The sequence below is a fragment of the Flavobacterium maritimum genome (genome assembly GCF_040049085.1).
Classification (GTDB): Bacteria; Bacteroidota; Bacteroidia; order Flavobacteriales; family Flavobacteriaceae; genus Flavobacterium; species Flavobacterium maritimum.
Genome location: NZ_JBDLZY010000001.1, coordinates 671,310 through 728,980, shown reverse-complemented (window position 1 = coordinate 728,980; position 57,671 = coordinate 671,310). Strand labels below are relative to the sequence as shown.

Sequence of the window (57,671 nt, the reverse complement as noted above, 5' to 3'; positions counted from 1 at the left end):
GAATTTCTTTACAATTTTGTTGTCGTAATAAAATTGTTGCATTTCCATAGTTTAAATTTGTTTTTCTTCTGTTGTTTGTATTGATTTTGGATTTTCAATTTTGAGTTCATCGTCAAAAAGCATTCTGACAGATGGCGTATAATCATCGTCATACTGACCTGTTTTTACTGCTCTTATGAACGCAATAAAAAAGCCAATAGCAACCAGTATACTAATGGAGATTAATAAATAAATGACACTCATACCTAAAATTATATTAAACAAAAATACTTTTACACGTTCTCAAAAAAAATGACATTTATCATGATTCTGAGCTAATGTTAAATTTATGCAAAAATTTAATACAAAAAACTCCTTTATCCCTTATTTTTTGCTCGCGTAATAATTACTCATAACAGTTACAAAACTCACTATAGTGATGGTACTCAGCGGCATAATAATAGCTGCAACCAATGGTAACAGATTTCCCATAACAGCAAATGACAATCCAACAACATTGTATAATAATGAGAGTGTAAAGCTCATTTTGATCGTTGTAATGGCTTTTTTCGATAATTTCAAAAAATAATCTAGCTTCTGAAACTCATTTGCATCCAAAATAGCATCACAAGCCGGAGAAAAAACATTGACATTTTCTGAAATTGAAATACCAACATTACTTTGCGCCAAAGCCCCAGCGTCATTTAGTCCGTCACCAACCATCATGACATTTTTACCTTCTTTTTGCAACCTTTTGATAAACTCCAATTTCTGTTCTGGCTTTTGATTAAAAATCAATTCCGTCCCATTAGGCAAAAGTGCTTCCAAAGTAGAAAGTTCGCCTTCATTATCTCCCGATAAAACTTTGATCTCATAGTTCACGCTTAATTTCTCAAAAAGCGAGGCCAACCCCTCTCTATATTGATTATTGAAAATGTATTTTCCAAAATAAGTTTCATTGATTTTTATGTGAACCGAAGTTTGTTGTATATCATCTTCATCATACAAGCCTACAAAATGGTCAGAGCCAATTAAAATAGAAATCCCATTTACCTGAGCTTTAATTCCTTTACCCGTAATTTCTTCAAAATCACTAATCTTAATCTTTTTACCATCAGGCAAAAAATCATATAACATTCTACTCAAGGGGTGATTGGAAGCTCGAAGCACATTTTTCACAATCAAAAGATTCTCCTCTGAAAGAACTTTTCCTTCATATGAAATATTTGATTTTTTATTAGTGGTGATAGTTCCTGTTTTGTCAAATACGATGGTATCCACTTTCGCCAATTGTTCGATGACCAGAGCGTTTTTAAGATAGAATTTCTGTTTTCCTAAAATACGTAAGACATTCCCCGTTGTAAATGGTGCGGTTAGTGCCAAAGCACAAGGACAAGCTACGATGAGCACTGCAGTAAAAACATTGAAAGCTGTATTAGCATCAATAAAAATCCAATAGCCAAATCCCGCAAAAGCAATCAGCAACAATATTGGTGTAAAATAACGGGAAATTCGATCAGTTATGTTTTTATGTTTTTGCTCTACATTTTTTTGAAAAACATCATTGCTCCACAATTGAGTTAAGTAACTTTGGGAAACCGAATGCAAAACTTCCATTTCAATCACTTTACCAATCTGTTTACCACCTGCAAATATCTTATCTCCAGATTGTTTTGTTATTGGAATAGCTTCTCCAGTAACGAAACTATAATCAATCTCAGCTTTTTCCGACATTAATATTCCATCAACAGGAATAAGTTCTTGGTTTCTGATTAACAGGCGATCTCCTTTTTGAATATCGTAAACAGGAACACTCTCTTCTGAAGTATCAGAATTGATTTTGGTTATAGCAATAGGAAAATAAGATTTAAAATCTCTTTCAAAACTTAAAAAACTATAGGTTTTGATTTGGAACATTTTACCCAAAAGCATGAAGAAAATCAAACCTGTCAAACTATCAAAAAAGCCAGAACCATAATCCATAAGAATATCTACGGTGCTTCGCACAAACATCACTACGATCCCTAAAGCGATAGGAATATCAATATTGAGCATTTTTGATTTGATACTTTTATATGCCGACACATAATATCCACTAGCCGAATATAAAAAACTTGGCAAGGATAAGGCAAAAATCAACCAACGAAAAAATCCACGGTATTGATCCAACCAATATTCTTTAACCTCAAAATACTCCGGAAATGATAGTAACATAATATTTCCGAAACAAAAGAATGCCACACCCAATTTATAGGTCAGACTTCGATCAACATTATCTTTACCTGTCTCATAGTTCTCCAGACTTATGTAAGGTTCATAGCCAATAGAACTCAAGAGATAAACAATATCTTTGAGTGAAACCGTTTCGGGATTATATGTAATTCGTACTTTCTTTTGGGGAAAATTAACTTGAGAGGTATTTATTCCTTTTTGAAGACGTTGTAGATTTTCCAAAATCCAAATACACGAGCTACAATGAATATGAGGAATGCTAAGTGAAACAATAGCCGTTGCACTCTCTTTGAATTCCAAAAGTTTTGAAACAATATTTTCATTGTCTAAAAAATCATATTTACCATTAATATCTAAGGGGGTTGCTCCAGGTGATTTTTCAAAATCATAATAGCAAGTCATATCATTGAGACTAAAAATTTCATAGACGGTTTTACAACCCGTGCAACAAAATTCTTTTTCGTCAAAAATAATTTGTTCTGTTTTTACAATATCTAAACCACAATGGAAACAGTTTGATGTGTCCATATATTTGCTCATTTTACCTGCTACAAAGATTACAAATTGAATAAGTTAAAAATATGACATTTGTCATATAAATGCTTAAATTTGCAGAACTAATTAAGCCCTTTTTTTATTATGAGCAAATGTGAACAATGTATCGTCAGAGAATTCAGCTCTTTGAAAGCACTCAATAAAGACGAGTTAGTAAAACTTTCCGATTGTAAAACATCGCATACCGTTAAAAAGGGAGAAGTGATTTTTGAAGAAGGCGAAACCATCAATGGCATTTATTGTGTAAAAGATGGTATTTGCAAACTAACCAAATTGAGTCCAAACGGAAAAGATCATATCGTTAAACTAATTAAAAAAGGAGAATTACTTGGACAACGTTCTATGATTAGTGACGAACCAGTAAACTTGACAGCAGTAGCACTTGAAGACATGGAAGTTTGTTTTATTCCAAAAACAGAAGTTATGGGATTCTTCGATAAAAACAATCAATTCTCCATGAATGTAATGAAGACTATCTGTGGTGACTTGAAAGATGCTGATGATCATATGGTTAATATGGCCCAAAAAACCGTAAAAGAAAGACTGGCTGAAACCTTGCTTTACCTATTGGACACTTTCGGAAAAAACGATGACAATACCTTAAAAGTACAACTTTCAAGAGATGAATTAGCAAGCATGATCGGAACAGCTACAGAAAGTTGTATTCGTTTATTATCTGATTTTAATAAACTGGGATTAATTGAATTGTCTGGTAAAAAAATTATTTTGAAAGATATCAATAAGCTCAAAAAGATAGCCGATTAATCAATATCTCTTCTGAAATGAAGCAAAAAGTATATTACAACTTCTTTGCTTCGTTCCAAAAAACATCCATTTCGGCCAACGTCATATCCATCAGTGGCTTTCCTAGCTCCTCTGCCTTACTTTCCAAATATTGGAAACGTTTAATAAATTTTTTATTAGTTCGTTCTAAGGCATCTTCAGGATTTACATCCAGAAATCGCGCATAATTAATCATAGAGAACAGTACATCTCCAAACTCGGCTTCTATTTTATCCTGATTCCCAGTTTCGACCTCCACTTGCAATTCCTGCAATTCTTCCTGTACTTTGTCCCACACCTGATGCGGTTCTTCCCAGTCAAATCCAACACCTTTCACTTTATCCTGAATCCTACTCGCTTTAACTAGCGCAGGTAAGCTTTTAGGAACACCTTCCAAAACGGACTTTTTACCTTCTTTTAGTTTCAGTTTCTCCCAATTTTGTTTTACTTCTTCTTCGTCTTTTACTACAACATCACTATAAATGTGAGGATGACGGTGGATCAGTTTTTCGCAAATCTCATTACACACATCAGCCATATCAAAATCATTCGTTTCGCTTCCAATTTTAGCATAAAAAACAATATGCAATAACAAATCGCCTAACTCTTTTTTGACTTCGTTTAAATCATTGTCTAAAATTGCATCTCCTAATTCGTAGGTTTCCTCTATGGTGAGATGACGCAGAGTCTGCATGGTTTGCTTCTTGTCCCAGGGACATTTCTCACGCAAATCATCCATAATATCTAATAATCTTTCAAAAGCCTGAAGTTGAAGTGTTCTTGAGTTCATTGCGTTTTTTGGTTTTTGTAAAAATAAAAAAATCCTGTCAAGAAATCATCTTAACAGGATTAAATATAACTTGTAAAGCAGAATTTATGCTTTTTTAGCTTTTGCTTTTTTTGGTTTTTCAACAACAGTCTCTTCTGCTGCAACTGATACTTCAGTGCTTTCTGCTGCAGGAGCCTCATCCGTAACCAATCCTTTATTTTGAAGAATATTATACCAGTTCAAAACTTTTTTGATATCAGAAGGATACACTCTGTCTTCATCATAATCAGGTAAAATTTCTTTAAAGTATGCAGCCAAAGTAGCATTATCTTCTTTATGAGAAATTGCCTGACCTTTATTTTCCTTTGCCGCAATTTTTCCCATTATTTCAGGCAAAGGTTTTTCTCCTTCATGCGTATAAATTGAAATCTCTGACAATAGACTTACATTACTTTTTAAGTTCACTGTAATTCTTTTTCCATCTAATAATGATTCTGCAACAAAACCAGTACGTGTTTGTACTTTTAATACATATAAACCCGGTTTCCCAGAAATGGCTAATATTTTTTCTAAATTCATGCTTGTTTAATTATTATTAAGAATTCAATTATTTTTTTCCTTTAAACCCAAAAACCATACCAAGGTAGGCTAATCGCGATCTTTTTATCTCCCTTTTTTACCAAAAAATTTCATTCGATACTCCTGAAATGTTTTTCCTTCCAAAATATTTTTCAATTTCTTTTGAATCAAACGTTTTTTAAGTGATGAGATTTTGTCTGTAAACAAAATACCTTCAATATGATCGTATTCGTGTTGAATTACCCTTGCTATCAAACCATCAAAAACTTCGGTTTTCATAACAAAATCCTCTTCACAATATTCAATAGTAATGGTTGGATTTCTATATACATCTTCTCTAACGTCCGGAATACTCAAACATCCTTCGTTAAAACTCCATTCCTCTCCTTCTTCTTTTATCATTTTTGCATTGATAAAAGTTCTTTTAAACCCATTCAAACTTTTTTGTTCTGACTCGGCCAAATCCTCATCATCACTGAAAGGTGTCGTATCGATGACAAACAAACGAACAGCTAGACCTACCTGAGGTGCAGCAAGCCCAACTCCGTACGCATTATACATCGTTTCGTACATATTAGCAATCGTTTCTTTTAAGTTTGGATATTCCGGTGACAGATTTTCTCCTACTTTTCTTAAAACTGGATCGCCATAACCTATAATTGGTAAAATCATTATTCTTGTATTAAGTATTATCGACTGTAAATTAAGAGTTTTTACCCTTAATTTAAGTTTGCAAAAATAGTAAAAAAATAGACATTCAATTATCCATGACGAAGAATTAAATTTAGTTTTTAAATCAAACGGGATAATTACATAAACAAATGGTACAATTCTTACCTTTGCAGTGAATCTCTATTTTATGATTGATCAAATCCAAAAATTTACCGAAAGCACTTATTTCACCAATGCTTTAAAAATCACAATAGCAGCTGTTATTCCTGTTTTATTGCTTTCTTTTTTAGGTAATTTCCAAATTGGTTTTATCATAGCCCTTGGTGCTTTTTTTACCTACCCCAGCGATATCCCCAGTAGTCCGAAACATAAAATCAACGGGATATTGGTTACCGCTTTTCTGGTCTCCGGGGCCAATTTGCTCATCAATATTGTATATCCCTATCCTTGGATCTTTTATCCTTTTTTAGCAGTACTAATCTTTTTCCTTTCCATGCTTTCAGTTTATGGACAACGGGCAACATTAGTTTCCTTTTCGGCATTACTTTCTGTTTCCTTAGCATTTGCACATATAAACACTGGCTGGGCAATGGTACAGCATTCGGCATTAATCCTTATTGGTGGTTTATTTTATCTGATAATCTCTCTCATTTTCCACTACATCAGACCGTATCGTTATGTCGAATTAGAAACGGTACACTGTATTCAATTAACGGCGAAATATCTAAAACTGAGAGGTGATCTCTGGTCTCCTGCTGCCGATAAAAAAGCGATTATAGAAAAACAATTGCACCTTCAGGTTGAAATCAACACGATACATCAAAACATAAGAGAAGTCCTTATCAATAATCATATGACTTCCGGTTCGTCCAACCAAAACCGAAAACTGCTTATTGTTTTTGTATCCTTGGTAGAAATTCTGGAATTAGCATTATCGACTTCATTCGACCATAATAAATTACATTTAAAATTCAGTAATCACCCTAAAGTGCTACTGACCTATCAGAACCTGGCATACCATCTTGCATCGAATTTAAAACAATTATCCAAAAGCGTAAAAAAGAGACATAAATACATTCCTAAGCACAATCTTATAAAAGATTTGAATGCCTTGGAGCTTGCTATTTTGGATTATGAGAATTTATTAGGCAAAATTCCTGCTTCCGAAGGAGTTTTCATGCTCACGACCATGTTGCAATATGCCGAAAAGCAAGTAGAAAAAATCAAAATTGTGGAACGGGCTTTTTCTTCTGCTGTACAATCGCAGGATTTTAAGGAGAAAGATAAAGATTTAGAAAAATTTCTAACGCCCCAACACTATTTGTGGAGTACTCTGATTGAAAATTTAAGTTTTTCCTCCACTCTTTTCAGGCACTCCTTGAGACTAACTATCACTATTTTGATTGGCTTTGTCATTAGTAAAATACTGCCCTTTCAAAACGTATATTGGATATTGCTTACTATTGTTGTTATCATGCGACCTGGTTATGGTTTAACCAAAAACCGATCATTTCATCGAATTTTCGGAACTATTTTGGGCGGAATAATTGCTTTTGGGATTCTTTATTTTGTTCATAATAATATTGCAATAAGCATTTTTGCTATTTTGTCAATGCTTTTAGGATTTGCCTTCACACACACCAATTATAAAGTCAGTGCGACCTTTGTCACGATGTATATCGTTTTTATTTATGGAACACTTACTCCAAATATAGGCGCTGTGATTGAATATCGAATTTTAGACACCCTAGTTGGAGCGACTTTAGCTTTTTTGGCCAATCAATTTTTATGGCCTTCCTGGGAATTTTTAAATATTCCGATTTATTTGAGAAAATCCATTAAAGCAAATCAAAAATACCTGAAAGAAATCTCTATTTTTTACAATAAGAAAGGAACTGTTTCAACGGCTTACCGATTGGCAAGAAAAAATGCTTTTATTGAAATTGGAAATTTGATGGCATCTTTCCAAAGGATGGCGCAAGAGCCTAAATCAAAACAAAAACAACTTCCTCAAGTATACAAACTGGCCGTTCTTAACCACACATTGCTATCGTCATCCGCTTCATTAGGAACGTACATTCAATCACACAAAACTACTACCGCATCGGAAGCTTTTAATGTGGTGGTCGATACAGTTATTAAAAATTTGGATGATGCCATAGCAATTTTGAAAGAAGAACCAATTATTACAAACGAAAGTTCTCCCAAAACTGATCTGGCCCTACGTTTTACAGAATTAAAAAACATACGCGCCCGCGAATTAAAAGAAGGCGAGCCAATAGATGAAGAAGCTTTTTTGTTAAAAATGCAGGAAGCCCAATTGGTTATTGAACAGCTAATATGGCTTACAAATCTGTCTGAAAACATTGTAAAAAGCACAAAAAATCTGATGATTATCTAAAATCAAAAAAGGCGCTGAAATTAGAAATAAATCTAAAATTCAGCACCTTAATCTCTATTAACAATTTTCTAATTATTCAATTTCAGGACTTCTCCGGTATTCTTTCTTATTTCATCTAATAAGTCCGGATTGTCATTTAAAGTTTGTCCAAAAGAAGGAATCATTATTTTTAATTTTTCCTGCCATTCAGACGTCTCCAACTTTTCCTTAAAACATCTGCCCACTAAATCAATCATGATAGAGACCGCTGTTGAAGCCCCGGGAGAAGCTCCGAGTAATACGGATAAGGTTCCATCTGCAGTCGTAATTACCTCAGTACCAAATTCTAAAACCCCACCTTCTTTTTCATCTTTTTTGATTACCTGAACTCTTTGACCAGCTCTTTCTATTTTCCAATCTTTAGATCTTGCATTAGGAACATATTCTCTTAGAGCATTTATTCTGTCTTTCGGTTTTAGTCGTACCTGCTCAATCAAATATTTAGTAAGCGGAATATTTTTGTAACCCGCAACAACCATTGGAATGATATTATCCACTTTTATAGACAATGGTAAATCAGAATAAGAACCGTTTTTCAAAAAACGAGTAGAAAACCCTGCAAAAGGCCCGAAAAGCAATGCTTTTTCGCCATTTATCATTCGGGAATCAATATGAGGAACAGACATTGGAGGAGCTCCTACACTTGCTTTTCCATATACCTTAGCTTCATGTTTTGCAATCACTTCAGGATTTGTACATTTCAACCATTGGCCACTTACCGGAAATCCTCCGTACCCTTTTCCTTCCGGAACATTTGCTTTTTCTAATAAAGGTAGTGAACCACCGCCAGCACCAATAAAAACAAATTTAGTATATACTTTCTTCTTTTGGCCTGAAGCCAAATCTGTAATTTTTATTCTCCAAGATTTATCCTCACGCTGTTTCATTTTTCGAACTTCGTGATTAAAATGCATCGTTACGCCCTCTAATTTAGTCAAATAATTGAACATACTTCTGGTTAATTCCCCAAAATTCACATCTGTTCCAATTTCCATTGAAGTGGCAGCAAATTCTCCTGATTCATCTCTGCCTTCCATAACCAAAGGCATCCATTCTTTTATTTGGGAAAAATCATTACTAAAAGCCATATCCTTAAACAATGCATTGGATTGTAGGGTTTCAAACCTTTTCTTAAGATAGGCTACATTCTTCTCTCCCCAAACAAAACTCATGTGCGGTATGCTCTTAATGAAATTTTCAGGAGAAGCAACTTTATTTTGTTGCACTAAATAAGCCCAAAACTGTCTGGATACTTCAAAAGACTCGGCAATACTAATCGCTTTTTTAGGATTTATATTTCCGTCTTCATTTTCAGGAGTATAATTAAGTTCACAAAATGCTGAATGGCCTGTCCCGGCATTATTCCAGGCATCAGAACTTTCTGCGGCAGCAATATCTAATCTTTCAAAAATGTCAATTTTAATATCTGGCTGTAACTCTTTTAAAATTACCCCAAGTGTGGCGCTCATAATCCCGGCACCTATAAGAACAACTTCTGAATTTGAACGAATGGTTTTATCTGGCATAACTATAATTTTAAAAGGCGCAAATTTACTTCATTTTTTCGCAAAAAATATAACAAACAATTGTTAAAAAGTGGTAAATTTCACGTGGTTATGCCGTCTTTTAACCAAATCACAAAAAAGATGATTTCCTAAAACGTTTTCCTTGACAAATAATCCTGCAACATTATCGTTGCTGAAATTTCATCAATAAGAGCTTTGTTCTGGCGTTGTTTCTTTTTAAGACCGCTGTCAATCATTGTTTGAAAAGCCATTTTTGAAGTAAAACGCTCATCTACCCGAATGACTTTCATATCCGGAAAATGGTTCGTAAAATGAGTCACAAATCCTTTGATAATTGAGGCGCTTTCGGAAGGTTCCCCGTTCATTTGCTTGGGCTCACCTATAAGAACTGCTTCTACTTTTTCTTTGGCAAAATAGTCTTTCAAAAAAGCAATCGCAGTCTGGGAAGGAATAGTTGTTAAACCCGAAGCAATAATTTGCATTTCATCGGTAACAGCAATTCCGGTGCGTTTTTGTCCGTAGTCTATAGAGAGAATTCTTGGCATTTGATAAATATATTTGCAAAGATACATAAAGTAGCAGTTTCCCCAATTATAAAAAAATCCGTTTCGAAAAGACGAAACGGATTTACACTAATGATAACTTTTTGTAAATTAAATTAAAGAAGACTATCTATTAAAAAATCGGCTAAAAAAGCCCCTTCCTTCTTCCTCTTCTTCTATAATAGTTTCAGGTTTTTGAAACGTTTGTTGCGCTTTTTCATGTTCAAAAATCAACTCTTTAATGTATTCAACATAAGTTCGTTTTTTTTCTTCCAGAAAGCCTATCAGGTATTTTTCGCTGTATTCTATTCCACTGGCAGCTTCAATTTGTAATAATTTTTTATACAAAGGCTCAATATGCAGCGATATAATCTCTTGAGGCACCGCTCTTCTTCTTCCGAAATGGTTTACAATTTCCCCATTTTCATCTCTTGAAGCTTCAAAATCAGTAATGACCCAATAATACCGCCCTGACTTTGCCAGATTTTTTACTATCGCATGAAAATTATTTCCTAATTTAAGATTTTCCCACAAAACTTTAAAGATAACCTTAGGCATATCCGGATGCCTGATTATGCTGTGCGGTTGTCCCATTAGCTCATAATCTTCATACCCACAAACATCAACAAAAACTTCATTTGCATACTCAATTATACCAAACTGATTGGTTTTGCTCATAATAACTTGAGTTTTATCCCAAGAAACTTCTTTATCAATGATTGCTGGTCTTTTTAATAACTGGTTTTGATCCATACTTTTTAACTATGATTTTGTTTTAAAATTAAAATAGTGATGCTGCAATACATCAGTAATACGGGCCAAAAGTATTTAGAATTAAAAACACAGAACATGATTTTTGTCATTTGAAAAAACAAATCCAAACCAGTTAACTATTTTGTAGGAAAAACTTAATTCCGACCGCTACTTTTCTAAAATTATTAACCCAAATACCTGTATTTAACAAAAACAATAAATATGTTACTATTACATAAACAGAGTTTGTTTTAAAAAAAATCGAATTATATTTGTGAAAAATTATCTAAACATGAATCCATTACAAACTATTATAGAACAAGCTTGGGAAAACAGAGCTTTGTTACAAGAAACAACTACCACTGATGCAATCAGAGAAGTTATTGAATTATTAGACTCGGGAAAATTACGTGTTGCCGAACCAAAAGGTGATGGATGGCAAGTAAACGAATGGGTAAAAAAAGCTGTGGTTATGTATTTTCCGATTCAAAAAATGGAAACATTAGAATCAGGAATTTTTGAATATCATGATAAAATGTTACTCAAAAGAGGTTATGCAGAAAAAGGAATTCGTGTAGTTCCTAATGCTGTAGCGCGCTACGGTGCTTACATTTCAAGCGGTGTTATTTTGATGCCAAGTTATGTAAACATTGGTGCCTATGTAGACGAAGGAACAATGGTAGATACTTGGGCAACAGTAGGAAGTTGTGCTCAAATTGGTAAAAATGTACATTTAAGTGGTGGTGTAGGTATTGGTGGTGTTCTTGAGCCATTACAAGCCGCTCCGGTAATTATTGAAGACGGTGCTTTTGTTGGTTCCCGTTGTATCGTTGTTGAAGGTGTTCATGTAGGAAAAGAAGCTGTTCTTGGTGCCAACGTTTGCTTAACAGCGTCTACAAAAATTATTGATGTAACTGGAGATACTCCTGTAGAAATGAAAGGTTATGTTCCTGCCCGTTCTGTAGTTATCCCTGGAAGTTATACCAAAAAATTTGCTGCTGGTGAATTCCAAGTGCCTTGTGCTTTGATTATTGGAACTCGTAAGCCTTCAACAGATTTAAAAACTTCTTTGAATAATGCTTTACGTGAATATGACGTAGCGGTTTAAATTCGTTTGTAATAAAAAATATTGTATATTCCTCCCTTAAACGGGAGGTTTTTTTATGTTATGAAAATACTGATTATACAACAAAAAATGATTGGTGATGTCCTGATAAGCAGTATTATATGCAATAATCTGCGTATCGCCTATCCTGATGCCCAGATTGATTATTTGGTTTACGAAGCAACAACAGCTGTTCTTGAAGGAAATCCAAATATCAACAACATTATTCTTTTTCAGGAAAAACACCGTAAAAGCAAGAAAGAATTACTGAAATTAGCACTCCAAATTCGATCTACTGAATATGATTTACTGATTGATGCTTATTCTAAACTGGAAAGTTGGCTTATTGCTTTTTTGAGCGGAGCCAAAAGAAAAATATCTTACAAAAAGAAAGGACGTACCTTTTTATATACAGACAATATTCCTTTTGCCGAATTCCCAAAAACCAACTTGGGTTTAGCCATAGAAAGGAGACTATCTTTATTAGAACCCCTCCATTTAGATGTACCGATTGACCCGTTACCAAAATTATTTGTGACCGAAAAAGAAAATCAGGAAGCAATTGCTCTTTTTGACCAGCATCAGGTTAGCAAAGACAGAAAAACAGTCATGATCAGTCTTTTGGGAAGTGAAAAATTAAAAACATATCCTTTGAAATATATGGCAACTGTAGTTGATACCATTGCCGATAATCAGGATGTAAATATTCTCTTTAATTATTTTCCAAAACAAATTGAAGATGCCAAAATCGTTTTTGATGCTTGTAAACCCTCTACCCAGAAGAAAATATATTTTGATTTATTGGGAGGTGATCTACGCGGATTTATTGCCTTAGTGAACCAATGTGATTTAATTATTGGAAATGATGGTGGTGCTATAAATATGGCAAAAGCATTGAAAAAACCGTCTTTTATAATTTTCTCCCCTTGGATCGAAAAGAAAATCTGGGCCACTTTTGAAGATGGACTACAACACATGTCTGTTCATTTAAAGGACTTCAAACCCGAATTATTTTCATCAAAAACAGAGAAAGAACTCAAAAAAAATGCTCTTTCCTTATATCAGGAATTTACACCCGATTTATTTAAAAACAAAATGGAAACTTTTTTGAATCAGAATCTTTCAAATGACAATACAAAATAGCGAATCAGAACAATTGCATAAATTACCTCTAACGGCATTAATCATTACTTACAATGAGGAAGGTAATATGGCTTCTGTATTGGAAAATTTGAATTTTGCAAATGAGATTCTGGTCGTTGATTCATTTAGTACAGATCGAACCATAGAAATAGCTTCCACTTTTAAAAATGTAAAAGTTATTCAACATCCTTTCAAAAACTATGCTGAACAACGCAATTATGCTATAAGTTTGGCTTCAAATCCCTGGCTTCTTTTCCTTGATGCGGATGAAAGACTGACTCCTGCTCTGATGAAAGAAATAGCCCAAATTCTTCAGCAAAACGATAGCCATTCCGCCTATTATTTTTACCGAACTTTTATGTTCAAAAACACCAAATTACACTTTAGTGGTTGGCAAACTGATAAAATTTTCAGACTTTTCAAAAAAGGAAAAGCACAATACACTTTGCAAAAAATTGTTCATGAAAAATTAGTTGTGAACGGAACCACAGGCAAATTAAAAAACAAACTCATTCATTTTTCTTATAAAGATTACTCCAGTTACAAGCAAAAAATGGTTTATTATGGAAAATTAAAAGCAATAGAAGAATTCAATAAAGGAACAAAGCCTTCTTTTTTTCATTTTTACATTCGACCATTGTATCAGTTTGTTTACCAATACATTATCCGTTTAGGGATTCTGGATGGCAAAAACGGAATTACAATCTGTTATTTGAATGCGTTAAGCGTTTTCGTACGGTTTCAGGAATTAAAAAAAATAAAATTGGATAATTAAGATTTCCAGAATTTCAATTTCTTTTTCAATCTTTGTTTTTGTGCAAATTTTTCTTGAAATTCAATAGTAGCTCCCCACATCTTTTCTAGAATCAAAGCGCTCGGCTGGTCATAATACTTGGCGTATTCGTCGCTCATAACAGCAATCATTTCCTTTTTTGGCGTAAGCCTGCTTAAATTTTTCATTCTCAAATCAAAATCCATAGAATCATGAAAATTCATTCGGTTTAAATCCACTAAAAAAAAGGCATACTGATTTTCAGCAACTTTCTTTATCAACGTATTTCCTGGTGAATGGTCTAAAAACTCGATTCCTTTTTCATGTAAATCGAAAGAAAATTTAGTGAATTGTCTTAAAATATTCTCATGATCCGGATAATCCGAAATCTCTACCAACTCTCTAAAAGTTAACTCCGTAACTACATGTTCACTAACATAATAACTATCTTTCAGGCCAATCCAGCTGTCATTTTCAAAATAAGCAATGGGTTCTGGTGTACCAATTCCTTTCTCTAATAAAGCGCATGCATATTCAAAGGAGCGTCTTGCTTTTGACTTTCTGAAATATTTGTACGCTATTTTATTAATTATGTTGGGGATTTTGAAGGATTTGATATTAACCGTTTTACCATCCACTTCAAATAGTTTTATTTTATTTCTTTTACCATCGCCGAAAAGAGTCCCTTTTAAATTAAAATTAGATATACAATCAGTAATTTCAGAACTAGTGTTAAAGAAAACTGGATTTATTTTAAAATTCATGATTATTTTTTATAGTTTACAAAAATACGTACAGAATTCTAGACTTCAAATAATTATTGTAGTTTCGTAAAAAAATAATAGATGACACAAAAGAAGAGCGTTTTTTTAGAAACACACAATATAAACAATAGAACAACAGGTTTGGGAACTTTTAATTATGAACTAATAAAAGGTTTACAGCAGCTCTCCTTTGATGATTTAGAACTACATCTTAACGCTGGAAAGCCCGATTTACTTAAAGCTGAGTTCGGCAATAAATTTAAATACCATCGCTACTTTGGTTTTCATCGCTATAAAAATTTCAGACCTCTTAAAAAATTTGATTTATGGCATTCTGTAAACCAAAACTCAAAATTAGAACCAAGATATAATACAAAGTATGTCTTGACTATTCATGATGTAAATTTCGTAGAAGAAATTTCATCAGACATGGCTCATCCAAGAAATTTAATTTTTATTGAAAAACTAAAAAGAGCCACGGCCATAACTTACATCTCTGAATTTGCAAAAAAACAAACACACGATTATTTTCAAGTACCCAATATACCTGAGCATATAATTTATAATGGAAATCCAATTAGTACCCTATTGGACACCTCTTCATATCTACCTAACGTTCCTGTCAGCAAACCCTTCTTTTATACTATTGGAGACTTTATTGAAAGAAAAAATTATACTTCAATCATTGAAATGATGAAACTAATGAAGGATTTTAATTTAATTATTTCGGGAAATAATGATAAAAAATATGGTGAGGAAATTAAGGATTTAATTATTAAAAATGGTTTAGAAAATCAGGTCTTTTTAACTGGTAAAGTAAGTAACGAAGGCAAACAATTTTTCCTAAAAAATTGCGAAGCTTTTCTTTTTCCTTCTATTAGAGAAGGATTTGGCTTACCTCCCATCGAAGCCATGCGTTTTGGCAAACCAATATTTTTATCTGACAAAACCTCTTTGCCTGAAATTGGAGGCGATGTAGCAAATTATTGGAACAACTTTGATCCAGAATATATGAAAGAAGTTGTATTAAATGGATTAAATGATTTCGAGAACAACAAAGCCATTTCTATTCAAAATCTTAAGGAAAGAGCATCGTTTTTTGATTGGAAAAAAGCGGCTTCCGAATATTTGGATGTATACAGAAGTTGCCTTTACTAATTACATTCCATTAATTAAAAACATCAGAGAACTAGGTATTCTTTGAAGCAAAAAAAGATGCCATCGATGATAAAACAAATAGGGTAATGAATGTCCTAATTGTTTAAATTGATATTTTTTTAATTAATTTTGCGATAATAATAAAATTTAAAAGGGGACTGTTTTATTAACAGCCCTTTTTTATTTCATAATAAACACATAAACCTATGATAAACGAAGAAGTACACAATGCCTATGAAGTCATAAAAAATGGTGGAATTATACTCTACCCTACTGATACCGTTTGGGGAATTGGTTGCGATGCCACAAATCCTGAAGCCGTTGCCAAAATCTACAAACTCAAGCAAAGAGCCGAAACTCAAAGCATGATTGTTTTGATGAATGGTGAAAAAATGATGTACAACGTATTCAAGGATATTCCAGAAGTAGCGTGGCAGATCTTGGATTTATCCGAAAAACCTACCACCATAATATTAGACAAACCAAGAAATGTGGCCCCAAATATAATCGCTCCAGATAACTCATTGGGAATACGAATCGTAAAAGAACCTTTTTGTTTCAAATTATTAGAGCGTATGAAAAAACCATTGGTTTCTACATCGGCTAATATTTCAGGACAACCCACACCAATTGCCTTCAAAGATATTAGTCCAGAAATTATAAAAGGTGTTGACTATGTTGTAAATTTGCACCACGAAAAAATAGCAGGAAAACCATCGACGATCATTAAACTGTCATTAGATAATCAGGTAAAAGTGATTCGTAAATAGTTTACAGTATTCAGTTTTCAGTTTTAGTTGAACAACTTTAAACTTTAAACTTTAAACATTTTTAAAATGAGCATTAAAACTTCATACAAAGAAGCCTTAAATAATAAAATTTTTGAAGTAATCTCCCAAGCTTCCCAAGAACTAAACATCGATAGTTATGTCATTGGCGGTTTTGTCAGAGATTTAATTTTAGGAAGAGATTTTAAAAAAGACATTGATATCGTTGCGGTTGGCAGCGGAATAGAATTAGCTTTAAAAGTTTCCGATTTACTTCCAAAAAAACCAAAAGTTCAGGTTTTTAAAACCTATGGAACCGCAATGTTACGTTTTGAAGATACCGAAATCGAGTTTGTCGGTGCCCGAAAAGAGTCTTATCATTTTGAGAGCCGCAACCCGGTTGTAGAGAACGGCACTTTACAAGATGATCAAAATCGTCGTGATCTCACCATAAATGCACTCGCATTGTCATTAAACGTCTCTAATTTCGGAGAACTTTCAGATCCTTTTAATGGATTAGCTGATTTAGAAAATAGAATCATTAAAACGCCTCTAGATCCAGACATCACTTATTCTGATGATCCCTTGCGTATGATGCGTGCCATCCGTTTTGCCAATCAATTAGGTTTTGAGATTGAAGAAAACTCATTAAACTCCATTACCAAAAACGCGGAACGAATCAAGATCATTTCCGGTGAACGCATTGTGGACGAACTAAACAAAATTCTTTCTACGGACAAACCTTCAGTTGGGTTCTTATTATTGTTCAAAACAGGGCTTCTGGATATTATTCTTCCGGAATTAACCGCTTTAAATCAGGTAGAAGAAATAGAAGGCCATACTCATAAAAATAATTTTTATCACACCTTAGAAGTCGTTGATAATATTTGTCCCAATACCGATGATGTTTGGTTGCGTTGGGCTGCATTGTTACACGACATCGGTAAAGCACCAACGAAGCGTTTCAATAAAAAACAAGGATGGACTTTTCATGGACACGAATTTCTTGGTGGAAAAATGGCCAAGAAAATCTTCGAAAGATTGCACATGCCTCTAAATCACAAAATGAAATTTGTGCAAAAGATGGTGATGATGAGTTCGCGTCCTATTGTTTTATCACAAGATACTGTGACTGATAGTGCGGTGCGTCGTTTGGTTTTTGATGCTGGTGAAGATGTGGAAAGCCTGATGACACTTTGTGAAGCAGATATTACCACCAAAAACCCCAGTAAATTCAAAAAATACCATAATAATTTTGAAATTGTTCGAAAGAAAATTGTTGAAGTGGAAGAACGTGATCATGTACGCAACTTTCAACCGCCTATTTCAGGAGAGGAGATTATGGAAATTTTCAACTTGAAACCTTCACGGGAAATTGGTATGCTCAAAGAAGCTATAAAAGAGGCTATCCTTGAAGGTGAAATTGCTAATGATTATAATGAAGCCTATCAATACATGATAAAAAGAGCCCAGAAATTAGGATTAAAGGAAGTTACTAAGTAGCAGAGTTACAAAGTAAAAAATATAAAAAATGAAAAAAGAGAATAATTACGTTATAATTTGGTTATTATCAGGTTGCTTACTATTATTTATGATGGTTGTTGTTGGAGGAATAACCCGATTGACAAATTCGGGATTATCAATGACCGACTGGCATTTAGTCACAGATACTTTCCCCCCGTTAACTGAGGCAAAATGGTCTCAGGCTTTTGAAGAATATAAAAAATTTCCCGAATACCAGAAGATTAATATCCATAATGACTTCACACTTGAAGATTACAAATTCATCTATTTCTGGGAATGGTTTCACCGTTTTATCGGTAGAATAATTGGTTTGGCTTTTATTGTTCCATTTGTATATTTCCTTATTAAAAAAAGACTTTCGAACGAAACCATAAAAAAATGCGTGGTTTTACTAGGAATGGGTGGTTTTCAAGGTTTTTTGGGTTGGTTTATGGTGCGAAGCGGCCTTATCGACAATCCTGATGTAAGTCATTTTAGACTTTCTTTGCATTTAACTTTTGCCTTTATCACATTTGCTTATACACTATGGGTTGCTTTGGATTTAATGTATCCAAACAAAGCAGCCGTTATACTTCCATTGCGCAAATTAGCCCGAGTTGCATTGGTGTTTTTACTTATCCAAATTATCTATGGTGGATTTGTAGCTGGTTTAAATGCCGGTTTAATTCATAATCACTGGCCTCTAATGAGTGATGGACAGCTAATTCATGATAGTGTCTTTATAGAACAAAAAACACTATTCCTTAACCTTGTCGAAGGAAAAAGCGGTGTTCAGTTTGTTCATCGAACTTTGGCTTTTGTGGTAGTTGGACTTATCCTTGCTTTATTTTTCAAAAGCAAAAAACACACACTTTCTTCTCCACAGAAGAAAGGAATCGACGCTTTGGTGATTATTGTCTTTTTACAATTTGGTTTAGGAGTTTTCACCTTGCTTTACAGTGTTCCGCTTTGGTTAGGATTAGCACATCAAGTAGTGGCTTTCTTTTTGCTGACTGCCATGACATTCACATTACATCGATTATCTAAATAGGTTAAACATAATACGCTTACACTTGACTATATTGTCGCATTTCTTAGTTTCTAAACTTAAATGTCTAAACTTGCTGCTGAAGATAAATTTATTGACTTGTCTGATTACGGACGACCAATTGCAAAATTGTTTGCCCATCGATTAAAAAATACTCGATGGACACCCATTCATGTAACTTTGCTTTTTGGGGTTTCCGGCTTGATTGCCATTTACTGCATTTTGAAAGAAGCCTATTTTTACGCTGGTTTTTTCCTCATTCTAAAATCAATTATCGATGCTGCAGATGGTGAATTGGCAAGAATAAAAAACACTCCTTCTTACACCGGAAGATACTTGGATAGCGTCTTTGATATCATTTTAAATTTCCTGATTTTAATGTCTATTTGTTATGTTTCAAAAACAAACATTTGGCTTACACTTTTAGCTTTTATCGGGATCCAATTGCAAGGTACTTTATACAATTATTACTATGTGATTTTAAGAAATAAATCGGTCGGTGGAGATGTTACCAGCAAAATATTTGAATACAAATCTCCAAGAGCTCTACCGGGAGAAAGTCAAAAATCAGTCGATATATTGTTTTGTATTTATACTATTGTTTATGGCACTTTTGATAAAATAATTCACACTCTGGATCAAGAAGCATACAAAGTAAAAACATTCCCTCACTGGTTTATGACCTGTCTTTCTATTTACGGTTTGGGTTTTCAATTATTGATTATTGCCATTATGCTACCTCTGAATTTAATAGAGTACATCGTTCCCTTTTTTATCATCTATACCTTATTTATTTTTGTTTTAATTGGCATTAGAAAAGCCATTTTCAAGACCTAAAACCATTATAGATAAATTCTATATTGATTTTTTAAAATACTAAAATTCAGTTAACTAAACCCATTTACTTAATTTACTTTTTTAAGTGTCTACTAGTCGGTTTGATTACTTCTATTCGTTTATATTTTTGTCAATACTTTGTTGCAATCTCCTATTTAAAAAGTTTCAGAACATACTAAAAATAGAAAATCAACGTTTAATTTAATAAACTATTTCCTATTTAAAATTGTCGAATGACTCTTTCAATAGTTACATTTTGCAAAGTAATTGATTATACAAAACCGAAACTAAATGACAAAAATATTATCATCTCTTGCCATCTTTCTTTCCTGCCTGGCCCATTCTCAAAATCCAAATAATCTTTTAACAATTCTGGATGCAAAAAAAATAGGTTTAATTCTAGACGTCAGGGAACAATTAGAATCGATAAAACCAGATGACATTTCCAGTTTAACAGTTTATAAAGATCCGGTAACACTAAAAAAATATGGTGCTGAATTTGGCGTCATTATAGTCACTACCAAGAAATTTATTCTCGATACTTTTTATAAAAACAACATCGAAAATTCACCCTTACAATTCAAAATTTCAACAGCTGAAGATTTATTAAAAATTGGAGTTATAACAGACCATCCTGAAAGTAAAAACCAACCTTATGATGAGCTGGCAAAATATATTGATACCTATACCCTCAATGATAAAACAAAAAAAATTGGTTCTATATTTTTTATAAAACCAACTGATGCAAAAAAAATAAACCCTGACTGGACATTTGGAGCAATCGAAATTATATCTGAAAAAGAGATGTACCCCTAACCAATCCAAGTTTTAAAATCAGAAACCTTTTCCCTACTTACAATTACCTCATCAGATGAATAGGAAGGCAAAATCACTTTTAATCGGGAATTACTGTAAACCACTATTTCTTTAATCGCTTTGAGTGGGACAATAAATTTTCTGCTCACACGATAAAATTCGGAAGGGTCTAATTCCTGTTCTAACAGTTCTAAAGTAGTTTCTATTAAGTAATTTCTATTATCGAAAGTGTGCAAATAAGTCCCTTTATTTTCACTAAAAAAACATTCAATTTCATCTGTAGGAATTACTTTTAAATGTTGCCCTATCCGTATCGTAAATCGTTTTTTATAATTTTTTTCAAATGGATTGGACAGCATTTTTTTGATTTGCTCAAAATCCATCATGAAGTCTCGAGAGCCGGTTTCCCGTTTAGGTAGTCTGTCTTTAAATTTAGAAACCGCAATTTCTAAATCGTCTTCATCTATGGGTTTCAAAAGATAATCAATACTATTCAACTTAAAAGCACGCAGCGCGTATTCATCATAAGCCGTTGTGAAAATTACGGCGCTTTTAATTTCAATTTTTTCAAAGATTTCAAACGACAACCCGTCCGATAATTGGATATCGAGAAAGATTAAATCTGGATGCGTGTTTTTAGAAAACCAACCTAAAGCTTCTTCAACGGAATGCAACATTACTCCTACCTCAACATTTAATTTTTCAAGTTTACGTTGCAGTAGTCGTGCGGCTGGTTTTTCGTCTTCTATTATTATTGTTGTCATTTAATGTTGAATTGGTTATTTGGTTAACTGAAAACTTCGACTGAATACTGAATACTCTTTTTTACTCCCATTTTTCACTTTTTTCTTTATCCATCAGTTCTTTAATTTTTCTTTCCTCCCAAGCTTGTCCAAAGAATATGTTTCTGCCAAAAACAGACAATCCGTGAGCCAATAATCCTATTCCCCAAAACAAAGCCGTTGAGAAAGTCTCCCAGCGCCAAAAAACCTCATCTCCTATTGCATCACTATTAAAACTGGATATAATTATAAAAGCATTTACCAAAACATAAACCAAGGCGTGAATGTAAAATCCTTTTATTCTCTTCACTCTTTTATAAGCTAAATTATATCGTTCGTCAGGGTTATACGTTTCGGTATGATAATCATCTGACATTCTATTTTTAAATCTTTCCATTGCTAAAACAATTAAATTATTCCCAAGTTCCTTTATTCTCTTTCTCTTTATCCATAAACTCCTTAATTTTTTGTTGCTCCCAGTCTTTTCCTAAAAAAGGCATATAATTAAAGACTTTCAATCCATGAAAAACAACTCCTATTCCCCAACCAATCAAAGGCCAAAAAAACCACAAATGTTCTGGAGAAGTTAATAAATTCAATACTACCAATCCTATATTTACTACAATATAAGCTATAAGATTCCCATAAAACCCCTTTATTTCCTCAACTTGCTTTTTAGCATTATAATAACGTTCTTCGTTTTGATATCGCTTTTCCATAATTACTTCCAAGTTTGTTGATTATCTTCCTTACGCAAAATTTCCTGTATTTTTCTTTCTTCCCAGCTGGAACTGTATCCAAAAACCTTTAAAGCATGCATTATTAATCCAAATCCCCAACCTGCTGCTGAGAACCAAAACCATTGGAATTGCGGCGAATAGGTTAAATTAATAAATATCAAAAGCGGTATCACACAGCAGTAGGAAATAAGGTTCCCATAAAACCCTTTGAGTTGCTCCACTCTTTTTTTAGCTCTGTAATAAGCTGTATTTTCGTTATAATTTGTGGTGGTGTCCATAACCGTAATTTGTTTTGTTAAAATGGGTATTTTTACCGTAAATGTTTGTTCGTTTTGATCAATTAAGACCTTTCTGTTCGTTATTATTCCGTACCGATTGACAATATTTTGCAAACCTACCCCTTGTCGTTCCTGCAAGACTTCTTTTTTTTGAAAATCGTTTTGAATGGCTAAATAATCCCCATCAATATAAATTCGGATATGCAATGGTCTTTGCTCGCTTACAACATTATGTTTTACCGTATTTTCCAATAAAAGTTGTAATGAAAGCGGCACCACTTTCGCATCTGGATTTATGTTTATGTTTGGCAATTCATAAAACAGACTGTTCTCAAAACGCATTTTAAGCAAGTTCATATACGTTTTGGCGAAAGCCAACTCTTCCTCTACCGAAACCAGTTCTTTATCTTTCTGCTCTAAAACGTAACGATAAATTTTAGAAAGAGAAGTCGTAAACCGTTGCGCATTATCCGGATTTTCTTCGATTAATGAACTCAACACATTCAAACTATTAAAAAGAAAATGCGGATCAATCTGATTTTTTAATGTTTCAAACTTTGCTGAAGCTGTTCCTGCAATTATTTTTTGTTGGGTTACTTCTTTTTTGGAAGCATGTTTCCAGTTGACCATAAAACTTCTGGCATGCATGAAAGTAGACACTCCCAAAGAAAGGATGATGTAAAACAAATGCACCCAGATCATTCTGTCATTAAAAAATTCAGAAGGATCTAATTTTTGAAAAACTACAAAAGTAAGATAGTCAATTCCTAAGACAACAGGTACTGTATAGAGTATGGTGGTAATGATTCCAAAATACACTCTCAAATTAGTTTGCTCCAGCCAATCCCATTTTTTATCCAAAAAAGAGTTAATCAAGCCATTCCCAAAACCAATTCCGTATGAGTATAATGCGCTCACCAAAAAAGTAACCAGTACATTTCGTAACTCAAAATTCCCTTGTATTAAAGAAAAAACAAATGTGAAAATTAAAGTTATCTTCAAACAATCTAAGAATCCTTTTTTTAAGACTGTGAAGGTATGTATTTTTTGATTTTCCATTTTTATTTTACTTTTTGGCGTTTTCAAATCCTCTTTTGAGGTTAGAAATCTTACTTACAATTTCTCTGTGCTTCTAAAGCTCTATCCAATCCCCATTTTGGAGAAAACGGTGTTTCAGGTTTAAAAGTAGCAAAAAGTTGAATAGAACGATCTACCTCTTTGCAAAGTTCTTGTACATTAGCACCTGTCCATTTGGCTCCTCCAATTCCAAATTCTGCTTTTCCAAAAACAACTCGAGGATTTTCGGGAGCGATTGCCTGTGCTTTTCCATACAATTCCATTACTTTTCCTGATAACTTTTGTCCGTTTGTCATCGGATCAAAAGCAACCCAGGCAGTATGAATCATAGCTTGCATTACCAATAATTCGACATTGTTTTGATCTTTTGCCATTTCTACATCTAATGCATTTTGTGCCTTGTTCAGCAATACATCCATTTGACCTTTATCTTTTGTTGCGAAAGCAGTGGTTGTATTGACTAAGGCAACATAATAATTTGGCAGCCAAGAATCTTTTTCAGCGGCTGCAATTCTTTCAAATAAATCAGATGCTTCTGTATTTTTCCCTTCTTTCCAAAGCCCAAATGCTTTTCCCATTCCTTGCTCAAATTGTCCTTGAGCAGATACTAAACTAAAAATAAATAATGCGATTGCTGTGATAATTTTGGTCATGATTTCTTGATTTTAAATTGTTATTGAAATGATTATTTGTTGTTTCGATTAATTCTTGAACAAATTTATATTGGTCCGTACTGTTTTAAAATTTATACTGACCGAACTGTCGATTTTTGAGGATGAATTGTTTTTTTTATAGATACTAAGATTCTGAGATGTTAAGATTCTAAGTTTTTTTCTTAGTAACTTAGAATCTTAGCGGCTTTATAAATTCTTCAATTGATTGTCTTTTTTATCCTTGCTTATTGTCCAGAAGAAACCAAGAAAGAAAAACCGATCGGCTGTAGGTGTAATAGCCATTCTATTATATATACCGTTTGCATCCGGATTAACAGCATAATCATAGCCAAAAACATTTTGTCTGCCCAGGACATTTGAAACCGAGAAATACAAAATCTTTTGCGTTGTCAGCAAATAAGCCCAATTGAAACTTAAACTGTTATACGATTTTGTTTTTCCGTTCATGAATTGCGTTTCATTAGGGTCATTATACGGCCTCCCGGAACTATAAGAATTTGTGAATCCTATTTGTGATTTCCAATCGGTGATCCAGTATTTAGTTACTATTGACAAGCTGTGGTCAGCCACAAAACTGGGAGTCGCTTGTGTGATGAAATTTTTATAATCTCTTTCAGTATCGATATACGAATACGAAACCCAGTATTCTAAATTCTTAACTGACTTTCCGTCCCTCCAAAACAAATCCAAACCTTTCGCGTAGCCTGAACCAGTATTATCAAATACCGTATTGTATTGTATTGAAGGAGCATCATATTTGACCAAATTACGGTAGTCTTTGTAATAAGCTTCTGCCCTGAAAGTTTTGCCGTTTTTATTGTACTGGTAATTCAAAATGTAATGGGAAGCTTTCTCGCTTTCAAACTGATGAAATTTTGAATATTTTATGTAATCTACACTTGGTGTTTGGGTAAAGTCCCCATAAGCCAATGAAATCTGACCATTTTTAGTCATTTTATAGGCTAATGAAATTCTTGGAGCAATAGCAGTTTCGTCTAACAAATCGTTATTGGACGCTCTTAACCCAACTTTTGCAGCTAGTTTTTTCGAAAAGAAAATATCGGCTTCTGTATAAATTGCTCCAATATTAGAATCATATCCGACTGTAAAATCTGAACTTGAATTTCCCTGTAAATCCTCATTGAATTGGGTAATAAAATAATCCGCACCAAAGGATACTTTTAATCGGTCGGAGAAACTTTTTTTCAATTTTAATTTCAAATGAGCTGCATTTTCATCATTTTCAACTTTATACAAATCATGATTGATGTCGTTCCTGCTGTAACCATAACTCAAACCCGCAGTAATTTGCCAGTTGCTTCCAAAAACACCTTTATAAGCGGTATTCAAATAAAAATTATTGTTGCTTAAATCTGTTCGGGTTTTCTGAGCAAAATTGATATTTTCCTGATTGACATCAAATTTAGAAGAATCGAATGCAGCATATAATTTTAGGATTCCATTATTGAAATTATAACGATAAACCGTTTCACCTGATAGAGACTGGAAGGGCTTGTTCCAATCGACATTTTGAGGAATTACTGCTTGATAAGGTGCTAAATTAATATAAGCGGTATTCACACTCAAGGAACTTTTCTCCCATTTTTGAGTATTCCCCATCCCTAGACCTACAGTCATTAATCCAATTTCCGTTTTATTTTGGTCTGGTTCATCTTGTGTATTTAATAATAAAACAGAGGATAATGCTTCTCCATATTCAGCAGAATAACCACCTGTTGAAAATGACATCCCACTAAAGAGAAAAGGAGAAAATCGGCCTCGGGTTGGTAAATTATCCGTACTGGCGCCATAAGGTTGTGCTACTCTGATGCCATCTACAAAAGTTTGCGTTTCATTGGCTTCCCCACCACGAACAAACAATCTTCCGTCCTCCCCAACATTTTGTGTTCCGGGTAAAGTTTGCAAAGCGGCAATAATGTTCCCAACCGAACCTGCAGTAGTTACAATATCCAAAGGTTTTAATACCGAAACTCTGGCTTTCTCACCAGATTCCAGTGTGCCGGCGGTAACCACAACAGCATCAAGCGAGTTAACACTTTCCCTCAGTTTTATGGTTTTATTTTGAAAACCAGCCACATCAATCACTGTTTTTGAAGTTTCATAGATCAGGAAACTCACGACCAAGGTTTTATTTCCCGTTGCAGTCGTTATAAAATTAAAATCTCCGGTTTCGTTACTGGAAGCCCCGTCATACGTTCCTTCAATAAAAATATTGGCGCCTGAAATGGGGTTTCCTTTTTCATCAACCACTTTTCCGGAAAGTACCGTTTGTGAAAAAAGAGTTCCTGATAAAAGCAAAATACTAAGAATACAGATAGTTTTAAATATACTTTTTTGATTGTTTTTTGAGTAATTGTGAATCATTGGTTTCATCTTATTGCGTTTTGATGCAGCAAATATCTTCTGTAAAAAACAGAACCAAAAAAAGGAATTACCGAACTGTTGAAATTATAGGATGAGTTGTTTATTCGGAATTTATATTAAACCTAAACATGCGTTTTTTATTTCTTTGTTTAATGTTCGAATGAAAATCTTAAATTTGTCCTTAATCCAATTTCGAAGAAAATGAAAAAATCAATCTTTCTACTTTTGCTGTTAGTTTTTACCACCGCAACATTTTCTCAGGAGACTACTTCTTCCTATGATGAAAAACTAGCTACATCATTGCATGCCGATGAATACGGAATGAAGCAATACGTGTTTTGCCTCTTAAAAACAGGAAGCAACACGACGGCTACTAAAGAAGAAACTCAAAAGTTATTTGAAGGTCATATGGCCAACATTAACCGATTAGCAAAAGAAGGAAAATTAGTTCTTGCTGGACCATTCAAGAAAAACGAAAGAAATTACAGAGGTATTTATATATTCAACGCCACAACTATTGAAGAGGCAAAAGAATTTGTAGCCACTGACCCGGCAGTACAATCGAATTTACTGGAAGCTGAACTGACACTTTGGTATGGAAGCGCAGCTTTACAGGAAACACTAAAAATTCATGATAAAATTTCGAAAAATAAATTTTAATTTTTCTGAAAACAATCAGCTATATCGATTGAAAAAAACAACAGAAGTAACTCTTATTCAGACCACTTATAAATACACTTTTAGCATTGAAAAAGCACTAATTCTTGAACTGTAACGGGACCTTTTAGCATCTAAATTCTTAAATTTGGGAAACTAAAACTATAAAAAAATTGAAACCCTTTTACATTAGCTTTTTGCTTATTATACTTACTTTTTCAAGCTGTAAAGAACAAATTAATGAAGATCCCGCTACTGACCCTGTCGAAAAACTGACCAACGGAAACCAACGCTTTTTAGACAACAAACAAATTCACCCACATCAAAATAAGGAGGCCATTATCAATAATGAAAAAGGACAACATCCCTTTGCGATTGTAATCACCTGTTCCGATAGCAGGGTTAGTCCCGAAATTGTTTTTGACCAAGGTATTGGCGATTTATTTGTAGTTAGAAATGCAGGGAACCTAATCTCTGATTTGGATATGGGCAGTATTGAATATGCTGTTGAACACTTAAAAACCAAAGTAATAATTGTACTTGGCCATACTGAATGCGGGGCTATAAAAGCTTTTGTAGAAAACGCTTCAAGTGAAACCAAAATTAAAAGTCTAAAACACGATCATATAGAAGACATAATTAATACTCTGAAAGCCGAGGAAGAAGAAAAAAAGGTACCGGAACCTCGTAAAGATCATTTGCAAGAATGTATTGTTGCAAACATCAAGCATTCGACCAATTTAATTTTGAAAAACGAATTCCTGAACCAAAAAGAAATCCAAGTGATTCCTATGCTATATGATATTCACACGGGCAAAGCAGTAACGATTAAGTAATTACCTATCTTCTTCAAAAATAAATACTATTGTTTTCCAGAAAAAGAAAATGATATACTAATTTTACCTTAAAACCATTTTTCAAAATGAAATTTTATGAGTAAAACTGAAAAAGAAAAAATGATAGCCGGAGAATATTATCTTGCAGGAGATCCAGTTTTAGTAAAAGACAGACGAAAAGCTAAAAACCTGCTGCATCGGTTAAACGTTATTGAATATAGAATAACCAAAAAAGCACGAGAAATACTCAAAGAACTAATTCCTCATGCGGGCGCAAATCTTTATATTGAACCTCCTTTTTTTTGCGATTACGGATACAATATCAGTTGTGGCGAAAATGTTTATTTTAATGTCAACTGTGTTGTTTTAGACTGTGCGAAAGTAACTATTGGTTCTAATGTTTTTTTTGCACCAGGTGTTCAATTGTACACGGCAACCCATCCACTTGATGCAGAACTCAGAAAGACATTGGAAAATGCTTTACCCATAACTATCGGAGATGATTGCTGGATAGGTGGAAATTCCGTAATTTGTCCAGGCATTACCATCGGAAAAGGTTGTGTTATAGGTGCAGGTTCTGTAGTAACCAAAAACATTCCTGATAATTCATTGGCCGTTGGAAATCCGGCAAAAGTGATTCGAAAACTTAACTAATAAACTCTAAACATGGCACATCTTTTAGCAACACTCAGAAACACCCCTCTTGAAACAATAAAAAGGGTCTTAGAAGACGACAAAGCTTTTCATGAAACCCAGGGAATGTACCTAGAACATATTTGGCAAAATGTTGATGATTCAAATGAAGTGTTATTTCTTTTTAGAATTAATAGTATTGAGGATACCAAAGTTTTAATTGGTAAGCTACACGCTGCCGCCTTAGCACAAGATCCGAAAGTAAATCTTCCCATAATGACTTATTTAAAATAATTATGCTTTCCATAAACAAAGTACACCATATAGCCATCATTTGTTCCGATTATCAAAAATCGAAAACCTTCTACACAGAAATTTTAGGATTAACTGTCGTACAAGAAATTTTTAGAGAAGAACGACAATCCTACAAACTTGATTTGGCACTGAACGGAGACTATATCATCGAATTATTTTCGTTTCAAAATCCTCCAAAAAGAGTTTCCGGTCCAGAAGCTTGTGGTTTACGTCATTTGGCTTTTGAAGTGAATAACATTCAGGAAACAAGAGATTATTTCGTTCAAAAAAATATCTTCGCCGAGGAAATACGTATTGATGAACACACTAAAAAAGGCTTTTTCTTCATTGCTGATCCAGATGACTTGCCCGTCGAGTTTTATGAAAAATAGATTTTTTTTGTAGCTAAAAACAATGCCTAATTCATAAAAGAATCATAAAAAAACATCCTTATATTGATTTATTGCTTTAAAAACGATTTTGTTTCTCTAAATTTGTAATTCTCACACAAACAATTTTTTTAGAAATAAGCCCTTTTTTATTTTAGTATAAGAAAGATGGCTAAACGTTTTTTTAGATGAACAATACTAGTCGAATTAAAAAAAATTACTCTTTAATCAAATTTCAAAAATTAGTTATTGTTTCCATCTTAATTGGTTTCCTTTCAGCTTTTTTAGGCATTTCATTAAAAAAAACAACCGAATATTACGAGGAAACCTTCTTCCATAAAGCTTCATTAAATCCCGTTTTATTTATTGTATTTCCGTTTTTTGGACTATCAATTATTTATTTCCTTCGAGAATATCTATTTAGAAAAAAAGAAAACAAAGGAATCAAAGAAATTTTCGAAAGCACTAATTCCAAATCCAAGAACTTACCTAATTATAAAATCCCATCCCATTTCATAAACGGATTATTGACGGTTGCTTTTGGTGGATCTACCGGAATTGAAGTTTCAACCGTAGTCGCCTCGGCAACTATCGGCTCGGTGGCCCAAAGAAAACAAAACATATTTAGACAATACAAAACAGAACTGATCTGTGCGGGAGTTGCAGCGGGAGTTACCGCTTTATTCAGCAGTCCTGTTGCGGGAATTCTTTTTGCATTGGAAGTTATCTCCCGAAAAGTAACCCGTTCTTTTTTAATCAGCACTTTGATCGCAGTTACAATAGCTTCCGGCTTTATCTATTTATTAGATGAAAAACCTTTATTTACTGTTGCTATAACGACCTGGCACTTAAGGGCTGTTCCATATTTCATACTTTTAGGAATTTTAGCCGGTATGAATTCCGTTTATCTGACCCGTTGTGTATTATTTTTTAAATTCCAATTTTCAAAAATAAAAGTTCACTATTTCAAGATTCTTTTAGGTTCTCTTATCATTAGTATTTCCTTGTTAGCATTCCCTCAACTTTACGGAGAAGGGTATTTTGCCGTCAAAACCATATTTGGCCATTCAAATAATGAAACCATTACATTCTCATTAGCATTAACATTTATTGCCATTATTCTTTTAAAACCAATTGTAACCTCTGCAACACTAGCTTCCGGGGGTGATGGAGGTGTTTTTGCCCCTAGTCTTTTTATTGGTGCTTTTTTAGGTTTATTGGTGGCTCAGGTGTTGAATACTTATCTCGATGCTAATGTAATTCCCGTAAATTTTATGGTCATTGGAATGGCTGCTGTTTTGAGTGCCAGTATCCATGCACCTTTCACCGCAATTTTCTTAGTTTGCGGATTAACGAATGATTACACTTTGTTTTTCCCAATTTTGGTTGTTTGCCTCATCTCAAAATACACAGCAAAAATGATTTATCCATTTACGGTCTATACCTATTCTCCCAATTTATTAAAATAATAGTTTATGCCAATCGAAAAAATAAAAAAGAACTATCGTAAAACAAAGTACATTCTTTACAAAGAAACTTTAGTTGATGTAAAAGAGCATTTTTGGGCATTTATTGGCTCATTTGTAGGTATTGGATTAGTCGCTTACATGCAATCTAAATCATTATTACATTCAGATGTGGTCTTTTTGATCGGCTCTTTTGGTGCCTCCAGCGTATTGGTTTACGGCATCATCCAAAGTCCTTTTTCACAGCCTAGAAATTTGGTTGGCGGACATTTAATTTCAGCCATTGTCGGAGTTACCGTCGCTAAATTTGCACCCGATATTTTATGGCTAACTGCTCCGCTTGCGGTATCTGTATCCATTGTTTTGATGCAAATCACCAAAACATTACATCCGCCCGGAGGGGCCACCGCACTTATAGCAGTAATCGGTTCTCCAAAAATTAAAATGTTAGGCTATTGGTATGTTCTTTATCCTGTTTTAAGCGGTGTTCTCATTCTATTGATTACGGCTTTAATTTTCAATAATATGACCCGAAACAGATATTATCCAAATCATGAGAAGTATGTTCTTATCAGACAAAGACTGAAGAGTAAAATTAGAAAAAACAGATTCTAAATAGTTACAAATAAATCATCAGCAGCATTTAGTCTTTTTTGAATTAGAAAAGTACCATTTTATAATTTAATTTTGCTCCTCCCCAAAAAACAAGTGACAATCAAACACATACACACCAATCTGAATCACCTTTAAAAATCTTTTCAACAAATCAATAATCTAAAAAATTAAATCAAAATTAAATTTTACCTTTGAGCTTTCAATAAAAACAAAGATTATGGTTTATAAATTTAGAGTAATTCTAGACGCGGAAGAAGATGTTTTTAGAGACATTGCTATACTTGAAGACGATACTTTAGAAGACTTACACAATGCCATCTTTAATTCATTTGGATTTGACGGAATGGAAGTGGCTTCTTTCTATACTTGTGATGAAACTTGGAATCAGGAAGACGAAATTTCGCTTTTTGACACTGGTGATGTTCCTGGCGAACAAAGGATCATGAGTGATTATAAATTATCTGATATTTTGGATAAGGAAAACACCAAAATAATTTACGTTTACGATTTCATAAACATGTGGACTTTCCTTGTAGAGCTAGCTGCAATTGAAGAGCAAACTGCTGGAGGTATCTACCCTGAAACCTTATTTTCTCATGGCGAAATGCCTGATGAAGCGATCGAAAAAAACTTTGAAGCCGATATGCACGAAGATATTTATGGCGAATTCGAAGATGATCTGGACGAAGATGATCTCGATATGTTTGAAGGCGATGACAGCTTTGAAGATTATGGGTTTGAAGAAAATTGGAATTAGTTTTTTTTGAGAGACTAAGAATCTGAGTTACTAAGGTTCAAAAGATTTAAAACATTACAAAATTAAAGATTTTTCTTACTTTTATGAAAATTAAAAATCTTTAATTATGAGCAACTTTAGAAAGCTTTTAGTTTGGCAAAAAGCCATGTCATTAACAACAAAAATTTACGATCACACAAAAACATTTCCAAAGGAAGAAGTTTTTGGTTTAACATCACAGTTAAGACGATGTGCCATTTCAATTCCAAGTAATATAGCGGAAGGATTTGGAAGAGATAGTAAAAACGAACTCTTAAGATTCCTTAATATTTCCGTAGGCTCTTTATTTGAGCTTCAAACGCAATCAGAAATTGCAAAAAATATACACTATTTAAACGAAGAAGAATTTAACAACTTATATGAGGATAGTAGAGAAGTAGAAAGAATGTTGATTGCATTCATAAAAAAAATAAAAGAGCGCAATTAAAATCTTAGAAACTTAGAACTTAGAACCTCAAAACCTTAGATAAATGATCAACTTATTCAACACCCACATTGAAACTCTTTCCATACATCGCGTTGGAAATAAAAGTCGAAATGAAGCTATTTTCTTGTCAGAACAACCGTTTAATCTGAATGATGAAATTGTACCGCTTATAAAAGAGTTTTTTCTGAAACCTTTTAGAGAAAAAGAAGAAAACTACTTCCAGTTCGCACACGAAGTGGACTTGGATTATAATGATATGTTTAAATACGCTTCTCAGGTTTTTGAAAATCCTGATAGTTTGCATGATGTTTCCAAGCAAATCACGAAACATTTATTCGAGCAGTCTAACCATCCTCATATCAAGAATGGTGAAGTCTATGTTACTTATTTGACCAATGTGAATATCGATAATAATGTGGTGGATGCCATTGGAATTTTCAAAAGTGAAATCCAGGCCGACTTTTTACAATTTGAAGAAAAAGAAACGCATTTGGAAATGATTTTGCAACACGGCGTGAGCTTAAGCAAATTAGATAAAGGTTGTTTAATTTTTAATTTCAAAAAAGAAGAAGGATACAAAATCCTTACAGTAGACAGTAACCGTTATGATGCCAGATATTGGTTGGAACATTTCTTGTCTGTTGATGCTTTTGAAGATGAAAACTTTATTACCAAAAAGTATTTGAAATTCTGTCAAAACTTTGCAAAAGATGTTGTTTTCCCTGCCGAAGACAAAAAAGAAGAAGTGATGTTTATGAATCGTTCTGTAAATTATTTTGCCAAAAACGATCAGTTTGAAGAAACCAATTTCCTCAACGAAGTTTTGGACAACCCTGATTTGATTCCGGAATTCAAAAACTACAAAGTAGATAAAGGTGAAAAATACAGTATCGAAGATGTGACCTCATTCCCTATCGCGAATGCAGCCGTTTCTGATGCCAGAAAATCAATAAAAAACGTAATCAATCTGGATACTCACATCCAAATTAAAATGGATTTCATCAACCCGGAAAGTGCTGAGAAATTTGTTGAAAAGGGCTGGGATGAAGAAAAACAAATGTATTACTATTTGGTTTATTTCAACAAAGAAGAGAAATCGTAGTATATAGTAATCTGTATTCATAACAGTTTACAAAAAAATTTAAAAATCAATCCCCAATTACAATTTTAGTTGGGGATTGTTTATTTTAAAACATTAATCTTTCTTTAGTATTAAATAAGGCTTAATTCTTTCCATTTCTAAAGAACTAACTTTATTTGTTCTATTTATTTGCGGTTTTGCATTAGAAAAAATGAAACTGTACCCACTTGCCCAGTTACTGTTAGACACACTGGCAAATTTATGACAAGACATACAATAGTTATTTTGCGCATAGGTTTCCATTGTTACATTAGCCATATTAGTAGGTGTAATTCCTCCTTCGTTTAAAGGTATCAAACCGCCATTATTAGCATTATCTTCTATTGGATTTTGAGGCCATTGCACATTTACCAATTGGTAATACTGCCAAACAGAATTTGGATTACTTTGTCTTATCATATTTTGCACATATGAATTAAGACTCTGAATATCAGAATTAATTGCATTTGCAGCAATTCTTGTCACCTGAACAGGAGTTTTGATGTTAGCTGTTGCAGGATTTGGAGATTGATTTGGCATATCTTTACTGTCTTTATTGTAAAAACTATACTTTTTTAAGGGGTCTATTTGCCCTTCCGTCGGTGCATTGTCAACATGTTCAAAAGTCATCCAGACAAACTGGTGCGCCAAATTCGTTTTTCTGATGATATGCAAGCCAACAAGTGCCATATATTGCATGCTGTATTTCCCTAAAATAGGTTGCTTATTTTTATCAAATCCCAAAACTTCAGGAACCATGGCTTTAGATATTTTGTAAAAGGGCTTTATGGAATCTAAGTCGGTCGCATTGACCACTTTCCAAGCCGCTTTTAATTCCATTGCTCCTTGCTTTCCATAAGAACTAGGCCCTCCTGGTAACCAGATTCCTTTATTTACTGTAGCATAAGACAGTTGCTTTGTTGGATCGTAAAGTTGGTTCTGTGCAATAAAATTGTACTCATCTAAGTTTATCTTGACTTCATACCATACCAAATTTCCTTTCTGATCCGTAAGCCAAGAACCTTTTGCCTGAAAAAGTTCTTCAACAGAACTACCTGCTGCTTTAAGTATCTTTTTGTTTACAGTACCTAATGTATGACCTACTTTACTAAGATGGGACATTTTTTTTATGAAATTTGTCCTTTTAAAATTAACATCTGTCCAGGGAGTTGGACCGTGATCAGTGAATACTTCTTCCATACTCAAATAACTCTCCCAAACGGTCGGGCTAAAATCTCCTGGCTTACCATAATCTGCCGCTACGATCGTAGAATCAGGAATCCCTCTACTATTTGAGGCATTCCAGTTCAGAGCCAGAAAATTTGTCCAAGCAAAACAGTTAAGCGTAGTTTGTTGACTAAGATTACAAACCTCCTCCGGTAATTGGTAACTTACTACAGGAGGATCACAAAATGCTCCACAATTTGCTGAAGAACCTGTCGTTTTTTCTTGTTTGGCCAGTTTTTTATATTCGCTTTCTTTTTTAGTGCCTTTTTCACAAGAAAAAAGCACTACGAGTAACAATGAAGCTACCCATAGCACTAGTTTATGATTAATCATTATAAAATAGTTTTTAGATGTTGAATATTTTCATCTGAAAGTTTGACAGCAATAGGTATACTACTGTCTGCAACTGGGGCTAAGGTTCCTGCGGGAACTACCTCCAGTACGCCACGAATTGGAAATTGCGGATCATTAACATTATTAATTAGTGATAGTGGTTTCTCTCCCATTGGAACCGAAGAATCGACGGTAAGACTCACAACAAATAATTCTCCTGAATCTCCTAAATCCTGGTAAAAATTTACGGTTGTACTGATGCCTAGGCCAAAATTGAATTGTGTATTTTGATTGGCGCCGCTAGTTAAAATAGCAATATTACTGGTCACCGAGTTAACCTCCACTTGGGTTATGCATGAAGTGAGATTAGAAAGTGTGTTTAATTTATTATATAAACTAGCCGCTAATAATGGGTAATCCAAAAGGTATTGCACATTTGGCAGACCAGGGCTTAAATCGCTGACTGGGGGGTAAACTTGTTTTTGTTGCCCTGAACTTGGAGCAATCCCGGTACCGGCAAGTTGTACTTTAAATGTATCTGCGATTTGAGAACCCCATTTAATAGGAACATTACTTATTTGAATATCACTTAAAGTAAAATTCGCATCTTCAGGAACTGAAAATCTGGAGTGCAAAATCATGTTGTTTGGATAATAATCTTCTCCTGTAGTAGTTGAAAGTCCTCTCACAATGGAATAACAATCATGAATCGTTTTATTGGCATTAGGCGGCATTGAAAACATTGAAAAATCTGGCAACTGTCCGTAAAGTGCGATTGGATTCGTAAGTGTCACCTGAACATTGTTTTTTTGTACCAGCATATTAACTGACTGCCCAATCCTAGGATCACTGTTTCTATGAATTTGCCCATACTGTGCTGCACAAATAAGCGCATTAGGATCTGTTAATATTTGTCCGTTTACTTCTCTTAGAATTGTAGCCGCTGCTCCAAGATATATTTCAGCCCCAAGCGAATTGGGCGGACTTGTCAAATGCACAGCACCACCAACAGTTGGAGTAGAAACTGTTCCACTATTCCATTTATTGATAGGATTATAGGCATAATTTCCCGTTTCACGGACGAAGACGGGCTGATGTGAAGCGTCATACAAATAAAGATCTTCAAGTTGCACATTAGTATGACCTAAAATTTCCTGATAAAGAGACAAAACTAAATTTGGATCTATTCTCCACAAATGAAACCAGTATTCGGGATTTTCATGGGTGAAATCAACAGTAGTTATATTACCATTGGCGTCACGGGTAATTGACCATTCCGTATATTCGTCTTGCCATCCTCGTGGTCCAAAAGGGCCGAAGGATCTTGTTACGGGTGATTGCGGATTACAACCATTTTGAGGAACAAGCAAAACTATCCCATATTTTTGTGTAAAAGCTGTTGGTCCAATATCGGCAAGTTCATGCAACTTATCTGTTGCGTCAGGTCCAAATTTTTGATTAAAAAGTGGTCCAAAATAAAAATTAACCCTATTAGGAAAAGCAGTCCACTGAATTGGAACCGTATTATCCGCTGATGGACTATATAATGGATTATTAACTGGATTGTAATACCATGCTCTTGGGTGATCATACGTACTCGACCACGGATTTCCCATCTGGGAATTTTGAGTACAATAAGTCACATAATTACTCCATGCTGTCAAAAATTGGTCTTTCAAAGTTGTTGGTTGGTTTTTAAAATCCAAATCCCCCTGAAAAGCAGGTGTGTCAAATCTAGTCATTGATTGATTTAAATCAATTGAATTATCCTTTTCATTAAGGATTTTCTCAAAAATTTCATTTTTCATGATCATTTTTTTTAGTAGTTATTAGTTTATTTTTTTGAATATTTTAAAATTATATTCGGTCTAAAAATGGACATTTGGGAATCTCATTTTAAGAACTATAAATTAACAAAAACAAGACTGTATGAAATTGCGTACTAATACCTGTTTTAAAGAAAAGGTATTTTTACTTTAAATACTTCCATCAAACAAAATCTTACTCGGTAATTTTACTATTAAGTTCAGGCGATTTTGAAAATTAAAAAATTGCTGTTGCATGAAAACTGTGTATGAAATAAAAACAGAAAACCAATCGCTGAAATTATGTTTATTTGTAAATTTGGTAGTTCCTAAAGAAAAACAAAATGAATCATAATTTTTTCAAAGAAAGCCCATTCAAAACCTTGATTTCGTTTCATAAACTCATCGAAACCTTAGAAGAGATTGCTGAAACTAATGTGGGTTTTCGATCAAATTATGCCAAAGCCTTGCTAAAAGAAATTGAACCGTTTCCTGAATTCAGGACAGGTATCGATGATTTGAATTTGATTCTAAAAAACGAAACCTTAATCAACCATTTACTGGCCGATCTGTTTCCAACCGCATTGACAAACAACGAAATCAAAGCAGTGGCTATACCTTTCCAGAATTTCACCTTTAATTATACCGAACGATTCAAAAAAATAGTCAAGGAAGCAGGTATCGCCTTTGATATGTCTATCAAAAATTTTGATGAGCATCAATTCTACATCATGAGCTGCACCTTGATTTTGAATGACTTTTATGGACAAAAAATTGAATTCAACTCCCCCTTATTCTACGATATACCAAATGCAAAAGGTATAATGAATCAATACCGCATCTTATACAATGCTGATTTCATTGAAATTATTCCAACTGAAAAAGCACCCGAACTAACAGCTGATGATATCGATTTGTTAATGGATAATTATGACAATATCGATTTATGGAAAGAAAAGTTTCCTGTTGAAAGTTGGATTTTAAAGGGTTTTGTTATCGCCATTCTTTATGATGCCACCACAGAAAGTTCTATTTCTAAATTGAAAAGCAATCTTTTGAAACCTAAAGAAGAACAAATATCCTTACATGAAAATTTTGAATCTATTTTTCGTTCTATTTTTAAAATAGCCGATTTAAGAGTCGGTGTTATCGTTTATAATGCTGAAGAAGATAAATTTATAAAACCTACCTTTAATGATGCTAGTTTAAGCAGTTATATTCTTCCTAATGAAGAAGAAGCAAATTGCAAAAATGAGCTTTTGGGCTGTACTTTCGAAAATCTATTGGAAAACAAAAAAGTAATTACCATTTCTAATGTTGAAAAATTCACTTTGCTTCCCGGAAATGAAAAGATGGGTAAGCATTTATTAAAACAAAATATTCACAGTTGTATTTTTGCTCCAATCGTAAAAGACAATACTCTTTTGGGAGTTGTAGAGTTGGTTTCGTCCAATCCCAGAGAACTCAATAGCATCAATGCCTGTAAACTGGATTTGATTTTACCTTATTTAGTAGATACCGTAGAACGCTATAATACTGATATGCAGCATCAGATTGAGGCAATTATTCAAAGGGAATACACAGCGATTCATCCAAGCGTCTATTGGAAATTCCGAAAAGAAGCACTAAAATATTTCCAAACCTATAGTCAAAATAAAGACTACATCTTTAAAGAAATTGCCTTCAAGGAAGTCTATCCTTTGTATGGGCAGATTGACATCAAAGGGTCATCCGTGCATCGAAATGAAACTGTAAAAGAGGATTTAAAAAATCAATTGGCAACTCTTATAGAAATCTTCGAAAATCAAAATTCAGTCACCAATCTTCTTTTATTGGAACAAAGAAAATTTGAATTACAATCTTTATACAAACAATTAGACGCTCCATTGAAAGCGGACACGGAACAGCAAATTCAAATTTATATTGAAAAAGAAATTCATCCTATTTTAAGAAACACCAAAATGGATTCTGCTACAGAGTCATTAGAGCATAAATATTTTGAAAGTCTGGATGAAAAATCTGGAATGTTTTATCAATCCAGAAAGAAATTTGATAATGCTATGTCTATCATCAATAAAAAATTAGCCTCTGTACTTGATAAAAAACAGACTGAAGCACAAAATATTTTCCCACATTATTATGAACGATTCAAAACTGACGGCGTGGAGCATAATCTTTATATTGGCGCGTCCATCACTCCAACCAGAGATTTTGACATCATGTATCTTCATAATTTAAGATTATGGCAATTGCAAACCTTGTGCGAAATGGAATTAGAACACCATCAACTCAAAGCCTCTTTGCCATATGAACTCGATGTCACTTCATTAATATTGGTATTTAGTTCCCCTATTTCAATCCGTTTTAGAATGGACGAAAAACGTTTTGATGTTGACGGTACTTATAATGCCCGCTATGAAGTGGTAAAAAGGCGTATTGATAAAGCCAACATAAAAGGAAGCAAGGAAAGAATCACGGAAAAAGAAAAAATCACAATTGTCTATTCTCACAATAATGAAGAAACTGAATATCTGAATTACATCAAATTTCTGCAATTCAAAAAAGTTTTGGCCCCGACTATCGAGCAATTTGAAGTTGAAGAACTGCAAGGAGTTTCAGGTCTTAGAGCCATTAGGGTAAAAATAATCAATGAAAACAAAGAACAAAACCATAAAAATTATTCCTATCAAGATTTACTGGACGAATTAAATTAGACCTAAACCATTCTAAAAGCGATTACAAAAGCGATTACAGACATTATTATTCCAATCATAAATAAATTATAGGCAATTCGTAAAAGTCGGTATTTTTTCTCGAGAACTATTCCCAGAAAATACAAATCTTTAACCATCGAATTATAAAGATACGTTTTGTCTTTCATCATTTCATTCATAGCCCATTGGTACTCATCCAAAGGCATTTTGTAGAAATTCCCAAAGAAAAGCAAATTCACTTTTTTATCTTCGATATCTTGTCTGGAAAAAACGCCTTTGGTAACTTTTGGACGTGTCGAAAGTATGGCAAAAATGATGGTTATTACACTGGAAAGCAACATTATAAAAGTGGGAATCATAAGATGTGAGTTTCTCGGACTATCCAATTTTGGAATTAAAGTAGAAAGTGCAATCGAAATAATAATCGCATTTACTGAAAGTAAAATATTGGCTTTACTGTCGGCAATACCGCTTAAACTGGTGTGATTATTTAACGTTACCCTAAATAAAGTATCTATGGCTCTATCCGGTTTGTCTTCTTTTTTTGCTTTTTTAGTTTCTTTTTCTAAATCCTTATCTGCTTTCAATTCCATTTCTTTTATTTTTTCCTGAAGATATTTTATATTTTTTTTCTTTAATGGTTCCCAATTTTTTAAAGCATAGTCCGTGTAAAAACGATGTCGGTGCGTCAAAAAATCTAGATTTTCCTTAACCCAATCACTATCAGTAAAGCATTTTTTCTCTACTTGTTGCCATTCGGTGCGCAAAGCACCGCAAGTTAACACATAGGCATCACTGGAAAGATGTATAAAATCAGCATCTTTTATGATTTTTTCAAAAAGGGTTTTCGGCTCATAATTATAGGTTGTTGCTTTTATTAAACTGGCAACTTTCTCCATAAAATCTTCTGATTTTCCTTTTTCTTTCAAAAAACGATTAGCGATTACAACACTTGCCTCTTCATGATTTGTGCAACCACTTATGTATCCCGTATCATGAAACCATGCTGCAACCAGCAACATTTCTTTATCAGAAGCATTTAGATTTTCACTGGCCGCCAGTTTTTCAACTGCGGTAACAACATCATGGGTGTGATTAAAATTATGATAGGTATATGAATCAGAAAGTTTATCTTTGAGTAATTTACTAACAAAATCTTCGGCCTGCTCTATAAGATTCATAAACAAATTTTTATACTACTAAATTATGAAATTGTTTCCGGATAATTGTTTTATTAATTCGAATAAAATAGCTGCTTTATTGCTTTTAAATGTGCTTGTTTTCCAATCATGTGCAACACATCAGGCACAATTTGGAAAAAACATCAACAATCCGATATCACAAAACGCAAGCGATACTACAAAAATTGCCCATACCTTTTATTTAATTGGGGACGCCGGAAATGCAGAAGAGCAAAACGCGCAACAAATCCTTGGATTATTGGAAGACCAATTAAAAAAAGCGGATGAAAACACAACTCTTTTATTTCTTGGCGATAATATTTACCCTAAAGGTTTCCCTGACACCAGTAACCGCAATGAACAAGCCTTAGCAGAAACCAAACTGACCAACCAGCTAAAATTATCAAAAGACTTCAAAGGAAAAACCATCTTTATTCCGGGGAATCATGACTGGTACAGCGGTATTAAAGGCTTAGAACGACAAGCTAAATTTGTAACCGATTTTCTTCAAGACAAAAAATCGTTTTTACCCAGAAAGGGTTGTGCTATTGACGATTTAAAAATAAATGATAACCTAACTCTTATTACTATTGACAGTCAGTGGTTTTTGGAAGACTGGGATAAAAATCCAACCATAAATGATAACTGTGATATCAAAACGAGAGAAGCATTTTTGGATGAATTAGAAAGTATCCTCAATAAAAATCAGGATAAAACAGTTATTTTGGCCATGCACCATCCAATAATGAGTAATGGAACGCATGGTGGCCAATTTGCATTTGAAAAAGAACTGTATCCTTTGGAGGAAAAAATTCCACTTCCTATCATTGGTTCTTTGATTAATCTAATCCGAAAAACATCTGGAATAAGCCCACAAGACATTCAAAACAAACAATATACTTTTTTTGCAAAACGGCTAAAAACATTACTGCAAAGTCAGGATAATGTCATTGTAGTTTCCGGTCACGACCATAATTTACAATACATTCAAAAAGACAACATCAAGCAAATCATCAGTGGATCCGGATCAAAATCAGAAGCCGCAAAAGCAGTTTTCCCTAATGATTTTTCTTATGGAGAAAATGGTTTTGCTGCATTATCTGTTTATGAAAATGGAGGAGTAAAAATTGCTTTTTATGGCAATGAAAACAATTCAGCCAAATTACTTTTTGACCAGGCAGTATTCGTTGCGAAGGACAATTACAGCACAGCTGATTTTCCGAAATCATTTGATAAAACGAAAACCACAGCTATTTATTCAGAAACACAAACTCAAAAAACAGGGTTTCACCGATTTCTTTTTGGAAAACATTATAGAAAATATTACAGTTTACCAATAGAAGTGCCAATAACAACTATTGATACTCTTTTTGGTGGACTGAAGCCGAAACGTGCCGGTGGTGGACATCAATCTCGATCGCTGCAACTCATTGATAAAGACGGAAAAGAATATGTAATGCGTGCCTTAGAAAAAAGTGCCACTCGTTTTTTGCAAGCGGTTGCTTTCAAAGATCAATTTGTCGAAAATGACTTTGAAGATACCTATGCAGAAAATTTCCTATTTGATTTTTATACCACTGCTCATCCTTACACACCATTTGCCGTTGGAAATTTAGCCGATAAAATTGGGGTTGCACACACAAATCCTGAATTGTATTATATTCCAAAACACAAAGCTTTAAAAGGATTCAATACCGATTTTGGAGATGAATTGTATATGGTGGAAGAACGACCGACCGACAGTCAAATCAATGTAAAAAGTTTTGCCCAACCTACCGCTATTATTGGCACCGACGATTTATTAAAGAATCTTCACAAAGATGAAAAGTATTCCGTCGATGAAAATGCCTATATCAGAGCCCGATTATTTGACATGCTTATTGGCGATTGGGACAGACATGAGGATCAGTGGCGTTGGGGTGAATATAAAGTTGGTGCTAAAATAGTGTACAAACCAATTCCCCGCGACAGAGATCAGGCATTCTCAAAATTTGACGGCACATTATTGTCTCTTTTGATGAATATGCCTGCCCTGCGACACATGCAAACTTTCGACGAGGAAATTAAAAACGTAAAATGGCTCAATCGTGAACCTTACCCTTTAGATCTTGCTTTTCTAAAAACTGCTTCTGAAGATGAATGGTTAGCACAAGCAAAATACATACAGGAAAACCTTTCGGATACTGATATAGACAATGCGTTTCTTAATTTACCAAAAGAAATTCAAGATGAAACAATCGAAAGCATCAAATATAAATTGAAAGCCCGAAAAACCCAATTGCAGCGCTATGCCTTTGAATATTATAACGTATTACAAAAAACAGTTCTGATTGTTGGTACCGATAAAAAAGATAAATTCATAATCCACCATAAAGCAAAAAACCAACTCACTATTGACGTCTATCGTTTAAAAAAGGAAGGGGACGAATTATTATATGCAAAAGATTTTACGGCTGAGAAAACCAAAAATATTTGGATTTACGGTTTGGATGATGAAGATGTTTTTGAGGTGAAAGGAAAATCAAAATCATCAATAAATATTCGATTAATTGGAGGACAAAACAACGATTCCTATATCGTGGAAAACGGAGAAAGAACCACAATTTTTGATTTTAAGTCAAAAGAAAACACCTATATATTAGATTCTAAGGCCAAAACGGTCCTGACAGACGAATATGAAACCAATCTTTATGATTATACGAAACCCAAATACAATGCTTTTGCTGGCTTACCTTTTGGTGGTTACAATCCGGATGACGGTGTAAAACTGGGTTTTATTGCTAATTATACCGTCAATAATTTTAAGCAAAATCCGTATACACAAAAGCACATCTTAAAAGCAAATTACTTTTTTGCAACAAACGGATATGAACTTACCTATAATGCTCTTTTTCCAAAAGCTCTAGGCAAATGGGACTTTGATTGGGAAGCCCGTTTTACGAGTCCTAACTTTACTATTAATTATTTTGGTCCGGGTAATGAAACCGTAAACAATGACGAAATTTATGGAATGGATTACAATCGGGTGCGTATTCGAATGCTGAAACTTATGCCGTCCATTAAAAAAGTAGGCTTGTATGGCAGTAGCTTCCATATACAAACAACCTTTGAAAAAATTAGAGTCGAAAATACAGTCGATCGATTTATAAGTACTCCCGGAGTTGTAAATCCAGCTGTTTTTGAAAACCAACAATTTGCTGGAGCAATAGTGAAATACAGTTTTGAGAATTACGATATCCCGGCATTACCAACTATGGGAATGGGGTTTTCAATAGCGGGAAGTTGGAAAATGAACCTCGATGACACCAAAAGAAATTTTCCGGAATTAGAAAGCAAACTTAATTTCAACCATAAAATCGATGCGAATGGCAAAGTAGTTTTGGCTACCATTTTGAAATCAAAAATACTGTTCAATGACAATTACGAATTTTATCAGGGAGCGACTTTAGGCGGTGATTATGATTTGAGAGGATTTAGAAACGAACGTTTTTTAGGGAAACAATCTTTTTATCAAAGTAGTGATCTCCGTTGGAATATAGGAAAAATCAAAAAAAGTATTATCCCTATGTCTTACGGCATTTTAGGAGGATTTGATTACGGCCGGGTTTGGGAAAAAGATGAAGATTCAAGCAAATGGCATCAATCCTTCGGTGGCGGATTATGGCTCAACGGACTCAATGTGATAACAGCCCGAATCACCTGTTTTAAAAGCATGGAAGAGGAAAAAGCCAGAATTTCTTTTGGTTTAGGGTTTGGATTTTAGTTTTTCAATACTAACATTATACACATTCCCTCCTATTTTTTTAGTTCTTTCATCGGCGATAATCAAAAGGTCATTATCTTTAAAACAAACCGCTTCCTTTTGTGAAAAATGATTCAAATTGAGATTGGTTCTTTTTCCTTTCAGAAAATTATCTCCTTGAAAAGCATCAAATTCAACAACTTTATCATGACAAAGAATAACCACTTTGGAGCCATCCGGACTTATGGCAGCACTCGTAATGGCGCAGTGATTGTAATTATCGCAGGTCTGGAATTCCCCAACTAACTGTGCTTGATGAAAACCTCCGGAATTGGGAACTTTATATAAAAAGGCGGTTCCATCAAATCCTTTACTTCTGTTTTTGGTAAACAAATAAAAATTATTTCTGAATTCAAAAAAGCCTTCAACATCGTAGAATAATTCGGACTTCGAAGGAGGAAACTCTTTTTGTTCCGGATAAGCAAATGAAATTTTATAGGCAGGCAAAGCACTTTCCTTGTCTAAGGAATTCTTATCTATTTTATAAATACACAAATCTTTTCTGGTATTATCATTGTTGCCAAAATCACCAATATACAAATTACCTTCTTTGTCTTTTGTGATATCTTCCCAATCGATGTTTTCTGTATTTTCGATGGTTACCGTTTTTTCGATTGTGCCATTTTCAAAATTCAATCCATAGATGGCATTCTCATTACCGCTGTCTTCCAGTGTCCAAAGCAAATTATTTTCTTGCAGATAAATGATTCCCGAAGTTTCTTTTAACTTTTTAGGCAAAGAGTAAAGCGTATTCAATGAATCGGATTTTTGTTGACAGGCCAATAAAATAAATACGGCCAACAATGAAATATAGTTTCTCATATAATGATAAAATAAAGCGTGTAATTTTTTTAGTAAAAACAGATTCTTTGACAGCTAAAAACTAATTTTCAACCTATTAAAATCTACATTTTATTATCGAATACATTCGTGTTTTTGAAATTTCTGGTAATAAACTCAAAGGCAGCACTCATGATATGTCCCATAGATTTTGCTCTTTTAAAATTCAAATCATTCGTATAACGATAGAGTTCCAATTTCAATTGCTCTAAATGTTCATCAGTAGAAATAACATCATTACCCATGATTTTCATCAATCGTTTAATCCTACTTTCTGCCGAAATGATTCTTTTGGCAAGTACCGATCTTTCTTCATCTTTATACTGTTCAATGGAACTGTTTTGAAGTTTTTCTTTCACCAATTTTACCATTGGATAATTTTCTTTAAAAAACTGTGGTCGGTATACTTTAAAATTGCCCTCATAACATTGTTGATCAAAATCGATGGCCCGAATTCGATACACTACCTGATCAAAATCATGAATAGGAACAATTACATAATTATAGGCCCGCATATCCCCTAATAAGCGAATCATGCTTCTCTCATTAAACTTTACAAATTCCTTTGCTATTTGTGCTTTTTCGGTTTCGCTACAATCTTTCAAAAATTCCTTTATAAACACATCCCCTGCAATTCCCATAATATGTTCTTCGATCAGCGTATCTTCATACACCAAAAAATTTATTTTATCGGGGGAAAGAATATGCTCTAATTCTAATCCGTAAACTCTTGAAGCATCTGCTTTTTTGACATAAAAATGCGTGTAATTATCATTCAGAATATTTCTAACTTTTATTCTAAAAGGCTTTGAATTTCCGAAAGTACAGTAGTCAATTGAATCTACATTTAAAAATTTTATAATTCCAAGATTACCATCAGAATGCAGCAAGGAATATATTTTTTTTAAAGTCAAATCAATCTCTTCTCTTTCAAATTCATTATAATATACCCGAATCCATAATGTATCCTGCTCATTTTTATCATAAACATTGATAGAACCCGAAAAGCGCAACAAATCATCATAAGAAATAGGAACTTTTGAAATACGGTCATATCGTTCCAAATAATCTAAAAGAAAATGATTAATTGGATAGGTAGGTTTCTTGAAAACCATTAAAGGCTCACTCATTAGGCTAATATTTAATGCAAATTTACATTAAATAATAACTGGATTATTCCCTTTTTTCAAACTACTTAATGCTTTTAACAACAATTTACACTATCTGCGAAACATTCTTGGAGTCAATGGAACCACATCTTAGATAGCTCAATTTTGAAATGCAAAATTCCTGACAATAAAATACATCCGCTGTAAAACGAAACAAATACATTTTTAATAATAAAAAAATTTAAATGAGACATTTTTCCTATTTTTGGCTAGCCCAAATCTTTTAAATTTCTTTTAAAACCTACTATGATTAATCATCTTGAATTGTATTTCAAAGCCGCTCAATCAGCAAAAATTGGAATATGGGAAATAAACTTAGTTAACCATGTCCTTTATTGGGATACGGTGACAAAATATATTCATGAAGTTTCCGATGATTATATTCCTACTATAGAAAATTCCTTTACCTTTTATTCAGAAAACGAAAGAACCAGAGTCAAAAACACGCTCAATAAAGCCATAAATGAAGGAACTGTCTTTAATGAAAAGTTTCAAATCATTACGGCTAAAAATAATATAAAATATATCGAAAGTATCTGTCAGGTAGAATTAAAAGACGGAAAAACGTATCGGGTATTTGGTACCATTCAAGACATTACCAATGAACAAAATTTAATCAATGAGCTCCAACTAAATGTTGAAAAATTTTCTTCCATTTTTTCGGGTGCCAATGATGCTATTTTCATTATTGACTCTTCGAGTGGATGTATCACAGATTGTAATTCAATATCTTCAAAACTGACCGGTTATTCTCATTCAGAACTGATTGGCATGAACAAATTCGACTTATTTCCGGATGACCACAAAGATAAATTTAAATCTTTTCTGAATAAGGATGTGACAAATGACAATTATATAGCTGATGAAATTGTCATAAAAACTAAATTCGGTACCAAAGTCCCTGTAGAAATTGCTCATGGAAAAGAAATTCAGGTTAGTAATCAAACTTTTTTAGTCTGTTTTTTCAGAGATATTTCTGTTCGAAAAAATGCTGAAGAAAAAATGAATATGCTATCACTTGCGGCTTCCGAAACAACTGATACCATAATAATAGCAAATTCAGATTGCAAGGCTGTTTGGGCAAACAACGCTTATCTTGAACTCACAGGTTTGAGTTTGAATGAAATATTAGGAGAAAAACCCGGCTATTTATCGAAAGGGCCGGATACAAATCAGGATACAACTGATAAAATGCGTAAAGCCATTCAAAATAAAGAAAGTATCAAAGTTACCATTTTGAATTACAAAAAGAACAAGGAAAAATATTGGTTTGAACTGAATATCACTCCCATATTCGACAATCAAAATAATTTAATCAATTTTGTGGGTGTAGGTCGGGATATCACCATTAAAAAAGAAAAAGAATTACAGCTAAAAAAGCTATTGGATGTAACCAGTGATCAGAACAAAAAGCTTCTTAATTTTTCTCATATCGTTTCTCATAACATACGGTCACATGCCAGCAATTTATCAATGGTTCTAGACCTAATGGAGCAAACTGTCGACCCCGATGAAAAAATATCATATATCAGTTTGTTTAAAGAAGGAACTGAAAAACTTTCAGAAACGATAGAATATCTGAACGAGATCATCACAATTCAGAAAAATACAAATATTACAAAAACAAGGATTCGTTTGAAAGATGAAATCGAAAAAACGAAAAGAGCGCTGAGTTTAGTTATAAGAGAAAGTCAAATAAAGATTGTTCATTCTATACCAGACGATTTTACCGTACTTGCCATTCCTGCTTATTTAGATAGTATTCTGTTGAATTTATTTACTAATGCAATAAAATACAAATCCCCTGAACGACAAGCCGTTTTGGAAATTGATCATGAAACAGATGGAAACTATACTTTTATAAACTTCAAAGACAATGGTTTAGGAATTGATTTAGAGAAAAACGGACATAAAATTTTTGGAATGTATAAAACATTTCACGGAAATGAAGATGCTAAGGGAATTGGATTATTTATTACAAAAAATCAACTGAAGGCCATGGGCGGAAAAATTGATGTAGAAAGTAAGGTAGGCCGTGGCTCTACTTTTAAAGTCTTTTTAAATGAGAAATAAAATCGTTTATTTAATTGATGACGATAAATTATCAGTAAAATTAGTTAGTCTGCTTATTGCAAAAAATGAATCCTGTGAAGAAATTCATCCTTTTTTTAATGCTCGGTCTGCATTAGACGAACTGCAAAAAAATTGTGACAACAATTCAAAACTTCCTGATATAATTTTATTGGACCTGAATATGCCTGTAATGGATGGTTGGCAATTTTTGGATGAATTTGTTTTATTACCCATTAAAAAAGAAATTAATATTTTTATTGTCACATCATCTATTGATCCTGTTGATATAGAAATGGCAAAAATTTACAACACACTCAAAGGATATATCATGAAACCAATTACGTCAGAAAAATTAAAATTCATGGCCAGAAAAGAAAAAATCGAATAAAACAGTACTCATTTAAATGGCAACAGCATCTTCCATCAGACACAAAAATTCGTGTGTTTTGAGCTGTCAAACTATTAAATCTATTGATTGTCTTTTTAAAAAATTTAACTAACTTTATGCAAAAATCAAACGCTATGAAAAAAATACTTTTGTCCTTTGCGGTTATTGCAGCCGTTATCATCGGATGTAAAACAACTAATAAATCAAATGATTCAAAAAAATTAGATCTTGTTTTTGAACCAAAAAGCAACAGTACCGTTTCAGGAACTGCATCTTTTGAAGAAAAAAAGGGAAAAGTGGTTTTCACTGCTAAAATCTCTGGACTAAAACCGGGTATTCATGCTATCCATATTCACGAGAAATCAGATTGCTCTGCCCCTGATGGAACTTCTGCTGGAGGACATTGGAACCCAACTTTCAAAAACCACGGAAAATGGGGAGTTGGTGATTATCATAAAGGAGATATCGGAAATTTCACAGCTGATGAAAATGGAAACGGAACGATCACTTTAACTACTGACGAATGGTGTATTGGTTGCGGAGATCAAACAAAAGACATTCTTGGTAAAGGACTAATCGTACATCAAGGTGCTGATGATTTCACAACACAACCTACAGGAAATGCTGGTGCAAGAGTTGCCTGTTCAGCCATAATTAAGTAAATTTACTTTCAACTATAGAAAAAACGTCTAGCTTTTTGAACTAGACGTTTTTTTTTAATTTTAATTTAATATCAAAGCCATAAAAAAACATAGCTTTGTACTTTCAAATCAAAGCAATGATTAACCCGTCGACACCTGGTTGGATAGATAAATTTTTTTATAAACAAAGAATTTCAGAACAAACTGCTTCTGAAACAAATGACTCTTTTTATAATAAAGTAAGGGATACAGGCTTTATCTATGGACATATTATTTCATTTGAAACCCCAACAGAAATTCATTCAAAAGGTTGGTTTAAAGAAGAAATTTCCAAAGTAGCTTTATTAAATACCCTCTTTGGTGTTTTTGTTTTGACCAAAAAAGATAATGATTCTGAACATTTTATTTCCGAAGCTGTTCATTTTTATAATGAAATGAATCCACAGGGTTTTAACTTGTTCAAAAAAATACTGCCTAAAAATAACGCTTCCCTAGCATTAGAAAAAATAATTGACGAACGTGTCCAAACCAATGACAGTATCATCAGTAAAAACTTTTCACATTTGGTAACCAATGCGTTATTGTTTATGGATGTTATTGCTTTTCGTCAATATTTAATACATGGAGCTATTCCGGATAAGTATCTCAAAAAGTTAGAAGAAACTATTGTCAATATCGTGACATTAGCTCTAAAAATAAAGTCTAACAAAACCCAATATGATGATTTATTAATCAAACTTTTCGAAGCCTCCATACGATACAGTAAATTTTCAAAAAACTCAGTTCAATCCCAAAGTTTTGGGATAGAAAGTCTCCAATTGGACTATTTCACTAATGATCTGGAAAAAAAATATTTGATAGACATCGCCGGAATGGCCTTGTGGAGTGATGGTGTAATTGAGAATAATGAAGCCTATTTTTTACATCAATTAGCCGAAACACTAGGTATTACGGATGATTTTGTAGACCAAAGCATTCAAAGCACGAATGATTTTATTACAAAATACAAAAAAGAAATTCCTTATTTCAATTATTCAAATCCCGTTAAACATTTTTACGATCAAACTACTCAAAGCGTAGTGACGTTAATTTCGAGAAATAAAAACAGGTTAGTAAAAGAAATTGTTCAAAGTAAAGAGTTAATGCTCCTACTCGCCTATTCTACCAGAAGGGATTTAGATGAGAAAGAAAAGAAAAAAGTAAAGAAACAATTGTTGGATATCTGCAAAACGATTCCCTCACTGACCATATTTTTGCTGCCGGGCGGAAGTTTATTGCTACCTATATTGATTAAGTTTATACCTACTCTTCTTCCATCGGCATTTAATGAAAATCTTGAAAACGAGGATTAAACTTTTAATTTAAGAAATAAAAAAAACTGCCCGAAAGCAGTTTTTTTATTTTGTGAAATTTTACTTTTTTAAAATTTCAATTGATATACATCATCTAAATCACTGTTTGAACTGATATTGACATCCAAATCAGTTACAAATCCAGAATTTAATCCATATGCCCATCCGTGAAGAGTTAATTCTTGTCCATTTTTCCAAGCGGACTGAACTATTGAAGTCTTAGCCAAATCAAAAACCTGTTCTTTAACATTGATTTCCACAAAAGCATTGAAACGATCATTTTCATTTTCTATGGAATCCAAATAGGTTTGGTGCAGACGATACACATCTTTAATATGACGAATCCAGTTGTCGATAATCCCAATAGAATCATTTCCCATGGCAGCTTTTACACCTCCACAACCATAATGCCCGCAAACAAGTACGTGTTTCACCTTTAGAACGTTTACAGCATAATCCAGAACGCTTAGCATGTTCATATCTGAATGTACCACCATGTTAGCAATGTTTCTATGAACAAAAACTTCTCCTGGTTTAGCTCCAACAATTTCATTTGCAGGAACCCTGCTATCTGAACAACCAATCCATAATAAAGGTGGGGTTTGTCCTTTGGCTAAATCTTGAAAAAAATTGGGATCTTTCTCTAAAGATGTTTCAACCCATTTTTTGTTATTATCTAATATTTTTTTATAAAAATCGCTCATCTTAATTATTTTTTAACTTATGAAATTTTAATTTTAATTGTAAAGTAACTGATTTAAAATGTTTAAATATAATCTGTGGTATTTTTTATTCGGGGAAAACTTCACGTTTTGTTTCTTTTTTAACCATTACCCTTTTTGCAAAGTCATAATGATGTTCAATAGTAACATGATTTTGTGTTTCAACAGTGTTTTCTAATTCATAGGCCTTTTTAAAGCCCTTAAGTTTTATCTTTATATTCTGATCTTTAGCTCTTGTCGCTTTAAACTCGCGTATTAAATCCAAAATATCGTGTGCAATATAAACGGTGTCTGCAGCATTAATAATCACTCTAGAATTCTCAGGTATATCATTTAAGGTAGACTTAATTGCTGCTTTATTCAAGAAAGAAACTTCTTGTGCCAAATCAATATGAATCACATCTCCATCTTCATACTCTTCTTTTCTAAAGCTATATGCTCTTTTAAGATTCCCTCTCAGTACAAAAATAACACTGATAACAATTCCCAAAGCCACACCTTTTAATAAATCAGTGAATACAACCGCCAATAAAGTAGCAATAAAAGGAATGAATTGGTATTTTCCATTTTCCCAAAAATGCTTAAATGTAGCTGGTTTTGCCAATTTATAACCCACTAAGATTAAAATTGCAGCTAATGTTGCCAACGGTATTTTATTCAATATTAATGGAATAGTCAAAACACTCACCAATAACAAAACACCGTGAATAATAGCTGACATTTTAGATTTAGCACCTGCATTATTATTCGCTGAAGAACGAACTACAACTGAGGTCATTGGCAAACCACCTAAAAGTGAACTGACAATGTTTCCAATTCCCTGTGCCTTCAATTCCATATTCGTGTCTGTATAACGTTTATGAACGTCCATTCTATCAGAGGCTTCAATACATAACAAAGTCTCAATTGAGGCTACAATCGCAATCGTTAAACCGACAACCCAAACTTGAGGATTGGTTATACCAGAAAAATTTGGAGTCACAATAATTTGTTTGAATTCTTCTAATGTTGTTGGAACTGGTAAAGAAACCAAATGCTCCTTCATTATAGCCAATGAACTTCCGCTAGCTACAAAAATTTCATTCAAAATAACTCCCACAACAACGGCCACCAATGCACCAGGAATCAACTTTAATTTTTTCAAAAAAGGGACCTTATCCCAAGCAATCAAAATAATTACAGAAACAGCACTAATAATTATTGCTCCCAGTTGTACATAATCAAAAATACCCAACAAGGCAGTAAATGTATTACCCCCATCTGTCTGTGTAAAAGACTGATCACCCTCAAAATCACTATCATAACCAAAAGCGTGAGGCAGTTGTTTCAAGATAATTATAATTCCAATACCAGCCAACATTCCTTCAATAACGTTAGTTGGGAAATAATTGGAAATACTTCCCGCTTTTACAAATCCCAAAACCAATTGAATTAAACCTGCTATAAAAACTGCTGTTAAGAACACATCAAATGCTCCCAAATCAGTAATTGCCGTCAAAATAATTGCTGTTAAACCAGCTGCAGGACCCGAAACACTTATATGAGATTTACTCAAATATCCCACTACAATTCCACCAACAACCCCTGAAATAATCCCCGAGAACAGAGGGGCACCAGATGCCATTGCAATCCCTAAACACAAGGGTAGCGCCACCAAAAAAACCACTAAACCAGACGCAAAATCAGATTTAAGGTTAGCAAAAAGATTTATTTTTTTTGTCATAATACCGTACTAAAAATTGAACACATAGATTTTGTTCACATTGAGAAATGTGAAAAACTTAACTTCAAATTATTTGAAATTAATCTAGTATTAAACTTCGTCGGGTGGAGGTATAAATATAGAAGCCGCTATGTTATCGTGTTTTAATAAATTATCCGATAAAATAGTTTTTTTAGAAAATGCAACCGGACAAGCTATTTCACTTGTAGTATCAAAGTGTAAAAAAGCTTTGAATTGTTTGTGCACATTTTCTTCTTCGGCAACACTGTAAAATATAGAAGTATCGGCATTTTTCTCAATAACACAAACTATTGTCGGTGCCAAAAGAAAAATCATGAAAATAATTAAAAATATTTTTGCCGTAAATTTCATAAGGCCAAAAGTAGAATTTAGTTTATTAAAAATCGAGGCTTTCTTTTAATTTTAAAAAAAAATTAACATTCAAGGAAAAGTCAGTTTCAACTCACTTCATCCGGCTATATCAATAATTTTAAAGGCTTTCTTCCAACCATGCCTGCATCATCCAAATCGTTTTTTCCTGCTCAGCAATAAAATCACTCATCATCGAATTAGTTCCTTCATCATTAATTTCTGACGATTTAATAAGTATTTCCCGTTCGATTTTCAACAAATGAGATAACGAATTTACGATGAGATGAATTGCTTTTTCATCGTTTGAAATGTTTTTTCCAACGGTCAATTGATTGAATTGAATATAATCTTCAAAAGTATGCAATGGCCTTCCGCCAAGAGTAAGTACACGTTCTGCAATCAGGTCTATTTTTAATTGGGAGTCATTGTACAATTCTTCAAATTTAACATGCAAGTCAAAAAAACGCTTCCCTCTAATATTCCAATGTATTCCTCTCAAACTCTGGTAATACACTTGAAAATTAGAAAGCAAAACATTTAATTCCACTATAATTAATTCAGATTCTCTTACTGGTAATCCTAAAATATTAGTTTTCATATTTTTTATTTTCAACAAATTTAGATAAGAAAACAAAAAACAGACTATAAATTAAATTGATTGTTTTTATATTTGCATCAGAAATTATTATAAAATGACAATTACTCAATTAAAATATGTCTTGGCGGTAGCCGAACATAAAAATTTTACTCTTGCTGCTGAAAAATGTTTTGTAACGCAACCGACATTAAGCATGCAAATTCAAAAAATAGAAGACGAGTTAAGTATTCAGATATTTGATCGAACAAAAAAACCAATTCAACTTACTGATATTGGTCAAAAAATTGTCAATCAAGCCAAAAATATTGTTAATGAAGCAGATCGAATTCAAGATATTGTAGAGCAACAAAAAGGATTTATAGGTGGCGAATTCCGATTAGGAATAATCCCTACGATCATGCCTACTTTGTTGCCTATGTTTTTGAATAATTTCATAAAAAAATACCCAAAAGTAAAACTTATCATTGAAGAGTTAAATACTGAAGAAATCATTACAAAACTCAACAACGGCCATTTGGATGCTGCGATTGCGGCAACTCCGTTAGAAGAAGAAAAAATCAAGGAAATCGTTTTGTACTTTGAACCATTTGTGGCTTATATCCCGGAAACTCACAGAAATTTTCAAAAAGAAGAAATAGAAGTCTCTGATTTAAATCTTGATGAAATACTTTTGTTGCAAGATGGGCATTGTTTCCGCGAAGGAATATTGAATTTATGCAAAAATGAAAGCAGGAATGAAGCCAATCATTTTCAGATAAAAAGCGGAAGTTTTGAAACTTTAATAAAATTAGCAGATGAAGGTTTGGGCACTACACTTTTACCTTATTTGCACACCTTAGACTTAAAAGAATCTGACAAAGTAAAACTTCGTCATTTCAAAGAACCAAAACCTGCTAGAGAAGTCAGTTTGATTTTTCCAAAAAGCGAATTAAAAATCCAAATCATTGATGCATTAAGAAGCACAATTGCCGGTGTAATAAAAGGCGCTATTGTCTTTCAGAATGTACAAATTATAAGCCCGCTTCAAAAGAAATAAAAAAAGGAACCATTTGGTTCCTTTTTTTATTATCCTTATTGATTTACAATAATCAAACATTGTTTCAATTCTGGCTTTTCAATCGTAAAATTTAATAACCATTCTCGTAATTGCTCCATTTCGTATGGTAACAGTGTTTTGATGGCTTTTTCTAACTCTTTACAAAAAAGTATAGGATCAAAACTTACTCTTTCTAGAATTGATTTAGTGTAATCAAACATTATTTTAGACATAATAAATTAAGATTTTGGGGTTAGATCTTGATTTTAACGTTATGTAAAAATACATTATTTATATGTATCACCTATTTATTTAACGTATTTTTTTGCTTTTTATTTAATGAAGAAAGAAAAAAATTTAAATCTTACTGGCACGGAACATTTCTCTTTTTCCGGGTGGTCCTTGTAGTTTTTCAACTGTAAATCCCACTTCAATCATACTTCTTTTTACTACGCCACGTGCTGCATAAGTAACCAGTTTTCCTTTTGGTTTAAGAGCATCATACATTTTTTTAAAAATTGCTGTACTCCACAATTCCGGTTGCACCCTATAACCAAAGGCATCAAAATAAATAAGGTCAAATTTTTCTAAATCATCAATTTCATCAAACAACTGCTTTCTTTTAGTCAAATAAAAATCATCTCTTAAGACTATTTTTTCATTCCAATTACTTTCATGCATTTTTTCAAAAACTGCACTTTCATTATCAGCATCCAATTCCGTAACATAATTCATGGAAAGAACCTCATCTGGAGAAACGGGATACCCTTCCACTCCAACATAATCAATAGCTTGATGCAGTTTTTTCGATTCTAAAAAAGTAATAAATGCATTCAATCCGGTACCAAATCCTATTTCCAAAATAGAAACCGACTTGCCCTCGAATAATGAAAGACCATTTTTTATAAAAACATGTTGAGCTTCCTGAATCGCACCGTGTTTCGAATGATAACATTCGTCCCATTCCTGTAAGTGAATTGTTGTCGACCCGTCAAGCGTGCGAATAATTTCTCTTTTCAAAGTTATATTTTGAGGTTAATCATTGTATTAACACTATTTTGCCAGGTCAAATTTAGTCAAAACAAAAAACGTTTCATTCTAAAAACCCCATATATTTTTAAGTATTTCATATAATTTGACTATAATTTACTAGATTTTTTAAAATATAAATAAATCACAGTTAAATGCCATAATTAATAGTATTTTATCAAGGAATTTGTTGATTTTTACTTAATTTTGCAATCATTAATTTTATCATTCATAACAAATCAATGTTTATAAGCAATTGCTTTAAACTTGAAATACAATAAAAAATAATTCTTTATCATGAGTACAACTCAAACTAACAAAATTGAAATAATAAAAGCTCCTACTTCAAAAATAAATGGGGTAGATTTTGGAAACTTAAGCTTTGGTTCTGTTTTTACAGATCATTTATTCGAGTGTGATTTTAAAAATGGTGAGTGGCAAAAACCGGTCATTAAGCCGTATGCTCCCTTTTTAGTAGATCCTTCTACAAGAGTTTTTCATTATGGTCAAGCCATTTTTGAAGGAATGAAAGCATACAAAGATGACAAAGATGATATTTGGCTTTTCAGACCTGATGAAAATTACAAACGTTTTAATAAATCTGCTGTAAGAATGGCTATGCCAGAAGTACCGGAAGAAATATTTATGAACGGTCTGAATCAATTATTAAAATTAGATGAAGCTTGGGTAAAAAAAGGGAAAGGAAATGCCATGTATATCAGACCGTTTATGATTGCGACCGGTACTGGAGTAA

At 33.3% G+C, this 57,671-nt stretch carries 56 protein-coding genes (2 of these 56 cut by a window edge); 29 read left to right on the top strand and 27 right to left on the bottom strand.

What is annotated here, in order from left to right; translation table 11 throughout:
- The 3 genes from ccoN to ABEB23_RS03250 all read right to left on the bottom strand — a co-directional run.
- On the bottom strand, positions 1-48 hold the beginning of the coding sequence (ccoN, locus tag ABEB23_RS03260) for a cytochrome-c oxidase, cbb3-type subunit I (RefSeq protein ID WP_348810941.1). The gene continues 2,133 nt to the left of window position 1, outside the view; the window shows 48 of its 2,181 coding nt (coding positions 1-48); the start codon lies at positions 46-48; its stop codon lies off the left edge, out of view.
- A gap of 3 nt (positions 49-51) precedes the next feature.
- Positions 52-243 carry a cbb3-type cytochrome oxidase assembly protein CcoS gene (gene ccoS, locus ABEB23_RS03255; protein ID WP_269684238.1) on the bottom strand — a complete coding sequence of 64 codons (192 nt, stop codon included), beginning with the start codon at positions 241-243 and terminating at the stop codon, positions 52-54.
- A 120-nt stretch (positions 244-363) separates the two neighbouring features.
- On the bottom strand, positions 364-2,739 hold the full coding sequence (locus tag ABEB23_RS03250; RefSeq protein WP_348810940.1) for a heavy metal translocating P-type ATPase: 2,376 nt from the start codon (positions 2,737-2,739) through the stop codon (positions 364-366).
- A 111-nt stretch (positions 2,740-2,850) separates the two neighbouring features.
- Here ABEB23_RS03250 and ABEB23_RS03245 point away from each other — a divergent pair, with 111 nt between their 5' ends.
- On the top strand, positions 2,851-3,531 hold the full coding sequence (locus ABEB23_RS03245) for a Crp/Fnr family transcriptional regulator (protein WP_348810939.1): 681 nt from the start codon (positions 2,851-2,853) through the stop codon (positions 3,529-3,531).
- 34 nt (positions 3,532-3,565) lie between these two features.
- On the opposite strand, the gene mazG is transcribed toward ABEB23_RS03245, so the two are convergent.
- The 3 genes from mazG to def form a co-directional block, all read right to left on the bottom strand.
- Positions 3,566-4,339, bottom strand: a complete 774-nt coding sequence (gene mazG / locus ABEB23_RS03240) for a nucleoside triphosphate pyrophosphohydrolase (protein ID WP_348810938.1) — start codon at positions 4,337-4,339, stop codon at positions 3,566-3,568.
- 84 nt (positions 4,340-4,423) lie between these two features.
- Positions 4,424-4,897, bottom strand: a complete 474-nt coding sequence (locus tag ABEB23_RS03235) for a DUF5606 family protein (protein ID WP_348810937.1) — start codon at positions 4,895-4,897, stop codon at positions 4,424-4,426.
- 84 nt (positions 4,898-4,981) lie between these two features.
- Positions 4,982-5,569 carry a peptide deformylase gene (gene def / locus ABEB23_RS03230; protein WP_348810936.1) on the bottom strand — a complete coding sequence of 196 codons (588 nt, stop codon included), beginning with the start codon at positions 5,567-5,569 and terminating at the stop codon, positions 4,982-4,984.
- Positions 5,570-5,756: 187 nt separating this feature from the next.
- Here def and ABEB23_RS03225 point away from each other — a divergent pair, with 187 nt between their 5' ends.
- Entirely contained in the window at positions 5,757-7,970 is a 2,214-nt protein-coding gene (locus ABEB23_RS03225; protein ID WP_348810935.1) for an FUSC family protein, read from the top strand.
- 68 nt (positions 7,971-8,038) lie between these two features.
- Here ABEB23_RS03225 and ABEB23_RS03220 read toward each other — a convergent pair whose 3' ends face one another.
- The 3 genes from ABEB23_RS03220 to ABEB23_RS03210 form a co-directional block, all read right to left on the bottom strand.
- Positions 8,039-9,535 (bottom strand): malate:quinone oxidoreductase, encoded by a 1,497-nt coding sequence (locus ABEB23_RS03220; RefSeq protein WP_348810934.1) that lies wholly within the window; start codon positions 9,533-9,535, stop codon positions 8,039-8,041.
- A gap of 128 nt (positions 9,536-9,663) precedes the next feature.
- The gene (ruvX, locus tag ABEB23_RS03215; RefSeq protein WP_348810933.1) at positions 9,664-10,080 is read right to left on the bottom strand and encodes a Holliday junction resolvase RuvX; all 417 of its coding nucleotides are present in this window, start codon (positions 10,078-10,080) and stop codon (positions 9,664-9,666) included.
- A gap of 123 nt (positions 10,081-10,203) precedes the next feature.
- Complete coding sequence (locus ABEB23_RS03210; RefSeq protein WP_348810932.1) at positions 10,204-10,830, bottom strand: PAS domain-containing protein; 627 nt, start codon at positions 10,828-10,830, stop codon at positions 10,204-10,206.
- A gap of 292 nt (positions 10,831-11,122) precedes the next feature.
- Between ABEB23_RS03210 and ABEB23_RS03205 the strand changes: the two genes are divergently transcribed.
- From ABEB23_RS03205 to ABEB23_RS03195, 3 genes are read left to right on the top strand one after another with little or no spacing between them, the layout of a single operon-like run.
- Positions 11,123-11,938, top strand: coding sequence for a 2,3,4,5-tetrahydropyridine-2,6-dicarboxylate N-succinyltransferase (locus tag ABEB23_RS03205; protein ID WP_348810931.1), 816 nt, complete (start codon positions 11,123-11,125; stop codon positions 11,936-11,938).
- 60 nt (positions 11,939-11,998) lie between these two features.
- On the top strand, positions 11,999-13,078 hold the full coding sequence (locus tag ABEB23_RS03200) for a glycosyltransferase family 9 protein (RefSeq protein WP_348810930.1): 1,080 nt from the start codon (positions 11,999-12,001) through the stop codon (positions 13,076-13,078).
- A complete protein-coding gene (locus ABEB23_RS03195) occupies positions 13,062-13,853 on the top strand; it encodes a glycosyltransferase family 2 protein (RefSeq protein ID WP_348810929.1) in 792 nt (263 codons plus the stop codon). The genes ABEB23_RS03200 and ABEB23_RS03195 overlap by 17 nt, the downstream gene beginning before the upstream one ends.
- Here the strand turns inward: ABEB23_RS03195 and ABEB23_RS03190 are convergent.
- Positions 13,850-14,614, bottom strand: a complete 765-nt coding sequence (locus ABEB23_RS03190; RefSeq protein WP_348810928.1) for a protein kinase family protein — start codon at positions 14,612-14,614, stop codon at positions 13,850-13,852. The genes ABEB23_RS03195 and ABEB23_RS03190 overlap by 4 nt on opposite strands.
- Positions 14,615-14,695: 81 nt before the next feature.
- Here ABEB23_RS03190 and ABEB23_RS03185 point away from each other — a divergent pair, with 81 nt between their 5' ends.
- The 6 genes from ABEB23_RS03185 (at position 14,696) to ABEB23_RS03160 (ending at position 20,743) form a co-directional block, all read left to right on the top strand.
- Entirely contained in the window at positions 14,696-15,772 is a 1,077-nt protein-coding gene (locus ABEB23_RS03185; protein WP_348810927.1) for a glycosyltransferase family 4 protein, read from the top strand.
- Positions 15,773-15,978: 206 nt separating this feature from the next.
- Positions 15,979-16,542: an L-threonylcarbamoyladenylate synthase gene (locus ABEB23_RS03180; RefSeq protein WP_348810926.1), complete on the top strand. Its 564-nt coding sequence runs from the start codon at positions 15,979-15,981 to the stop codon at positions 16,540-16,542.
- 66 nt (positions 16,543-16,608) lie between these two features.
- Positions 16,609-18,042, top strand: coding sequence for a CCA tRNA nucleotidyltransferase (locus ABEB23_RS03175; RefSeq protein ID WP_348810925.1), 1,434 nt, complete (start codon positions 16,609-16,611; stop codon positions 18,040-18,042).
- A 28-nt stretch (positions 18,043-18,070) separates the two neighbouring features.
- On the top strand, positions 18,071-19,093 hold the full coding sequence (locus ABEB23_RS03170) for a COX15/CtaA family protein (protein WP_348810924.1): 1,023 nt from the start codon (positions 18,071-18,073) through the stop codon (positions 19,091-19,093).
- A gap of 60 nt (positions 19,094-19,153) precedes the next feature.
- Positions 19,154-19,927: a CDP-alcohol phosphatidyltransferase family protein gene (locus ABEB23_RS03165; RefSeq protein WP_348810923.1), complete on the top strand. Its 774-nt coding sequence runs from the start codon at positions 19,154-19,156 to the stop codon at positions 19,925-19,927.
- A 291-nt stretch (positions 19,928-20,218) separates the two neighbouring features.
- A complete protein-coding gene (locus ABEB23_RS03160; protein ID WP_348810922.1) occupies positions 20,219-20,743 on the top strand; it encodes a hypothetical protein in 525 nt (174 codons plus the stop codon).
- Here the strand turns inward: ABEB23_RS03160 and ABEB23_RS03155 are convergent.
- From ABEB23_RS03155 to ABEB23_RS03130, 6 genes are all read right to left on the bottom strand, one after another.
- Positions 20,740-21,507, bottom strand: a complete 768-nt coding sequence (locus tag ABEB23_RS03155; RefSeq protein WP_348810921.1) for a LytR/AlgR family response regulator transcription factor — start codon at positions 21,505-21,507, stop codon at positions 20,740-20,742. The genes ABEB23_RS03160 and ABEB23_RS03155 overlap by 4 nt on opposite strands.
- A 61-nt stretch (positions 21,508-21,568) precedes the next feature.
- Positions 21,569-21,922 (bottom strand): 2TM domain-containing protein, encoded by a 354-nt coding sequence (locus tag ABEB23_RS03150; protein ID WP_348810920.1) that lies wholly within the window; start codon positions 21,920-21,922, stop codon positions 21,569-21,571.
- A 16-nt stretch (positions 21,923-21,938) separates the two neighbouring features.
- Positions 21,939-22,244: a 2TM domain-containing protein gene (locus ABEB23_RS03145; protein ID WP_348810919.1), complete on the bottom strand. Its 306-nt coding sequence runs from the start codon at positions 22,242-22,244 to the stop codon at positions 21,939-21,941.
- A gap of 2 nt (positions 22,245-22,246) precedes the next feature.
- The gene (locus tag ABEB23_RS03140; protein WP_348810918.1) at positions 22,247-23,602 is read right to left on the bottom strand and encodes a histidine kinase; all 1,356 of its coding nucleotides are present in this window, start codon (positions 23,600-23,602) and stop codon (positions 22,247-22,249) included.
- 50 nt (positions 23,603-23,652) lie between these two features.
- Positions 23,653-24,273, bottom strand: coding sequence for a hypothetical protein (locus ABEB23_RS03135; RefSeq protein WP_348810917.1), 621 nt, complete (start codon positions 24,271-24,273; stop codon positions 23,653-23,655).
- Between the two features lie 207 nt (positions 24,274-24,480).
- Positions 24,481-26,688 (bottom strand): TonB-dependent receptor, encoded by a 2,208-nt coding sequence (locus ABEB23_RS03130; RefSeq protein ID WP_348810916.1) that lies wholly within the window; start codon positions 26,686-26,688, stop codon positions 24,481-24,483.
- 192 nt (positions 26,689-26,880) lie between these two features.
- Between ABEB23_RS03130 and ABEB23_RS03125 the strand changes: the two genes are divergently transcribed.
- From ABEB23_RS03125 to ABEB23_RS03080, 10 genes are all read left to right on the top strand, one after another.
- The gene (locus tag ABEB23_RS03125) at positions 26,881-27,339 is read left to right on the top strand and encodes a YciI family protein (protein ID WP_348810915.1); all 459 of its coding nucleotides are present in this window, start codon (positions 26,881-26,883) and stop codon (positions 27,337-27,339) included.
- A gap of 170 nt (positions 27,340-27,509) precedes the next feature.
- The gene (locus tag ABEB23_RS03120) at positions 27,510-28,172 is read left to right on the top strand and encodes a carbonic anhydrase (RefSeq protein ID WP_348810914.1); all 663 of its coding nucleotides are present in this window, start codon (positions 27,510-27,512) and stop codon (positions 28,170-28,172) included.
- Positions 28,173-28,268: 96 nt separating this feature from the next.
- Positions 28,269-28,826: a sugar O-acetyltransferase gene (locus ABEB23_RS03115; RefSeq protein WP_348810913.1), complete on the top strand. Its 558-nt coding sequence runs from the start codon at positions 28,269-28,271 to the stop codon at positions 28,824-28,826.
- 12 nt (positions 28,827-28,838) lie between these two features.
- Positions 28,839-29,099, top strand: a complete 261-nt coding sequence (locus ABEB23_RS03110; protein WP_348810912.1) for a hypothetical protein — start codon at positions 28,839-28,841, stop codon at positions 29,097-29,099.
- Between the two features lie 2 nt (positions 29,100-29,101).
- The gene (gene gloA2 / locus ABEB23_RS03105) at positions 29,102-29,491 is read left to right on the top strand and encodes an SMU1112c/YaeR family gloxylase I-like metalloprotein (protein ID WP_348810911.1); all 390 of its coding nucleotides are present in this window, start codon (positions 29,102-29,104) and stop codon (positions 29,489-29,491) included.
- Positions 29,492-29,676: 185 nt separating this feature from the next.
- Positions 29,677-30,957, top strand: coding sequence for a chloride channel protein (locus ABEB23_RS03100; RefSeq protein WP_348810910.1), 1,281 nt, complete (start codon positions 29,677-29,679; stop codon positions 30,955-30,957).
- Positions 30,958-30,963: 6 nt separating this feature from the next.
- A complete protein-coding gene (locus ABEB23_RS03095) occupies positions 30,964-31,569 on the top strand; it encodes an HPP family protein (RefSeq protein WP_348810909.1) in 606 nt (201 codons plus the stop codon).
- Between the two features lie 217 nt (positions 31,570-31,786).
- Positions 31,787-32,326 carry an IS1096 element passenger TnpR family protein gene (locus tag ABEB23_RS03090; protein WP_348810908.1) on the top strand — a complete coding sequence of 180 codons (540 nt, stop codon included), beginning with the start codon at positions 31,787-31,789 and terminating at the stop codon, positions 32,324-32,326.
- Positions 32,327-32,432: 106 nt separating this feature from the next.
- On the top strand, positions 32,433-32,792 hold the full coding sequence (locus ABEB23_RS03085; protein WP_348810907.1) for a four helix bundle protein: 360 nt from the start codon (positions 32,433-32,435) through the stop codon (positions 32,790-32,792).
- A 43-nt stretch (positions 32,793-32,835) separates the two neighbouring features.
- Positions 32,836-33,894, top strand: a complete 1,059-nt coding sequence (locus tag ABEB23_RS03080) for a nucleoid-associated protein (protein WP_348810906.1) — start codon at positions 32,836-32,838, stop codon at positions 33,892-33,894.
- 93 nt (positions 33,895-33,987) lie between these two features.
- Here ABEB23_RS03080 and ABEB23_RS03075 read toward each other — a convergent pair whose 3' ends face one another.
- Both ABEB23_RS03075 and ABEB23_RS03070 read right to left on the bottom strand, forming a co-directional pair.
- Complete coding sequence (locus ABEB23_RS03075) at positions 33,988-35,472, bottom strand: hypothetical protein (protein WP_348810905.1); 1,485 nt, start codon at positions 35,470-35,472, stop codon at positions 33,988-33,990.
- Complete coding sequence (locus ABEB23_RS03070; RefSeq protein ID WP_348810904.1) at positions 35,472-37,280, bottom strand: DUF8225 domain-containing protein; 1,809 nt, start codon at positions 37,278-37,280, stop codon at positions 35,472-35,474. Before ABEB23_RS03070 ends, ABEB23_RS03075 begins: the two co-directional genes overlap by 1 nt.
- Before the next feature lie 341 nt (positions 37,281-37,621).
- Here ABEB23_RS03070 and ABEB23_RS03065 point away from each other — a divergent pair, with 341 nt between their 5' ends.
- The gene (locus ABEB23_RS03065) at positions 37,622-39,991 is read left to right on the top strand and encodes a GAF domain-containing protein (protein WP_348810903.1); all 2,370 of its coding nucleotides are present in this window, start codon (positions 37,622-37,624) and stop codon (positions 39,989-39,991) included.
- Between the two features lie 2 nt (positions 39,992-39,993).
- Here the strand turns inward: ABEB23_RS03065 and ABEB23_RS03060 are convergent, their stop codons facing one another.
- Positions 39,994-41,172 carry a Pycsar system effector family protein gene (locus ABEB23_RS03060; protein ID WP_348810902.1) on the bottom strand — a complete coding sequence of 393 codons (1,179 nt, stop codon included), beginning with the start codon at positions 41,170-41,172 and terminating at the stop codon, positions 39,994-39,996.
- Positions 41,173-41,197: 25 nt separating this feature from the next.
- Here ABEB23_RS03060 and ABEB23_RS03055 point away from each other — a divergent pair, with 25 nt between their 5' ends.
- On the top strand, positions 41,198-44,935 hold the full coding sequence (locus ABEB23_RS03055; RefSeq protein ID WP_348810901.1) for a metallophosphoesterase: 3,738 nt from the start codon (positions 41,198-41,200) through the stop codon (positions 44,933-44,935).
- On the opposite strand, the gene ABEB23_RS03050 is transcribed toward ABEB23_RS03055, so the two are convergent.
- Both ABEB23_RS03050 and ABEB23_RS03045 read right to left on the bottom strand, forming a co-directional pair.
- Positions 44,918-45,796 (bottom strand): hypothetical protein, encoded by an 879-nt coding sequence (locus ABEB23_RS03050; RefSeq protein ID WP_348810900.1) that lies wholly within the window; start codon positions 45,794-45,796, stop codon positions 44,918-44,920. The two genes, ABEB23_RS03055 and ABEB23_RS03050, sit on opposite strands and share 18 nt — an antisense overlap.
- A gap of 83 nt (positions 45,797-45,879) precedes the next feature.
- Entirely contained in the window at positions 45,880-46,944 is a 1,065-nt protein-coding gene (locus tag ABEB23_RS03045; protein WP_348810899.1) for a hypothetical protein, read from the bottom strand.
- 285 nt (positions 46,945-47,229) lie between these two features.
- Here ABEB23_RS03045 and ABEB23_RS03040 point away from each other — a divergent pair, with 285 nt between their 5' ends.
- From ABEB23_RS03040 to ABEB23_RS03025, 4 genes are all read left to right on the top strand, one after another.
- Complete coding sequence (locus ABEB23_RS03040) at positions 47,230-49,056, top strand: PAS domain-containing sensor histidine kinase (protein WP_348810898.1); 1,827 nt, start codon at positions 47,230-47,232, stop codon at positions 49,054-49,056.
- Positions 49,046-49,444: a response regulator gene (locus ABEB23_RS03035; RefSeq protein ID WP_348810897.1), complete on the top strand. Its 399-nt coding sequence runs from the start codon at positions 49,046-49,048 to the stop codon at positions 49,442-49,444. Before ABEB23_RS03040 ends, ABEB23_RS03035 begins: the two co-directional genes overlap by 11 nt.
- A gap of 134 nt (positions 49,445-49,578) precedes the next feature.
- On the top strand, positions 49,579-50,106 hold the full coding sequence (locus ABEB23_RS03030) for a superoxide dismutase family protein (RefSeq protein ID WP_348810896.1): 528 nt from the start codon (positions 49,579-49,581) through the stop codon (positions 50,104-50,106).
- Positions 50,107-50,222: 116 nt separating this feature from the next.
- Entirely contained in the window at positions 50,223-51,437 is a 1,215-nt protein-coding gene (locus ABEB23_RS03025; protein ID WP_348811129.1) for an LETM1-related biofilm-associated protein, read from the top strand.
- 68 nt (positions 51,438-51,505) lie between these two features.
- Here ABEB23_RS03025 and can read toward each other — a convergent pair whose 3' ends face one another.
- From can to ABEB23_RS03005, 4 genes are all read right to left on the bottom strand, one after another.
- Entirely contained in the window at positions 51,506-52,141 is a 636-nt protein-coding gene (can, locus tag ABEB23_RS03020) for a carbonate dehydratase (protein WP_348810895.1), read from the bottom strand.
- An 85-nt stretch (positions 52,142-52,226) separates the two neighbouring features.
- Positions 52,227-53,882 (bottom strand): SulP family inorganic anion transporter, encoded by a 1,656-nt coding sequence (locus tag ABEB23_RS03015; RefSeq protein WP_348810894.1) that lies wholly within the window; start codon positions 53,880-53,882, stop codon positions 52,227-52,229.
- A gap of 90 nt (positions 53,883-53,972) precedes the next feature.
- Positions 53,973-54,254: a hypothetical protein gene (locus ABEB23_RS03010; protein ID WP_348810893.1), complete on the bottom strand. Its 282-nt coding sequence runs from the start codon at positions 54,252-54,254 to the stop codon at positions 53,973-53,975.
- Between the two features lie 118 nt (positions 54,255-54,372).
- Entirely contained in the window at positions 54,373-54,852 is a 480-nt protein-coding gene (locus ABEB23_RS03005) for a Dps family protein (RefSeq protein ID WP_348810892.1), read from the bottom strand.
- Between the two features lie 94 nt (positions 54,853-54,946).
- Between ABEB23_RS03005 and ABEB23_RS03000 the strand changes: the two genes are divergently transcribed.
- Entirely contained in the window at positions 54,947-55,888 is a 942-nt protein-coding gene (locus ABEB23_RS03000) for a LysR substrate-binding domain-containing protein (RefSeq protein ID WP_348810891.1), read from the top strand.
- Between the two features lie 35 nt (positions 55,889-55,923).
- Here the strand turns inward: ABEB23_RS03000 and ABEB23_RS02995 are convergent, their stop codons facing one another.
- Together ABEB23_RS02995 and mnmC2 are read right to left on the bottom strand one after the other, a co-directional pair.
- Positions 55,924-56,121, bottom strand: a complete 198-nt coding sequence (locus tag ABEB23_RS02995) for a hypothetical protein (protein WP_348810890.1) — start codon at positions 56,119-56,121, stop codon at positions 55,924-55,926.
- A 124-nt stretch (positions 56,122-56,245) separates the two neighbouring features.
- The gene (mnmC2, locus tag ABEB23_RS02990) at positions 56,246-56,908 is read right to left on the bottom strand and encodes a tRNA (5-methylaminomethyl-2-thiouridine)(34)-methyltransferase MnmC2 (protein WP_348810889.1); all 663 of its coding nucleotides are present in this window, start codon (positions 56,906-56,908) and stop codon (positions 56,246-56,248) included.
- Between the two features lie 306 nt (positions 56,909-57,214).
- Between mnmC2 and ABEB23_RS02985 the strand changes: the two genes are divergently transcribed.
- On the top strand, positions 57,215-57,671 hold the 5' portion of the coding sequence (locus ABEB23_RS02985; RefSeq protein WP_348810888.1) for a branched-chain amino acid aminotransferase. 611 nt of this gene lie beyond the right edge of the window; 457 of the gene's 1,068 nt are visible here — the first part of the coding sequence; its start codon is at positions 57,215-57,217; its stop codon lies off the right edge, out of view.

What these genes read in the sequence shown, in the direction of transcription:
- ABEB23_RS03195 (WP_348810929.1), top strand. Translation starts at nt 13,062, where the DNA reads ATGACAATACAAAATAGCGAATCAGAACAATTGCATAAATTACCTCTA.
- ABEB23_RS03075 (WP_348810905.1), bottom strand. Translation starts at nt 35,472, where the DNA reads ATGATTAATCATAAACTAGTGCTATGGGTAGCTTCATTGTTACTCGTA.
- ABEB23_RS03055 (WP_348810901.1), top strand. Translation starts at nt 41,198, where the DNA reads ATGAAATTGTTTCCGGATAATTGTTTTATTAATTCGAATAAAATAGCT.
- ABEB23_RS03100 (WP_348810910.1), top strand. Translation starts at nt 29,677, where the DNA reads ATGAACAATACTAGTCGAATTAAAAAAAATTACTCTTTAATCAAATTT.
- ABEB23_RS03250 (WP_348810940.1), bottom strand. Translation starts at nt 2,739, where the DNA reads ATGGACACATCAAACTGTTTCCATTGTGGTTTAGATATTGTAAAAACA.
- ABEB23_RS03035 (WP_348810897.1), top strand. Translation starts at nt 49,046, where the DNA reads ATGAGAAATAAAATCGTTTATTTAATTGATGACGATAAATTATCAGTA.
- ABEB23_RS03030 (WP_348810896.1), top strand. Translation starts at nt 49,579, where the DNA reads ATGAAAAAAATACTTTTGTCCTTTGCGGTTATTGCAGCCGTTATCATC.
- ABEB23_RS03155 (WP_348810921.1), bottom strand. Translation starts at nt 21,507, where the DNA reads ATGACAACAATAATAATAGAAGACGAAAAACCAGCCGCACGACTACTG.
- ABEB23_RS03040 (WP_348810898.1), top strand. Translation starts at nt 47,230, where the DNA reads ATGATTAATCATCTTGAATTGTATTTCAAAGCCGCTCAATCAGCAAAA.
- mazG (WP_348810938.1), bottom strand. Translation starts at nt 4,339, where the DNA reads ATGAACTCAAGAACACTTCAACTTCAGGCTTTTGAAAGATTATTAGAT.
- ABEB23_RS03210 (WP_348810932.1), bottom strand. Translation starts at nt 10,830, where the DNA reads ATGGATCAAAACCAGTTATTAAAAAGACCAGCAATCATTGATAAAGAA.
- ABEB23_RS03015 (WP_348810894.1), bottom strand. Translation starts at nt 53,882, where the DNA reads ATGACAAAAAAAATAAATCTTTTTGCTAACCTTAAATCTGATTTTGCG.
- ABEB23_RS03050 (WP_348810900.1), bottom strand. Translation starts at nt 45,796, where the DNA reads ATGAGAAACTATATTTCATTGTTGGCCGTATTTATTTTATTGGCCTGT.
- ABEB23_RS03065 (WP_348810903.1), top strand. Translation starts at nt 37,622, where the DNA reads ATGAATCATAATTTTTTCAAAGAAAGCCCATTCAAAACCTTGATTTCG.
- gloA2 (WP_348810911.1), top strand. Translation starts at nt 29,102, where the DNA reads ATGCTTTCCATAAACAAAGTACACCATATAGCCATCATTTGTTCCGAT.
- ABEB23_RS03110 (WP_348810912.1), top strand. Translation starts at nt 28,839, where the DNA reads ATGGCACATCTTTTAGCAACACTCAGAAACACCCCTCTTGAAACAATA.
- ABEB23_RS03160 (WP_348810922.1), top strand. Translation starts at nt 20,219, where the DNA reads ATGACAAAAATATTATCATCTCTTGCCATCTTTCTTTCCTGCCTGGCC.
- ABEB23_RS03130 (WP_348810916.1), bottom strand. Translation starts at nt 26,688, where the DNA reads ATGAAACCAATGATTCACAATTACTCAAAAAACAATCAAAAAAGTATA.
- ABEB23_RS03125 (WP_348810915.1), top strand. Translation starts at nt 26,881, where the DNA reads ATGAAAAAATCAATCTTTCTACTTTTGCTGTTAGTTTTTACCACCGCA.
- ABEB23_RS03220 (WP_348810934.1), bottom strand. Translation starts at nt 9,535, where the DNA reads ATGCCAGATAAAACCATTCGTTCAAATTCAGAAGTTGTTCTTATAGGT.
- ABEB23_RS03045 (WP_348810899.1), bottom strand. Translation starts at nt 46,944, where the DNA reads ATGAGTGAGCCTTTAATGGTTTTCAAGAAACCTACCTATCCAATTAAT.
- ABEB23_RS03010 (WP_348810893.1), bottom strand. Translation starts at nt 54,254, where the DNA reads ATGAAATTTACGGCAAAAATATTTTTAATTATTTTCATGATTTTTCTT.
- ABEB23_RS03090 (WP_348810908.1), top strand. Translation starts at nt 31,787, where the DNA reads ATGGTTTATAAATTTAGAGTAATTCTAGACGCGGAAGAAGATGTTTTT.
- ABEB23_RS03225 (WP_348810935.1), top strand. Translation starts at nt 5,757, where the DNA reads ATGATTGATCAAATCCAAAAATTTACCGAAAGCACTTATTTCACCAAT.
- ABEB23_RS03025 (WP_348811129.1), top strand. Translation starts at nt 50,223, where the DNA reads ATGATTAACCCGTCGACACCTGGTTGGATAGATAAATTTTTTTATAAA.
- ABEB23_RS03115 (WP_348810913.1), top strand. Translation starts at nt 28,269, where the DNA reads ATGAGTAAAACTGAAAAAGAAAAAATGATAGCCGGAGAATATTATCTT.
- can (WP_348810895.1), bottom strand. Translation starts at nt 52,141, where the DNA reads ATGAGCGATTTTTATAAAAAAATATTAGATAATAACAAAAAATGGGTT.
- ABEB23_RS03180 (WP_348810926.1), top strand. Translation starts at nt 15,979, where the DNA reads ATGATAAACGAAGAAGTACACAATGCCTATGAAGTCATAAAAAATGGT.
- ABEB23_RS03080 (WP_348810906.1), top strand. Translation starts at nt 32,836, where the DNA reads ATGATCAACTTATTCAACACCCACATTGAAACTCTTTCCATACATCGC.
- ABEB23_RS02995 (WP_348810890.1), bottom strand. Translation starts at nt 56,121, where the DNA reads ATGTCTAAAATAATGTTTGATTACACTAAATCAATTCTAGAAAGAGTA.
- def (WP_348810936.1), bottom strand. Translation starts at nt 5,569, where the DNA reads ATGATTTTACCAATTATAGGTTATGGCGATCCAGTTTTAAGAAAAGTA.
- ABEB23_RS03185 (WP_348810927.1), top strand. Translation starts at nt 14,696, where the DNA reads ATGACACAAAAGAAGAGCGTTTTTTTAGAAACACACAATATAAACAAT.
- ABEB23_RS03200 (WP_348810930.1), top strand. Translation starts at nt 11,999, where the DNA reads ATGAAAATACTGATTATACAACAAAAAATGATTGGTGATGTCCTGATA.
- ABEB23_RS03095 (WP_348810909.1), top strand. Translation starts at nt 30,964, where the DNA reads ATGCCAATCGAAAAAATAAAAAAGAACTATCGTAAAACAAAGTACATT.
- ABEB23_RS03140 (WP_348810918.1), bottom strand. Translation starts at nt 23,602, where the DNA reads ATGGAAAATCAAAAAATACATACCTTCACAGTCTTAAAAAAAGGATTC.
- ABEB23_RS03170 (WP_348810924.1), top strand. Translation starts at nt 18,071, where the DNA reads ATGAAAAAAGAGAATAATTACGTTATAATTTGGTTATTATCAGGTTGC.
- ABEB23_RS03165 (WP_348810923.1), top strand. Translation starts at nt 19,154, where the DNA reads ATGTCTAAACTTGCTGCTGAAGATAAATTTATTGACTTGTCTGATTAC.
- ABEB23_RS03205 (WP_348810931.1), top strand. Translation starts at nt 11,123, where the DNA reads ATGAATCCATTACAAACTATTATAGAACAAGCTTGGGAAAACAGAGCT.
- ABEB23_RS03060 (WP_348810902.1), bottom strand. Translation starts at nt 41,172, where the DNA reads ATGAATCTTATAGAGCAGGCCGAAGATTTTGTTAGTAAATTACTCAAA.
- ABEB23_RS03245 (WP_348810939.1), top strand. Translation starts at nt 2,851, where the DNA reads ATGAGCAAATGTGAACAATGTATCGTCAGAGAATTCAGCTCTTTGAAA.
- ABEB23_RS03070 (WP_348810904.1), bottom strand. Translation starts at nt 37,280, where the DNA reads ATGAAAAATGAAATTTTTGAGAAAATCCTTAATGAAAAGGATAATTCA.
- ccoS (WP_269684238.1), bottom strand. Translation starts at nt 243, where the DNA reads ATGAGTGTCATTTATTTATTAATCTCCATTAGTATACTGGTTGCTATT.
- ABEB23_RS03085 (WP_348810907.1), top strand. Translation starts at nt 32,433, where the DNA reads ATGAGCAACTTTAGAAAGCTTTTAGTTTGGCAAAAAGCCATGTCATTA.
- ABEB23_RS03005 (WP_348810892.1), bottom strand. Translation starts at nt 54,852, where the DNA reads ATGAAAACTAATATTTTAGGATTACCAGTAAGAGAATCTGAATTAATT.
- ABEB23_RS03190 (WP_348810928.1), bottom strand. Translation starts at nt 14,614, where the DNA reads ATGAATTTTAAAATAAATCCAGTTTTCTTTAACACTAGTTCTGAAATT.
- ABEB23_RS03135 (WP_348810917.1), bottom strand. Translation starts at nt 24,273, where the DNA reads ATGACCAAAATTATCACAGCAATCGCATTATTTATTTTTAGTTTAGTA.
- ABEB23_RS03150 (WP_348810920.1), bottom strand. Translation starts at nt 21,922, where the DNA reads ATGGAAAGATTTAAAAATAGAATGTCAGATGATTATCATACCGAAACG.
- ABEB23_RS03145 (WP_348810919.1), bottom strand. Translation starts at nt 22,244, where the DNA reads ATGGAAAAGCGATATCAAAACGAAGAACGTTATTATAATGCTAAAAAG.
- ABEB23_RS03235 (WP_348810937.1), bottom strand. Translation starts at nt 4,897, where the DNA reads ATGAATTTAGAAAAAATATTAGCCATTTCTGGGAAACCGGGTTTATAT.
- ABEB23_RS03000 (WP_348810891.1), top strand. Translation starts at nt 54,947, where the DNA reads ATGACAATTACTCAATTAAAATATGTCTTGGCGGTAGCCGAACATAAA.
- ABEB23_RS03175 (WP_348810925.1), top strand. Translation starts at nt 16,609, where the DNA reads ATGAGCATTAAAACTTCATACAAAGAAGCCTTAAATAATAAAATTTTT.
- ruvX (WP_348810933.1), bottom strand. Translation starts at nt 10,080, where the DNA reads ATGCCAAGAATTCTCTCTATAGACTACGGACAAAAACGCACCGGAATT.